Consider the following 55108-nt stretch of genomic DNA (forward strand, 5'->3'; position numbering starts at 1 on the left):
ACTTCGTCAAGGCCAACGGCATCAAGCTCGGCTTCATGAGCTTCTTCGCCAAGGCCGCGGCCAACGCGCTGCAGCGCCATCCGATCGTCAACGCCTCGGTCGACGGCAACGACATCATCTACCACGGCTATTCCGACATCTCGATCGCCGTGTCCACCGAGAAGGGGCTGGTCACGCCGGTGCTGCGCAATGTCGAGCGCATGGGCTTCGGCGACATCGAGAAGGGCATCGCCGACTACGCCAAGAAGGCGCGCGACGGCAAGCTGGCGCTGGAAGACCTGCAGGGCGGCACCTTCACCATCACCAACGGCGGCACCTTCGGCTCGCTGATGTCCACGCCGATCGTCAACCCGCCGCAGAGCGCCATCTTGGGCATGCATGCCATCAAGGACCGCGCCATCGTCGAGAACGGCCAGGTCGTCGCCGCGCCGATGATGTACATCGCGCTGTCCTACGACCACCGCATCATCGACGGCAAGGACGCGGTGCTGTTCCTGGTCGACATCAAGAACCAGCTGGAAAACCCGCACCGCATGCTCCTGGGCATGTAATCCGCGCGGCTCCCCACGGGGGGCTGGAAAGGGGCCCTGCGGGGCCCCATTTCCTTCCACGAGATACCGCCACCGTCCACATTCGGACGCCCTAGGCAAAGGACACTGAAATGGCTGAACAATTCGACGTCGTCGTCATCGGTGCCGGTCCGGCCGGCTACCACGCCGCCATCCGCGCCGCGCAGCTGGGCATGAAAGTCGCCTGCATCGACGCCGCGCTGGGCAAGGACGGCAAGCCCGCGCTGGGCGGCACCTGCCTGCGCGTGGGCTGCATCCCGTCCAAGGCGCTGCTGGATTCCTCGCACCAGTACCACAACCTGACCCACCAGTTCGAACAGCACGGCATCAGCGTCAAGGACGCCAAGATCGACGTCGGCACCATGGTCGGCCGCAAGGACGCCATCGTGAAGCAATTCACCGGCGGCATCGCGCAGTTGTTCAAGGCCAACAAGGTCACAGCTTATTACGGCTTCGGCCAGCTGCAGCCGGGCAACCTCGTCAAAGTGAAGCAGCACGACGGCAGCGAAGTCGAACTGAAGGGCACCAACATCATCATCGCGGCCGGTTCGGATTCCATCGAACTGCCGTTCGCCAAGTTCGACAACGAATACATCGTCGACAATGTCGGCGCGCTGGATTTCACCGAAGTGCCGAAGCGCCTGGCCGTGATCGGTGCGGGCGTGATCGGACTGGAGCTGGGCAGCGTGTGGAAGCGCCTCGGCGCCGAGGTCACCATCCTCGAAGCCCTGCCCGATTTCCTCGCCGTCGCCGACAGCGAAGTGTCGAAGGTCGCCGCGCGCGAATTCAAGAAGCAGGGCCTCGACATCCGTCTCGGCGCCAAGGTGTCGAAGACCGAAGTGACCGGCAAGGGCAAGAAGAAGGAAGTCGTGGTCACCTACAGCGATGCCGAAGGCGAGAAGACGCTCACCGTCGACAAGCTGCTGGTCGCCGTGGGCCGCCGCGCCGCGAGCAAGGGCCTGCTGGCCGACGGCACCGGGGTGAAGCTCAACGAACGCGGCCAGGTGGAAGTGGATGCGCATTGCCACACCGGCGTCGATGGCGTCTGGGCGATCGGCGACTGCGTGCGCGGGCCGATGCTGGCGCACAAGGGCTTCGAGGAAGGCATCGCGGTCGCCGAGCTGATCGCCGGCCTGCCGGGCCATGTCAACTTCGACACCATTCCGTGGGTCATCTACACCTCGCCCGAGATCGCCTGGGTCGGCAAGACCGAGCAGCAGCTCAAGGTGGAAGGCGTGGCCTACAAGGCCGGCTCGTTCCCGTTCGCCGCGGTGGGCCGCGCCGTGGCGATGGCGGAACCGACCGGCTTCGTGAAGGTCATCGCGGACGCCGAAACCGATCGCGTGCTGGGCATGCACCTGGTCGGCGCCAACGTGTCCGAACTCGTGCACGAAGGCGTGCTCACCATGGAGTTCAAGGGCTCCGCGGACGACCTGGCCCGCATCTGCCACGCGCACCCGTCGCTGTCGGAAGCGGTGCACGACGCTGCGATGGCCGTGCACAAGCGCGCGATCCACAAGCCCAATTGAGGCCCGCACGGCGGCGACATGGCCGCCGTGATCCGCATGCGCCAGGCGATGCCTGGCGTTTTGCGTTTCTGACAACAGGCTAGACAGGACCTACGACCATGAAGAGCATCTGCGTCTACTGCGGCTCCAACGCCGGCAACAAACCCGCCTACGCCGAACGCGCCATCGCGCTGGGCGACCGCATTGCGAAGGAAGGGCTGCAACTGGTGTACGGCGGTGGCAACGTCGGCCTGATGGGCATCGTCGCCGATGCCGTGCTTGCCGCCGGTGGCGAGGTGATCGGCGTGATCCCCGAACAGCTGGTCAACTGGGAAGTTGCGCACAAGGGCGTGACCAAGCTGGAAGTCGTCGCCAACATGCACGAGCGCAAGAAGCGCATGTTCGACCTGTCGGACGCCTTCGTTGCCCTGCCCGGCGGTTTCGGCACGCTCGACGAGATGTTCGAGATGCTGACCTGGCGCCAGCTCGGCATCGGCGACAAGCCCTGCGCCTTCCTCGATGTCGAGGGCTTCTACTCGCCGCTGATGGGCATGATCGACCGCATGGTCGAAGAACGCTTCCTGCACCCGGAACAACGTGCCGACCTGTGGCACGGCGACGACATCGACGCGATGGTCGCCTGGATGCGCGCCTACGCACCCGCGCAGGCGGACAAGTGGATGGACGAGAAGCGGCGCAAGTCGTTGCGCTGAGTCTTGCTACGGGCGCTTGCTGACGTCACTGGATCCCGGCTTTCGCCGGGATGACGGCAAAACGGATGTGCCTCGACCAGCGTTGGACATAAGGCTGGAACGGCGCTGAATTCCTCTCCTGTCGGCAATCGCACCCGTCATCCCGGCGAAAGCCGGGACCCAGCGGCGTGCGCTTGATCGTGACAGGCGTTCGGAGGAAAGATCGCAGCGTCGAAGGTGCAGGCCAAGGAGTGCCCATGCGTCAGCGCATTCCCTGTGTTTACATCCTTGCAAGTCGACGGAACGGGACGCTCTACATCGGCGTCACCTCTGATCTGCCCTCGCGAGTCTGGCAACACGAGAACGATCAGGTACCGGGCTTCACGCAGCGCCATCGTGTCCATACGCTGGTCTGGTACGAAGCCCACGACACCATGGAATCCGCCATTCGCCGCGAGAAAGCACTCAAGGAATGGAAGCGCGCGTGGAAGATCAAGCTGATTGAGGACCGGAATCCCTATTGGCGGGATCTGGGCTGCGAAATCCGTTAGGCCGCATTCCAACACAGCACGCCATACTCCCGACCAAAGTCGCAGGGCGTTGCCTTTGCAATTCCGAGGCTCGGCCGCAAGAATCGAGGCCACTGGGTCCCGGCCTCCGCCGGGATGACGAGCGCACCATGAGCCTGCCCACCACCTTCAACGCCTTCCGCATCCACAACGACGACACCGGCTACCGCAGCGGCATCGAAACCATCGCGCTGGACGCATTGAATCCCGGCGAAGTCGTCATCAAGACCGCCTACTCGTCGGTCAACTACAAGGACGCACTGGCCGGCACCGGCAAAGGCAAGATCCTGCGCCGCTTCCCGTTGGTGGGCGGCATCGACGTGGCCGGCCATGTGGTGGCATCCACCGATCCTGCTTTCAAGGAAGGCGACGCGGTGCTGGTCACCGGCTCCGGGCTCAGCGAAACGCGTGACGGTGGTTACGCCGAGTACGCGCGGCTCGACGCGAAGTGGGTCATCCCCCTGCCCTCAGGGCTCAACCTGCGCGAGAGCATGATCCTGGGCACCGCCGGTTTCACCGCCGCGCTGGCCCTGTACCGCATGCGCGAGAACCGTCAGATACCGGACCTGGGCCCGCTCGCCGTCACCGGCGCCACCGGGGGCGTCGGCTCGCTGGCGGTCGACATCTTCAGCAAGGCTGGCTTCGAGGTGCACGCGGTCAGCGGCAAGCCCGAGAACGCCGCGTACCTGACATCGATCGGCGCCACCGAGGTGCTGGGCCGCGATGCGCTGGCCACCTCGCGCCCCATGGAGTCGGCACGCTTCGGCGGCGGACTCGACAACGTCGGCGGTTCGATGCTGGCCAGCCTGCTGGCGCAGACGACGCCCTATGGCAACGTCGCCAGTGCCGGCCTCGCCGCTACGGCCGATCTCCCCATAACTGTGATGCCCTTCATAATTCGGGGCGTGTCGCTGCTCGGCGTCGCCTCGGCCGGTACCGCGCGCGATATCCGCGAACAGGTCTGGCAGCACCTGGCCAGTGACTGGAAGCCGCGGCATCTGGACACGATCTGCACGCGCGAAACCACGCTGGACGGGCTTCCCGAGGTATTCCGCACCATGCTGGACGGGCGCTCGTTCGGGCGCACGCTGGTACGAATGGGATGAACGGCAGCGGCAGCACGACGGACGTTGTCCGTTGGCCGCCAACCCCATTGTGTTGTCACCGACAAGGTCTAAAATCGGTGGCGGGGAACACTGGGGACATCCATGGCAAAGATTCTGATCGTCGACGATTCACCGTCGCAACTGCTGGGCATCCAGCGCATCGTCGAGAAACTGGGACACGAATCCATCACCGCCGAAGACGGCGCCGCGGGCGTGGAAGTCGCCAAGCGCGAGCTGCCCGACATGGTGCTGATGGATGTGGTGATGCCGAACCTCAACGGGTTTCAGGCCACCCGCACGCTGAGCCGCGAGGCCACCACCAAGCACATCCCGGTGATCCTGGTGACCACCAAGGACCAGGACACCGACCGCATGTGGGGCCTGCGCCAGGGCGCGAAGGCCTACCTGACCAAGCCGTTCTCCGAGGATGAACTGGCCGAAGTGATCGAGCGCATCTTCAACGCACGTGAGCTGCCCTCCGCACCGACGGCCTGATACCGCCGACGATGTATCGATGAAGAGCAGGCTCCGGCCTGCTCTTTTCGTTTCCGCGCCTGCTAGCGCGGGGCGACATACCCGCCCGGCACGCCGCGGGGCGACAGCACGAGTTGCCACAGCTGCGAGCGGCGGCTGCGGAAGGTGGCCATCGAGACCGACAGGTAGAACCGCCACATCCGGCGGAACCGCTCGTCGTAGCGTCGCCCCAGAGCATCCCACGCCGACTCGACATTGGCCCGCCAGGCCTGCAGCGTGCGGTCGTAGTCGGCGCCAAAGTTGTGCCAGTCTTCCAGCACGAACCGACCCTCGATCGCGTGCGTGATCTGCGCCGCAGAAGGCAGCATCGAATTGGGGAAGACGTAGCGCGCGATCCACGGATCGGTCCGCTCCACCGAGCGGCTGCCACCGATGGTATGCAGCAGGAACAAGCCATCCGCCGGTAGGCAACGACGGACGACGTCGAAGTAGTCGCCATAGTTCTTCATGCCGACGTGTTCGAACATACCCAGCGAGAACGCGGCGTCGAACGGCTCGTCGAGTTCGCGGTAATCCTGCAGGCGGATCTCGATCGGCAATCCTGCGCACAACCGCCGCGCGTACTCGGCCTGCTCGCGCGAAATGGTGATGCCGACCCCGTGGACGCCGTACCGTTCCGACGCGAACTTCAATGCCTCACCCCAGCCGCAGCCGATGTCGAGCACCCGCATCAGCGGCCGCAACTGCAGCTTGCGGCACACCAGGTCGAGCTTGGCGTCCTGTGCGGCATCAAGATCCCCGGCATCGCGCCAGTAGCCGCAGCTGTAGACCAGCCGCCGGCCGAGCATGGCGGCATACAGGTCGTTGCCCAGGTCGTAGTGTCGCCGCCCTACCTCACCGCTGCGGCGTGGCGACTGCAGATTGGTCAGCCGGGCACGCAGGGCGTCGAAGACCTCGCCTGCGCCATGCACGCGTTCGTCCACGTGCGCCGCGAGAAGGTGGAACAGCAGTCCGTCGAGCGAGACGGCATCCCACCAGCCGTCCATGTAGCTTTCGCCCAGACCCAGCGAGCCCTGCCCCAGCACGCGGGCGTGGAAGCGCGGGTCATGGACCTGGATGTCCCAAGGGCGGTCGCCATCGATCCGCACATCCGCTTCGGCCAACAGGTCTGCGATCCTGCGCTCGAAGCGGGCGTGCGGCATGGCGGTCAGCGGGCGAACAGCTCCGCGTACGCCGGGGCGACATACGGCAGCAGCAAGGTCGCGGGCACGTCGACCATCTGCGTGCCATCGGCATACGGACCCACCTGGTAAGGCGGGAAAACGAAGCGCAGCGCGGTGACATGGCCCGACGCGTCGAGCACCGGCACGAACTCGCTGAAGTTGCCGGCTTCCGGCTCGGTGCCTTCGTCGATCATCCGGAACGTGCTCTTGATCAACGCCGCCCGATCGGTGGGCGCCAGTTCGTCCTCGTCCGCGCGGTTCACCACTGCGGTATGCAGCTGTTCGCGCACGTAGTCGCTGATCGCCTGCCATCCCTTCGCGTCGGGAATCAGTGCGTCGGCGGTCAGGCGTGCGTCCTGTTGCGGCAGCCAGACGAAGCGTGCGATCAACGGCTGGCCATGCGCGCCGCCGGTGTAGCGGCTGCCGTCGGCGGCCACTGCCACGATGCGCGGGGTATCCACCACCTGCTCGAACGCCAGCGACAGCTCGTAGGGCGCCGATGGCTTGTCGTTGCCGAAAGCCTCGACCGCTTCCATCAGTTCGGCACGCTCGGCTTCCGTGTAGGCGGACAGCGCCTTGGCCAGGCCGGGGTAGCGGTTGATCGAGGCCGGATAGCTGATCCCCAAGACATAGCGATCGTTGGTCTCGATGACGTCCTTCAGCTCGACCGGCGCATCGACCGTCTCGACAGGCGTGGTCACGGGGGGCTGCGGATCGCCGGCCACGGCGGTCGGCGCGGTGGCTTCGCGCTTGCAGGCGGCCACGGCCAGGACCGTCAGCAGGACAAGACCGGCCTGACGGGCCAGGTGGCGGGGCATGGGGGGGAATGACACGTTCGGGCTCCTTCCGCGTGTGATGGCCGTCATTCTAGGCCGCCCCACCGCGGTCCTCCATCACGATCGCGCATCGATCAGATCAGCGTACTCAGGATGCCGCTGGACGTAGGCCGCGGAGTAGGAACAGGCCGGCACCACGCGCCAGCCCTGCGCACGTGCGTGATCCAGCGCCGCCCGGACCAGCGCGGCCGCGACGCCCCGACCGCCGATCGCTTCCGGCACGCCGGTGTGGTCGATGACCATGCGGCCATCCCTCAGCGAGTACAGGAGTTCGGCGTCATGCCCCTCGAGCCGGGTGGAAAAGCGGCGCGCGGCAGGGTCGTGATGGAGGTCGAGGGAAGGCTGGTCGCCGGTCATGGCGGCTCCGTGGTAGGGGACTCACCTACATTGTGACGCAATGCCCGGCTGACCCTTTGGCAGAACTGGACGCGGTGCGTCACATTCACCCTTGTGAAAAGAAGGTTGACGCGCGCGAGCGTGACGGAGTTCTCAAATAAAAAGTTGGCACGATTGCTGCGTGATACGGGCCATAGACCTGCATCTCGGAGTTCCGCCATGAGCCTGATCGACGCACTGCCCGATGTCTCCAATGCCAGCGACTTCACCCTGCTGGAAGGCCTGTACCAGCTCACCGTCACCGGCCACACCGACGCGTGGGAGTTCGAAAAACTCAACAACGCCGTGTACGAGCGACTGATGTCGACCTACTCCGGCAGCGAGACCGCCGGCGTGCACGCTGTGCACTCGTTGATGGACTGATCCACCCGCAAGACACCTACCGGGCGCTCCGGCGCGGCGCAGGGGTCCGCCTTCGGGTGCGACTGCCGCGCCGGAGTCCCGTCCCACCTGCACGCAAGGTGCAGGCAGAACGAGATCCCCCTCCCCCATCGACACGAGCGGCGCGCTCTACTCGCCGCGATGGTCGCGTTTGCCCTGGTTGCGCCGGTCCTGTGTGCCCGCGCTGCCCTGGATCGCTTTCATACGGCTTTCGGCGGCATGCAGTTCGTGCGCCTTGGCTGCCGCCTCATTCGACACGAACCCACCGCCCGTCGTGCCCGGCTGGCCGTTCTGGTCCAATTGCTGCCAAGGCGCGGGTTGGCGGTCGTGTTCGTGCTTCTGTTCCAGCAGTGTGCGCGCCGTGGCCAATGCCTGTGCCGGTGTGGTCTTTCGCGGCGTGCGTTTGCGCGGTGCCGTCTTCTTCGCGGGCGCCTTGCGCGCCGTAGCGCTCTTTGCGACAACCTTCCTCGCCACCGGCCGCTTGGCTGCCGCCTTCTTCACCGCCTTCTTCACAACCTTCTTGGCGGTGGCTTTCTTCGCGACCGCGCGCGTCGTCTTCTTGGCGACCTTGCGTGCCGTCGTCTTCTTCGCGGCCTTCTTGACGGCCTTGCGTGATGCGGCCTTCTTGACCGCTTTCTTCGCCACACGCTTGCCGGCTGCCACCTTCTTCGCGGGTTTCTTCACCGCCTTGCGGACCACGCTTTTCTTGGCCGCCGTCTTCTTCGTGGCTTTCTTGACTGCCTTCTTGGTGGCTTTCTTTGTGGCCTTCTTCACTGCCTTCTTGGCTGCTGCCTTGCGGGTCGCCATGCGCTCCTCCACGGGTGGGACACGCCACCGGGATAGCACGGCCCACCTTCAATGCAGGTGAGCAAAGGCGCAATGGCGGCTTAACCGAAACCGAAACGCGGTTGCGACATCTGCTCGAGGAAGTGCTGCATGACGCGAGGCTCCATGGCGAACATGAAAAGCACGCCGTAGACGGCACCGGCCAGATGCGCGCCGTGATTGGTCCGGCCTCCCCCGCGCCGGTCCATCCAGATGCTGTACCCGACATAGAGCACGGCGAAGATGATGGCCGGCATCGGGATGATGAAGACGATGAGCATCGCCCATGGGTCGATCAGGATGAAGGAGAACAGCAGCGCGGATACCGCGCCCGAGGCCCCCAGCGCGTAGTAGTTGGGGTCCTTCTGGTGCTTGAGGTACGTCGGCAGGATCGCCACCACCAGCGCGGACAGGTAGAAGCCGGCGTACACCAGGCTGTTGCCGCTGAGCCGACCGATCAGGGGTTCCATCAGCCGCCCCACGAAGAACAGCGTCACCATGTTGAACAGCAGGTGCCAGTAATCCGCATGCAGGAAGCCGTGCGTGATCAGACGGTCGTACTGGCGCTGGCGGTCCAGCGCCGGCGGCCACAGGACCAGCCGCATCATCATCGACGGCGTACGCAGTGCCAGCAGGCTGACCACGCAGGTGATCGCGATCAGCAGCAGCGTGATGGGTGCTTCCATCGTCTTCCTCAGGCCGCGGTGCGGTAGTTGTCCTGCATGGGATACGTCCGCGCGTACAACGCGAAGGCCAGTGCCGCCACGAACGCGAAGCCGGCGAAGAAGAACATCAGGAAGGCGTTCTCGGTCCAGCCCTGTGACTGGATCCAGCCGATCACCGCCGGATCGCGGACGCTGGCATTGGTCAGCAGCACCCACAGGCCGCCAAAGCTGCTGGTCAGGTACCAGAACGCCATGATCACGCCCTTCATCGCCATCGGCGCCTGGCTGTAGGCGAACTCCAGCGCGGTCGCCGACACCAGCACTTCACCGAACGTCAGCAGCAGATAGGGCAGCGTCTGCCACGCCAGCGACACCTGCTCACCCTCGTCCATCTGCAGTTGCAGCATGCCGGCGACGATCCACGACAGCGCGGAGATGGCGATGCCCCAGCCCATCCGGCGCAGCGCGGTGACGTTGAAACCCATCTTCCGCAGCGCCGGGTACAGCACCAGATTATTAAACGGGATCAGCAGCAGGACCATCAGCGGATTCAGGGCCTGCATCTGCGTGGCATCCTTCACCAGCCAGCTCGGCCACCACCACAGGTCATGCGGAATCACCATCGCCTTGCCCTGGATGACCCAGGTGGAGGCCTTCTGGTCGAACAGCGACCAGAACGGCGTGACCAGTGCGAACACGATCAGAATGCGCAGTACCGACCGCACACCCTCGATCGCGGCATCCGGGTGCAGACCCCTCGCGCGCTCCAGCTGAATCGATGCACCGAAGCCGACACCCGCGATGATCGCGCCCAGCGCGAGGCAGGCCGTGATGACGAAACCCCACGGTTCGGGCCAGAGGCCGACACCCGCAAACTTCAACGCCCACAATGCCAGCATCACGACCGCAGCCACCATACCGACGACAGCAACCAACGTGCCAAAGCCGAAGCCTTTGACCAGCAACGCGCTGCGCACGATGTTGAGGAAGGAGTCCGGATCGTTGCCGCGCGACGGCGGCACGTTGACGTACTTGTCGCGACCCAGCCAGAAAATGAAAGTCGCGATGAACATCAGGATGCCCGGGATGCCGAACGCCCACGCCGGACCCCAGCTGCGGAGCACCAGCGGCATCAGCAGCGAGGCGAAGAACGAACCGAAGTTGATGATCCAGTAGAACGCGTCGAAGACGAGCTTCGCCTTGCTCTTGTTCGACTGGTCGAACTGGTCGCCGCAGAACGTCACCACCAGCGGTTTGATGCCGCCCGAGCCCAAGGCGATCAGGAACAGGCCGGTATAGAACCCGGTGGCATTGCTCTCGAACAGCGCCAGGCACGCATGGCCGGCGCAGTAGATCAGCGAGAACCAGAGGACGGTGTTGTACTTGCCGAAGTAACGGTCCGACAGCCAGCCGCCCAGCAGCGGGAAGAAGTACACGCCGATGACGAAGCTGTGGAACAGGTCCTTGGCGGCGCCTTCGCGTGCGGCCTGGTCCGGCAGATAGGCCAGCAGCACCGAACTGATCAGGAACGGTACCAGGATGTTGCGCATCCCGTAGAAGCTGAACCGCTCGCACGCCTCGTTGCCGATGATGTAGGGGATCTGGCGGGGCATGCGGCCCTGGTTGGCTTCTGCGGTCGTGCTCATCCGATCTTCCGGTGAAAAAGTCCCGGAAGGTTACCGTATCCGCCCGCACAGGGTCGAACCACGGGCCCCTCGCAAGCAGGCAAATGGGGACTGGGACTGACCGCGATTGCCGGGCATCATGCGCCCCTGCCCTGTTCAGGAATTCCCCATGCTGCGACCGCTCTGCGCCTCCCTGCTGCTGGCCCTGGTACCGCTGGCGAACGCCCAGTCCGCATTGACCACGGTGTCCGAGCGTTCGGGCTTCCTCGAGACCGGTCGCTATGAAGAAGTGAGCGCCCTGTGCGATGCCTTTGCGCGCCAGTATCCGAAGGCCGTGCGCTGCACCACCTTCGGTACCACGCCGGAAGGTCGGCCGATGAAGGCACTGGTGGCCTCCACCAGCGGCGCGTTGACGCCGGAGCAGGCACAGCGTCGCGGCCTGCCCGTCGTGCTGATCCAGGGCGGCATCCACGCCGGCGAGATCGACGGCAAGGACGCAGGATTCCTCGCACTGCGCGAAGTGCTGGAAGGCAAGGCCGCGGCCGGCGCGCTGGACAAGCTGGTATGGGTGTTCGTGCCGGTGTTCAACGTCGACGGCCATGAGCGCTTCGGCGCCTGGAACCGCCCCAACCAGCGCGGCCCGAAGGAAATGGGCTGGCGCACCACCGCGCAGAACTACAACCTCAACCGCGACTACCTGAAGGCCGACACGCCGGAGATGCAGGCGATGCTGCAGCTGGTGCAGCGCTGGGATCCGCTGGTGACCGTGGACCTGCATGCCACGAACGGCGCCCAGTTCGAACACGACATCTCGATCCAGGTCGAGCCCGTGCACGCCGGCGATGCCGGACTGCGCAAGGCCGGCCTGGCGTTGCGCACGGGCGTCACCGAAGACCTGGCCAAGCAAGGCTCGCTGCCCCTGCCCTACTACCCTTCTTTTTTGGTGCAGGACGATCCCACCTCCGGCTTCGAGGACAGCGTGCCGCCGCCGCGCTTCTCGCACGGCTACTACCTGCTGCGCAACCGCATCGCGATACTGGTCGAGACGCATTCGTGGAAGGAGTATCCGGTCCGCGTGCGCATCACCCGCAACACCGTGGTGTCGGTACTCGATCTTGTCGCCCGCGACGGCGCCGCCTGGCTGTCCGCGGCGAAACAGGCGGACACCGCCGCCGCCGGATTGGGTGGACAACGGGAACCGCTGACCTATGTCGCGGCGCCCACGGCACGCACCGTGGATTTCCGTGGTTACGCCTACACGCGCACCAGGTCCGAGGTCTCTGGCGCACTGATGACGCGCTACGACGAGACCACGCCTCAGATCTGGAAGGTGCCGCTGAAGGACGACATCCGGCCGGGCGTCGTCATCGATGCGCCGAAGGCCGGTTATCTGGTGCCCGCTGCCGATGCGGCCTGGGTGGCGACGGTGCTGAAGACGCATGGTGTCGACTACCGCCTGCTGGGCAAGGCGTGGAACGGCGATGCGGGTGCGTTCCGCGCCAGCAGGAGCAGTTTCGGCAGCGGCTCGGTGGAAACCCACCAGCGACTGACGGTCGAAGGCAGTTGGCAGCGGGGGCCGCAGAGCGTGCCAGTGGGCTCACTGTTCGTCCCCATCGCGCAGGCGAAGTCGCGCCTGGTGATGGCGCTGCTGGAACCCCTCGCGCCTGACTCGCTGCTCGCGTGGGGACGCTTCAACAACGCCTTCGAGCGCAAGGAGTACATGGAGGACTATGTGGCCGAAACCGTCGCACGCGAGATGCTGCGCGATCCTGCGGTGAAGACGGAGTTCGAGAAGAAATTGCGCGAGGACAAGGCCTTCGCCGCCGACCCCAACGCGCGGTTGGAGTTCTTCTACCGTCGCCACCCGTCATGGGACGAGCGTTACCAGCTGTATCCGGTGCTGCGCGTGGACGTGATTCCCTGAGGTCCCGCTGCTTCTGTAGGAGCGACGTAAGTCGCGACCTGAAACATTCAGCGCCATCGAACCATCACGTCGGACGCAGGCGTGCGGTCGCGACTTGCGTCGCTCCTACAGGGAGAAATACTTATCCCAAGCGCATCAATCCATACCGCGGTGAGGCGTCACCGCATGTCGTCTCGGTCAGCGGCGCCCCCATCGCGGCGAGCAGGCCGCGCTGCTCCGGCAGCGGCGTACGCAGCATGCCGTCTTCGTAGGCCGCCAGCGTGCGGAACGCCGGAAGCGCCCACGCGCGCTCGAGGAACGCGGCTACGCGCGGCCAGCGCGCGGCATCGACCTGGTAGCGCACGAACACGGCATTGCGGAAGAACGCCGCGATGCTGATGTCGGCGACACACAGTTCACCGAACAACCAGCCATCCAACGGCAGCTGCGCCTCGAGGTAGTCCAGTCCCACCGGCAGTTCTTCTTCGCGGGCCCGCCGCACGACGTCCTCGTCGGTGCCTTCGTTGAACAGGAACCGACGCACGCCCTTCTGGAAAAACATGCGCCAGATGATGACATCGCCAAGATAGGAATCCGCGTACTCCTCCAGCCAGCGCGCCCTCGCCCGTTGCACCGCGTCGGCCGGATACAGCGAAAACTCGGGGAAGCGGTCCTGCAGGTACTCGCAGATCACGGTGGAATCGTTGAGTACGAGTTCGCCATCGATCAGCACGGGGATGCGCCGCAGCGGGCTGAGCCGGCTGAACGCCTCGTTGCCCACGAACGGCGCGATCGGGTCGATGCGGTATGGGATGCCCTTCAGCTCCAGGCAGACCAGCACCTTGCGCACGTAAGGCGACAGGTAGTTGCCGATGATCGTCAGCGGTTCGCTCATGCCGGTACTCCGTCGGGGACGACGGCAGCCTGCGCAACCTGCGGCGCGTGGTCAACCCAGCGCAGTATCCAGCGCCATCATCAGGCAGAAACCGATCGCAAGGCCCAGCGATGCCGTCGCCCCATGACCATGGCGGTTCGATTCCGGAATCACGCTATGGCCGACCGCGATCAGCATGGCGCCGGCGGCGAACGCCAGGCCCCACGGCAGCAGCAGCGCTGAGAATGCCACTGCCCATGCGCTCAGCACCGCTGCGACCGGCTCCGCCACGCCCGACAAGGCACCGATGAAGACCGCCTTGCTGCGCGCCATGCCGGCACCGGCGAGGATCAGCGCCACCACCAGCCCTTCCGGCACATCCTGCAGCGAGATGCCCATCGCCAAGCCTTCCGCCCCACTCAGGCCGCCACCGGCTGCGACACCGACCGCCATGCCTTCGGGCACGTTGTGCAGCACGATGGCCAGCACGAACAGCATCACCCGCGACGGCACGAGGTGCCGGTTCGCGTCGCGCGGATCCTCCACCGTGCTCCGATCCAGCGCCAGCAAAGCCAGCGCGCCCAGCATCACACCCGCACTGATCAGACCGGCCGCGCCCCAGGCCGAATAGCCCGCGCGTGTCGCTGCATCAAGTCCCGGCAACACCAGCGAGAACGCCGTGGCCGCCAGCATCACGCCCGCGCCGAACCCGAGCAGGCCGTCCGCCAGTTGCTGCGGCAGGCGCTTCACCACCCAGACCGGCATCGCACCCAGTGCCGTAGCCAGCGCGCACAGGGCACCGCCCCGCAACGCGCGCCGTATGCCGCTGGCATCGTCCACGGGAATCGTGTCGACCAGCCACAGGGACACCACTACGATCGACAGCACGGCGACCACGAACGGCCACGCGACACTCGCACGGGTATAGGCGAACGGCTGCAGGACGCGATTCATGCGGTTGCTCCATGCCCGGTGCGACGTCGAGGCCGATACTAGTCCCACGGATGCGCCGGCGCTCGTCGCAAAACTGAATCGTCGCGATCGGCGATACCGTTCGCCTACTTGGGCTTGGCGTACTTCCAGTTCCGCATCTTACCTTCGGCCAACCACTCGACCGCTTGCGCCAGCCGGCGTGCACGCGTGTCCTCGCGCTTGGCCCCGGTGATCCACTCGATGTAGTCGCGACGCGCACTCGCACTGAAGCTGTCGAACGCGGCCTTCGCCCCGGGGTTGCCTGCCAGCGCATCGCGCAGATCGGCCGGCACTTCCAATGCGGCGCGCGGTGCGGGTTTTGCGCGCATCGCCGTCGAAGTCGCGCCTTCGTCGATCAGGGCCATCGCCTTGCGCAACAGCGCCGTCAGTTCTCGCTTCGACGGCACGTCCTTGATCGTCGCCAGCCGTCCCAGGCTGCCCATGCCGTCGCGCGCCTTGCCTTCCGTCACCGCCGCGTGCTGCCAGAACCCGAACGACGCGTGCTGCTTGAACGCCGCCATCTGGCACAGGATGCGGCCGCCGTACTGGAACGACGGCATGCTCCATTTGATGTCCTCCTGCACCGACGGGCAGGCTGCATGCACCACGGCGCGCAGGTGCTCGAGAAGGGGACGGGCGAACGGTGCCGCCTTCGCAATGTACGCATCCACGCGCGGATCGTGAGCTGACATGACGGCGACCTCCGGAGTCGCGCCACTGTAGCGCGCTTCCGTGCCGCCGGCCGCGCAACACCGTTTCCCGCGTTGACGAACCATTACGTCCGTCATCGCTAAGCTGGCGGCCCGCCACCGGACCATGAGGAGCGCGTGCGATGTTCCGTCCCCTGCTGACCACCGCCTGCCTGCTCGCGCTCGCGGCCTGCCAGTCGCCAGCCATCGCGCCGACGTCCGGCGACACGTCCGTCGCTCCGCAGCCCGTAACCGCGATCCAGGGCCGCGCCCTCTATCTCGAGCGGATCGCGCCGCCGCCCGGCGCGGTCCTCAGCGTGCAATTGATCGACAACCAGCTGGCCGATACACCTGCCGCGGTCATCGCCAGCGCCGACATCGCCGAGGTCAAAGGCCCTCCGTTCGTCTTCGCCCTGCCCTACGACCCCGCCAAGCTGCGGCCTAACGGGCTGTACGGCCTGCACGCCGGCCTGCGCGATGCCCAGGGCACGCTGTGGTTCGTCACCGACACGCGCGTGCCGGTGACGCCGGGCTCTTCCGCGCCAGTGGAGTTCCGTATGGTGCGAGCCGGCGGCGACCCGGTGGCGCCGGTGGCTGGCACGCCTTGGGAGCAGGCCAAGGCACGCGGCAGCGTGTTCCGCGGCATCGGCACCGAACCCGGCTGGTCGGTGGAAGTCGGCGACGGTACGACGCCTCGCTTGTCCGCCGACCTGGACTACGGCGAACGCAAGGTGGAGGTCACCCAGACCCGCAGGACGTCCGACGGCTACGTCGGCAGCACCGGCGATGGCCTGGCCGTATCGCTGACGACGAAGAAGGAATCCTGCAGCGACGGCATGAGCGACACCGAGTATCCGGCCTCGGCGATCCTGACCGTCGCCGGCAAGACCTATCGCGGCTGCGGCCGCTTCCTGACGGAATGATGCCCGCATGAGTCGACGTTCCCGCGCACGCCGCCAGAGCCGCCAACGCCTTCCGCTGTTCGCCTTTCTTGCACTCCTGGTACTGGGCGCAGGCGCCTGGTGGTGGTCGCAGCGCGACGAAGCGCCCACCGCCGCGGCCACCACCACACAGCAGGCTCCCCATCCGAAGCACACCAGCGCCGAACTCGCGCTGCCGCCGGTGGAGCAGACCCGTCCGGGCGAACTCGCCGGCGAGGTGCCCGACGTCGCACCACCCGCCGCGCCGTCCACGTCGCGTAGCACCGATGTGCTGCCGGCCTTCCTTCCGGCGGAAGCGCGGCGGACGCTTGACCTGATCCAACGCGGCGGGCCATTCCCGCACCGGCAGGACGGCAGCGTGTTCCAGAACCGCGAGGGCCGGCTGCCGCGACAGGCGCGCGGCTATTACCGCGAGTACACCGTGGATACGCCGGGTCTCGACCACCGCGGCGCACGGCGCATCGTCGCCGGCGGACAGCCGCCGCGCGAGTACTACTACACCGACGACCACTACGAGAGTTTCCGTCGGTTCGAGATCGGCACCGGAGACGCGCCATGAGCGAATCCGGCTTCGATCCCGGCTTGGCCGATCCCGCGCGCGCGGGCGTGTTCTTCGTCACCGAGGACGATTTGGGTCCATTGTCCGCCGTCGGTCGCGATGCCGGCCTGCTCGCCCGCCGCATCGATCTGTCCGGCTGCGACAGCAAGTCCGCGCTGCTGCTGCGCATCGCTACCGTGCTGGACTTTCCGCAGACCTCGGGCCGCACCTGGGACGCGCTGTCCGACAGCCTGCGCGACCTGTCCTGGCTGGAAGCGCCGGGCTATGTGCTGCTGTTCGAACAGGCGCACGAACTGCGCGATCGCGCCGAGCCCGACTTCGACACCCTGCTCGACATCCTCGACGAGGCCTCGCAGTCGTGGGCCGCGGACAAGGTGCCGTTCTGGGCCTTCATCGCGCTGCCTGACGAGGATTTCCCCGACCTGCAATAGCCGGTCGGGCAGCGGCCGCGCCGATCTGCGAAAATGCCGCATGCTCGATTTCACCTCTCTCCCGCTGGCGCCCGGCCTGCAGCAGGGCGTCCAGGCGCTCGGCTACACCCAGCCCACCCCGATCCAGGCCCGCAGCCTGCCCGCCATCCTCGACGGCCGCGATGTCATTGCGCAGGCGCCGACCGGCAGTGGCAAGACCGCCGCATTCGGTCTGGGCCTGCTGCACAAGCTGGACATCGCCACGGTACGCACGCAGGCGCTGGTGTTGTGCCCGACACGTGAACTGGCCGATCAGGTAGCGCAACAACTGCGCAAGCTGGCGGTCGGCCTGCCCAACCTCAAGGTGCTGACGTTGTGCGGCGGCATGCCGCTGGAGCCGCAACTGCGCTCGCTGGAGGCGCACGACCCGCACGTGGTGGTCGGCACGCCCGGGCGTATCCAGGAGCTGCTGCGCAAGAAGGCACTGCATCTGGGCGGCGTGCGCACGCTGGTGCTGGACGAAGCCGACCGCATGCTCGACATGGGCTTCGAGGAACCGATCCGCGAGATCACCGGCAAGACCCCGAAGGACCGGCAGAGCCTGCTGTTCTCGGCCACCTTCACCGATGCCATCCGCGCGATCGCCCGCACCACGCTGCGCGATCCGCTGGAAGTGACCGTCGACGCACCGCAGGAACAGGCGGTGATCGAACAGCGCTTCCTGCAGGTCGATCCCGCCCGCAAGCAGACGGCGCTGGCCGGCCTGCTCGCCCAGTACCGCGTGGAGTCCGGCGTCGTCTTCTGCAACATGCGCAAGGACGTTGACGAAGTCGCCGGCTCACTGCAGCACTTCGGATTCTCCGCGCTCGCCCTGCACGGCGACATGGAGCAGCGCGACCGCGACGAGGTGCTGGTGCGCTTCGCCAACCGCAGCTGCAACGTGCTTGTCGCCAGCGACGTCGCCGCGCGCGGGCTGGACATCGAGGACCTGGCGCTGGTGGTCAACTACGACATGCCCAGCGATGCCGACACCTACGTGCATCGCATCGGCCGCACCGGGCGCGCGGGGCGCGACGGCCTGGCGATCAGCCTGTGCACGCCACGCGAGCTGCCGCGTGCCGACGTCATCCAGGAACGCCTGGGCGCACCGCTGCTGTGGGACCGCCATGTGCCGACCGCACCCAAGGCGCATGCCGCACCGCCTGCGGCGATGACCACACTGCGGATCGATGCCGGCAAGACCGACAAGCTGCGCCCCGGCGACGTGCTCGGCGCACTGACCGGCGATGCCGGTCTGTCGGCATCGGCGATCGGCAAGATCAACGTCTTCCCCACCCGCACCTACGTGGCGGTCGCACGGGACAAGGCCGGCGCCGCGCTGGCGCGCCTCAACGCAGGCAAGATCAAGGGCCGCAGCTTCCGCGTCCGCAAACTCTGACACCCACAAACAAAAACGCCGGCGCTTGCGCACCGGCGTTTTCTTGAACCGAAGGGTTCAGGGCTGGATTACAGCGCCTGCACCTGGTCGGCCTGCATGCCCTTCTGGCCCTGCACGGCGACGAAGGAGACCGCCTGGCCTTCCTTCAGCGACTTGAAGCCATTGCCCTGGATCGAGCGGAAGTGCACGAACAGGTCGGGGCCGCTCTGCGGGGTGATGAAGCCGAAGCCCTTGGCGTCGTTGAACCACTTGACGGTACCGGTCTGACGATCAGACATCTTTACTAACTCCTGAAACATGGATGAAAGGACCACAACCCCGGTGGAACCGGGACGGGACTGGGTTTGCAGGCGTTGGTAAAGCGGGAAGATGTAGCAGATGTATCTACCGCATCAGGCTCACGATTCACGGTGACCCTGGCAAGCACAGTGCCGCGCACTCTACCGGGGTTTCCACGTAAAAGCGAATCCCTTTTGAGCGAAAGCTGAACAGGGGTGTCTTGGCCGCCCTGTGTAACCGGTTGCGGCCGGCCGCGGGGCGTCCACGGATGCGTCGTATGATGGCGCCCCTTTCGCCGAACCCCCACCATGGCCCTCAAGTCCACCGTCGTCAAAGCCGAACTGCAGATCAGCGACATGGACCGGCATTACTACGGTGCCCATGGCCTGACGCTGGCCCAGCACCCTTCCGAAACGGACGAGCGGCTGATGGTGCGCCTGCTCGCCTTCGCCCTGTACGCCGAGGACCGCCTGGAGTTCGGCAAGGGTCTCAGCAACGAAGAAGAACCCGACCTGTGGCGCAAGGATTACACCGGTCTGATCGAGCAATGGATCGATCTGGGCCAGCCGGACGAATCCCGGGTTCGCAAGGCCTGTGGACGCGCCCGCGAAGTCGTAGTGGTCAACTACGGTGGCCGCGCCGCCGATCTCTGGTGGGACAGGAACGCGGCGCTGCTGGCCCGCCACCGCAACCTGACGGTGCTCGACATCGCGCCGGAGGCGGTGGACGCACTTACTGCGCTGATGGTCCGCAGCATGCGCTTCAACGTGATGATCCAGGACGGCGAGATGCAGTGGATGACGGACGACCGCGTGGTCAGCGTCATTCCCGCCATCCGTCAGGCAGGCCTCGCGCGGGCCGCCTGACCGCATGGTGCCGTCCCATGACGTGCTGGTCATCGGCGGAGGTGCGGCCGGGCTGATGACGGCCCTCACCGCCGGCCAGCGTGGCCTGCGCGTGCTGGTCGTCGAACACGCCAACAAGGTCGGCAAGAAGATCCTGATGTCCGGCGGCGGGCGCTGCAACTTCACCAATACCGGCACCACGCCCGCGAATTTCCTGTCGGCCAACCCGCACTTCTGCAAGTCGGCGCTGGCGCGCTACACGCCCGCGGACTTCATCGAACTGGTCGATCGTCATGGCGTCGCCTGGCACGAGAAGGAGCTCGGCCAGCTCTTCTGCGACGTCTCCTCCAAACTGATCGTGAAGCTGCTGGTCGATGAATGCATCGCGGCCGGCGTGCGGATCGAGACCGGCTGCAGCGTGCACAAAGTCGAACAGGTCGATGGCGTGTTCCGGCTGGACACGGCGCTGGGCCGCTTCGCCGCGCCGTCGCTGGTGATCGCCACCGGCGGCTTGTCGATTCCCAGCATGGGCGCCACCGGCTTCGGCTACGAACTGGCGCGCCAGTTCGGCCACGAGGTGCTGCCCACCCGTGCAGGACTGGTGCCGCTGACGCTCAGTGGCAAGCATCAGCAACGCCTGGCCGACCTCAGCGGCGTGTCGTTTCCCGTGGAGGCGCAGTGCGGCAAGGCACGCTTCCGCAACTTCATGCTGTTGACGCATCGCGGCGTCAGCGGGCCGTCGATCCTGCAGATCTCGTCTTACTGGCAACCGGGTGATGACCTGCGGCTCGACCTGCTGCCCGACCGCGACGCGCTGGACTGGCTGCAGGCGCAACAGAAGCAGCGCCCCGACGCCGAGCTGAAGACCGTGCTGTCCGATGCACTGCCGCGCCGCTTCGCCCAGCGCGTGTGCGAGGTGTGGTTGCCGAACCGGCCGATGAAGCAGTTCAACGCCCCCCAGCTGAAGGAAGCCGCCACCCTGCTTGCCGACTGGCCGCTGGTCGCCAGCGGCACCGAGGGCTACCGCACCGCGGAGGTCACGCTGGGCGGCGTGGACACCGACGGCGTATCCAGCAGCACGATGATGTCGAAGCACGTGCCCGGGCTGTTCTTCGTCGGCGAGGTGCTGGACGTCACCGGCTGGCTGGGCGGCTACAACTTCCAGTGGGCCTGGGCCTCGGGCCACGCGGCGGGCATGGCGGCCTGACGCACTGCGGCGTTCCCGCCAGGGCCGCCTTTGCTAGCCTTTGGAAACCGGTGTCATCCGAAGGTTTCCATGACCGCATCTCCCCAAACGCCGCGGCGCCACTTCTTGGGGCAGCTGGCCGGCACATCGGCGCTCGTCACCCTGGCCGCTACCCTGCCCGCCACTGCCGCCTCCCGCAACCCGGTCTTCGCGACCACCCGCAGCGGCCGCATAGCCGGCATCGTCGAACGGGGCGTGCACGTCTTTCGCGGCGTGCCCTACGGGGCCGACACCGGCACACGACGCTTCCAGCGTGCGCTGCGGGAAACCGCATGGACCGGCGTACGCGATGCGGTCCGCTTTGGCGCATCCGCCCCGCAGCGCGGCGATGCCGATGGCCAGACCGTCAGCGAGGACTGCCTGTTCCTCAACGTCTTTACCCCTGCCCTGCGCGATCGTGGCAGGCGACCCATTCTGTTCTACATCCATGGCGGCGGCTACAACAACGGCTCGGGATCCCATCCGCTCTACGACGGCGTGAACCTGTGTCGCCGCGGCGATGTCGTCGTAGTCACCGTCAACCATCGGCTCAATGCGTTCGGCTATCTCTACCTGGGCGAAACCGGCGACGAACGCATGCTGGACTCGGGAAACGTCGGCCAGCTCGACCTGATCGACGCGCTGCGCTGGGTGCGCGAGCACGCGCATGAGTTCGGGGGCGATGCCGGGAACGTCACCGTGTTCGGCCAGTCCGGAGGCGGCGCCAAGATCGCCACGCTGATGGCGATGCCGGAGGCCGACGGCCTGTTCCACAAGGCGATGACGATGAGCGGCCAGCAGGTGACCGCCGCCGGCCCGCGCGCGGCGGCGCAGCGCAGCGCGCTGTTCCTGGCCGAACTCGGCCTGCGGCCCGGCGACATCGATGGGTTGCTGACGATGCCGATGGCACGTCTGCTGGAGGCCACCCGGGTCCGGGATCCGTCGCGCGCAGAGAACACATCGCTCTACTTCGGCCCGGTGCTGGACTCGCGCAGCCTGCCCCGCCATCCCTTCTACCCGGATGCGCCCTCGCAGTCATCGCGCATCCCGATGGTCGTCGGCAACACACGCGACGAAACTCGCGCCTTCCTCGGCCACGAGGAAGCGAATTTCAGCCTCGCATGGGATCAGCTGCCGCAGAAGCTGCGCGAGCAGCAGTACGTGGATCTGTCGCCGGACGTGGTGATAACCGAGTACCGGCGGCTGTATCCGGCTTACACGCCGTCGGAAGTCTTCTTCGCCGCGACCACCGCCGGGCGCTCGTGGCGTGGTGCGATCATCGAAGCCGAAGAGCGCGCGAAACACGGGGCACTGACGTGGGTCTACCAGCTCGACTGGCGATCACCCGCGGACGGCGGACGGCTGCGCGCCTTCCACACGCTCGACATCCCGCTGGTGTTCGACAACACAGGCGCCGAAGGCTCGAAGACCGGCACCGATACCCGCGCCCGCACGATGGCGGCGCGCCTGAGCAGCGCGCTGATCGCCCTCGCCCGCCACGGCGACCCGAACCACGCGGACATTCCATCGTGGCCGCCGTACATGCTGCCGCAGCGGCAGACGATGGTGTTCGACGACGACAGTGGCATGCAGGACGACCCGCGCGGCGGCGAGCGGCGGCTCTACGAACGCGTGCCGTTCGTACAACGAGGCACGATGTAGGGCGGGCCCAGGCCCGCCATTACCATCCAATCGCTCGCATCCACAAAGATCGAGGCCGCAGCGACTCCGCCGCACACCCCACCACCAACGCCATGCGATGGCGGGCTTGAGCCCGACCTACGACCGCATGACCTCCGCGGCGATCTCGAACGAACGCAGCCGCTTGCCGTGGTCGAAGATATTGGCGGTCAGCATCAGCTCGTCGGGGCGATGTCGCTGGATGAACTCGGCGATGCCCTTGCGCACGGTATCGGGATTGCCGACGACGGCACAGGCCAGCGCCTGCGCGACGCCCGCTTTCTCGTGCGGTTGCCAGAACGCTTCGATATCGTCGATCGGCGGTGGCACCAGGCCGGCGCGGCCGCGGCGCAGGTTCACGAAAGCCTGCTGTTGGGTGGTGAACAGGTAGCGCGCTTCCTCGTCGGTCTCGGCGGCCACCACGTTCAACGCCAGCATCGCGTGCGGTTTGGCCAGATGCTTGGACGGACGGAAGTCGCGGTGGTACAGCAACAGTGCCTGGTCCATCGCATCCGGGGCGAAGTGCGACGCGAACGCATACGGCAGGCCGAGCGCGGCAGACAATTGCGCACCGAACAGGCTGGAACCCAGCAACCAGACCGGCACGTCAAGCCCGGCGCCCGGCACGGCGCGCACGGCCTGTCCTTCCTGCACCGGCTCGAAGTAGCGCAGCAGTTCCTGCACATCCTGTGGGAACTGCTCGGCGCTGTCGAAATAGCGGCGCAAGGCACGCGCCGTCGGCTGGTCGGTGCCGGGCGCGCGTCCCAACCCCAGATCGATGCGTCCCGGGTACAGCGACGCCAGCGTACCGAACTGCTCGGCCACCTGGAGCGGCGAATGGTTCGGCAGCATGATGCCGCCGGAACCGACGCGGATGGTCGACGTCGCACCCGCGACGTGTCCGATCAGCACGGCCGTCGCCGCACTGGCGATGCCCGGCATGTTGTGGTGCTCAGCAAGCCAGTAGCGCGTGTAGCCCCAGCGCTCGGCATGCTGCGCCAGGTCGCGCATGTGGACGAAAGCCTGGGTGGTGTCGCTGCCTTCGCAGACGGGGGCCAGATCGAGAAGCGAGTACGGGATCATGAGTGTGCCGTTAATGACGATGCCATCGTCATGGGGCCGTGCGATGGAGGATTCCACCGCACGCCACGGGATGCTGTATCCCGCTCAGCCGAGCAGATCGAAGGGACCGCCCTGCTCCAGCGCCCGCTGGTAGGCGGGGCGCGCGTGGATGCGGGCGAGGAACCCCGCAAGATTCGGATACGTCTCCAGGCCGGCGCGTACCGCGGCCGCTTCGACCGGAAAACTCATCTGGATATCGGCCGCGCTGAATTGTTCACCGGCGAACCATGCCGTCTTGCCGAGTTCGCGCTCCATGTAGTCCAGGTGCAGCGTCACCTGCGGCCCCACGAACGTCCGCATCGCCTTGTCGGCGATGCCGCGCGCGATCGGGCGGGCGAAGAACGGCATGGGCAGCTTCTTCAATCGCGAGAACACCAGGCTCAGCAGCATCGGCGGCATCGCCGAGCCTTCGGCATAGTGCAGCCAGTAGCGGTAGCGCAGGTGCTCCGCCGTCCCCGGCGACGGTGCGAACCGGCGCGCGGCGTCGTAACGCTCCACCAGGTATTCGAGCACAGCACCGGATTCGGCCAGCACGTGTTCGCCATCCACAACTACCGGCGATTTGCCGAGCGGATGGATCTTCTTGAGTTCAGGTGGCGCCAGCATCGTCTTCGCGTCGCGCTGGTAGCGGACCACGGTGTAGTCCAGGCCCAGTTCCTCCAGCAGCCACAACACGCGCTGCGAACGGGAGTTGTTGAGGTGGTGGACGGTGATCATGCCGGCGCTCCGCGTGGGGTTCGCCATCCTACCGCGCGGCATATACCGTTGTGGGAGCGGCGTGAGTCGCGATCGCTATCCCTGCTCCATCATCGCGACTTACGTCGCTCCCACACCTGTCATACCTGTCATTGCACTCTACGAGCTGCACGACAGCATCGAGCATCCCGCCCGCTGTCTCGCCCAGTCGGGCCTCTTCTGCGCGAACCGTTCGCGTCCCGGCTGGTCGTCGTACGGCCGGCGTATGACGTCGAGCAGTTCGTGTACGCCCGACAGGTCGCCGGCCTCGGCCGCATCGATCGCCTGCTGCGCCAGGTAGTTGCGCAGCACGTACCGCGGGTTGGCCAGCCGCATGCGTTCGCGGCGTGTCGCCGGATCCTGCGCCTCTTCGGCAAGCCGCGCCGCGTAACCGTCGAACCAGTCCCGCAGCCCCGGCATCGCGTCCTCGCGCTTCGCCGGGTCGTAGAAGACGCCATCGAACGCCGACAGCGACGCATCGGCCGGATCGGCCGGATCGGCATCCATCAGAGCACGAAAAAAGAGCGTCATGTCCATCTCGCCCTGATGCAGCAACGCCTGCAACGTCTCCATCCGGACGACGTCGTCATCGCGGCAGTCCGCCAGCCCCAGCTTCGCCGCGATGGTCTCCCGGTCGACGCGTGCATAGACGTCGGCGAAGCGCTGCAAGCCCGCCTGCAACGCCTCCACGCCATCGAACAGCGGCGACAGTGCCTGCGCGAAACGGCTCAGGTTCCACCACGCGACCCGCGGCTGCCAGCCGAAGCGGTAACGGCGTCCCTGCGCATCGGTGGTGTTCGGCGTCCAATCCGGGTCGTAGTTGTCGATCCAGCCGTAGGGACCGTAATCGATGGTCAGGCCCAGCACGGACATGTTGTCGGTGTTCATTACGCCATGGACGAAACCCACCCGCATCCAGTGCGCCACCATCACCGCCGTGCGTTCGCAGATCTCGGCGAACCACGCGGCGTAGAGCGCCTCGCCTTCGCCCGACAGATGCGGGAAGTCGCGGCGTATCGTGAAGTCCACCAGCGTATGCAGCAAATCCGTCTCGCCGCGCGAGGCCGGCAGCTGGTAATGGCCGAAGCGCAGGAATGACGGCGCCACACGGCAGACGACCGCGCCCGGCTCCGGGTTCGGGTGGCCGTCATAGAACATGTCGCGCACCACCGCCTCGCCCGTGCCGACCAGGCTGAGTGCCCGCGTCGTCGGCACACCGAGGTGATGCATCGCTTCACTGCAGAGGAACTCGCGGATCGAGGAGCGCAGCACCGCGCGCCCGTCCGCGGTGCGCGAATACGGTGTCGGCCCTGCACCTTTCAGCTGCAGCTCCAAACGCTCGCCGGCAGCATTGACCACTTCGCCCAGCGTGATCGCACGCCCGTCGCCGAGCTGCCCGGCCCAGTTGCCGAACTGGTGGCCACCGTAGTTGCCTGCGTATGGCCGCATGCCTGACAGCAGCGCGTTGCCACCGAAGACGTTGGCGAACGCAGGCGATGCGACGTCGGCGTCATCGAGGCCGAGCAACGAGGCGACCTCGCGCGAGTGCGCCAGCAAGGTCGGCGCCGCCACCGGTGTCGGTTCCACCGCCGACCAGAGCGCGCCGCGCACCTCGCGCCGACGGAACCCCTGCTCGGGATCGCCGGGAAGTTCGTCGACGAAACGGTTGTCGAAACGCAGGGCGTCCAGGCCGCTCATGCGGCGTCCGCGGCGGCGTCCGCGGCGGCGTCCACCAGCGGCGTCAGGTCCGGGCGCAGCGCCACGCGTTCGTCGAACACGAAACAGGCACCGTCGTAACCGAAACCGCCGACCTGCTCGAAGTACCCCAGGATGCCATCGTCCAGCTGCAACACGTTGTCCATGCCGTCGGCCTGCATCCACAGCGCAGCCTTCTCGCAGCGGATGCCGCCAGTGCAGAAACTGACCACGGTGGCGTCCTGCAAGGCGTCGCGATGCGGTGCCAGTGCGGCGGGCAGATCGGTGAACTTGTCGATCGGCAGGGTCAGCGCACCGGCGAAGGTGCCGTACTCGATTTCCTGCGCGTTGCGGGTGTCCAGCATCACCACGCGGCGGCCCGCGTCGTCATGTCCCTGCTCCAGCCAGCGCGCCAGCGTGCGGGGTTCAACGACCGGTGCCCGCGCGTCCTCGGGCGTGGTGCCCGGACGGCGGAAGCTGATGATCTCGGGCTTCACCTTGACCTTGAGCCGGGCGAAGGGAATCTGCAGGCTGCGGCTGTACTTCACCCGCAGTCCGGTGAAGCGTGCGTCTTCGCGCAGCGGCGCAAGGAAGGATTCGATCGCGTCGGCCTCGCCGGCCAGGAACAGGTTCAACCCCTCGCCCGCCACCAGTACCGAGCCGCGTAGCGACAAAACGTCCGCACGGGCATGCAAAGTGGCCGCGAACTCGTCGGGCGCATCGATGGGGACGAAGTGGTAAGCGGCGATGTTGGTGACCATGGTGCGATTTTACCGTCCGTCGGCCATCCGCCTTTTATTCAACCAAGTGGTTGACAGTCATGAGCGTCGCCGAAATACTCAACCACATGGTTGAACATGACTCTCCCCGGCTCGACGCCGTCTTCCACGCCCTCGCAGACGGCACCCGTCGCCGCATGTTGCGCAGCCTGGGCGGACAGCCGCGCAGCGTCAGCGAACTGGCAGCGCCGTTCCAGATTTCGCTGGCCGCGGCCTCCAAGCACATCAAGGTGCTGGAACGCGCCGGCCTGGTGACGCGGCAAATCCAGGGCCGCACTCACTTGTGCCACCTCCGGCCACAGGCGCTGGCCGAAGGCGAGGCTTGGCTGCGGCAGTACGAGCAGTTCTGGAGCGCCCGCCTCGACGCCCTCGATGCCGTCCTGCAAGCGGACACCACACCCCTCGCCGCCTCGCCCAGGAAAACGCCATGACGCTCCCCACCCCGCCCGACACGGTCGACGTCACCGTACAGCGTTCCTTCGACGCGCCGGCCGAACGCGTGTTCGACGCCTGGCTGACGCCTCGCCTGCTGGGCCAATGGATGTTCGGCCCGGACATCCGCGAAGAAAAACTGCTGCGCCTGGATGTGGACCCGCGCGTCGGCGGCCGCTTCTCGATGCTGGTCGAACGCGGCGGCGAGCGCATCGACCACGTGGGCGAGTACCTCGTCATCGACCGACCGCACCGCCTGTCTTTCACCTGGACCATCGCCGGCGAAGCCGACCAGGACGGCAGTGTCGTGGATATCGCCATCTCGCCGACGCCGGGCGGCTGCGAGCTGCGCCTGACCCATCACCTGCCGCGCGCCTGGGCGGACTACGCCGACCGCACGCAGCAAGGCTGGAGCACGATGCTGGACGCCCTGCACGCGATGTTCTGATTCCTCATCACCCTCCACGGAGTGCACCATGAACGCCATCAACGCCGGCTTCGGCGTGCAGATCGCCCCAGGCACGCTGCGTCTGCAGCGCTCGCTACCCGGCCCCATCGAACGCGTCTGGCATTACCTGACCGACAGCCAGGCCCGGGGCAGCTGGCTCGCGTTCGGTCCGATGGACCTGCGCGTCGGCGGGGACGTGCGGCTGGAGTTCCACAACGATGATCTGTCCGAACATCGCGTGCCGACGCCCGAGCGATACCGCACCGAGGACGGCTGCCATCGCCAGTCAGGCCAGGTCACTGCCTGTGAGCCACCGCACCTGCTGGCGCATACCTGGGGAGAAGCCGACGGCAGCTCCTCCGAGGTGCGTTTCGATCTGCAGCCCGATGGCGATCGTGTCCTGTTGACCATTACCCACGCCCGCCTGCCGGATCGCGACGCACTGCTCAGCGTGTCCGCCGGGTGGCACGCGCACGTCGGCATCCTCATCGACCGGTTGGAAGGTCGCCCGCCGGGCAATTTCTGGGTGGCGCACGAAGCGCTGGAAACGGCATACGCGGACCGGTTGCCGGGTGGCGCGGCGGCCTGAGCGTCAGAGCAACAGCCACGGCAAGGCCAGCGTCAGCACGATGATCGCCACCATCGCCGCCAGCATGCCGATGACGTAGCCCGGCCGCGCCTGCAGCAGCCCCATGAACGTCTCCGCCCGCCCCTCGCGCTCGTCCGCCGCCTGGCGCGCGCGCGCCTGGTCACGCCGACTCGCCTGGTATTCGGCCATCAGCGTCCTGGCGCGTGCCAGCTGGTCCACGTCCTCGATCCACAGCCCGCCTGCGGAGATCCCCCACGGGCTGGGCTGGGTTTCGTAGAAATCGATCGCGTTCGAGCGCAGAAGGTCGCGGACCTCGTCGGCTTCGTCACCGGGCACGTTGCGCAGGTTCAGGAAAAGTTTCGCCATGCGGGCAGTGTACCCGGTGCGTCTACGCAGCCCGTCGCGCAGGATCGGTTACCCTGCGCGCCTCTCGCCCCACCGGATGACGTCCTCGATGCGTACCCTGCTGCTCGCTGTTTCGCTGACCCTGCTCGCCGCCTGTACGCCTGCCGGCCCGCCCCCGGGAGGCAGCGTCGCCGAACTGGAGCGCATCGACACGCTCGCCGGCACCGGTGCCGTGGCGACCAGCGGGAGCGATGTCAGCGTGCACTACACCGGCTGGCTGTACGACGAGAACGCCCCGCAGCAGCGCGGCATGAAGTTCGACAGCTCGGTCGACCGTGGCAAGCCCTTCACCTTCCTGCTGGGCGCTGGCCAGGTGATCCGTGGCTGGGACGAAGGCGTGGCCGGCATGAAGATCGGCGGCAAGCGCACGCTGAAGATTCCTGCCGACCTGGGCTACGGCAGCAAGGGCGCGGGCGGCGTCATCCCGCCGGGGGCCTCGCTGGTGTTCGATGTCGAGCTGCTCGACGTCAAGCCGCACGACTGATCCGTCAGTGCTTGTCGTCCGCGACCGGCGCCAACCGCAGGTCGTGGAAATCGAAGCTGAAATCCGTCAGCGGCGAGATCGCCTCCATGCGTGCCTCGCGGATGCCGCCGTCCGGCTTCAGCGAGTAGGTCAGGAAGGCATCGGCATTGAGCCAGCGCTCGCGCCAGCGCACCACGAAGGTGTCGTGCTGCCATGGCTGCAGGTCGCCGACCAGTTCCGGCGTGCGGCTGAAACGCAGGACCAGGCCGTTGCCCTCCTGCGCCACCACCACGTCGCCGTACCACGGGTCGCGCAGCGTGCCGGCGTACTTCGCCAGCGGCAGCGAGGGCTTCGAACCCTCGTCGCGCGCGGCGAGCAGCTTCTGCCAGTGTTCGTCGGCGTTGTCCTTGGACTGCGCCACCTGCGCCCGGTAGGCCGCCAACCAGTCGGTGCCGCTGTCGGCCAGGTAGGCATCCAGCACTTTCAGCGTGATCGCGTTGAAGGCGGCGCCCACTTCCTGGTTGGTCAGCACCACCACACCCAGCTTCTGCTCCGGCACCAGCGTCACCCGCGAGACCATGCCCGGCCAGCCACCGGTATGCCAGACGAGCTTGCGGCCCTGGAAGTCGGACACCATCCAGCCCTCGCCGTAGCCGAGGAAGTTCGGCTTCGCGGCCTTCAGCGCCTCGATCTTCGGTTCGGCGATCGGGATCGGCGTGACCAGCGACCACATCGCCTGCTGGCGTGCCGGCGTGAACAGCGCCTGCGCGCGGCCGTTGGCGTCGCGGTAGGTGCCACCGGCGAGCTGCGCGTTCATCCATCTGGCCATGTCGGTGACGCTTGAATAGATCCCGCCCGCACCGGCGACATTGCGCCAGGTCATTCGCGGTGCCGGTTGCAGCGTGGTGAAGTCGGCCTTGGCATGGCCGGTGGCGACGTTGTCGCCGGGCTTCAGCGCATCGCTGTTGTAGCGCGTCTCGCGCATGCCCAGCGGCTGGAAGAAGCGCGTCCGCAGGAACTGGTCGTACGACTGGCCGCTGGCCTCCTCGACGACCAGCTGCGCCACGCCGTAGAGGATGTTGTCGTAGGCGTAGCGCTCGCGGAAGCCGCCGGTGAGCGGTACGTCGCGCAGGCGCTCGGCGACCTCGCGGTTGCTGTAGGTGGTGGTGGGCCAGAACAGCAGGTCGCCCGCGCCCAGGCCCAGGCCACTGCGATGGACCAGCAGGTCGCGGATGCGCATCTCGCGGGTGACGTAGGGATCGGCCATGCGGAACCACGGCAGGTGGTCGATCACCCGGTCCTCCAGCGTCAGCTTGCCCTCGTCGGCCAGCACCGACAGCGAGGCGGCGGTGAAGGCCTTGGTGTTGGAGGCGATGGCGAACATCGTATGCGCGTCGACCTGCGCCGCCTTGCCCAATTCGCGCTCGCCCCAGCCTTTGGCCAGCACCACCTCGCCGTCCTTGACCACGGCCACGGCGATACCGGGAACATCGAAGGCTTCGCGGACGGACTCGACGTAGGCATCGATGTCCTGCAGCGCCGGCGGCGGTGCGGCCTCCTTCGCGGCCGCGCCGGACGCTAGCAGGCAGAGCAGCCAGAGGGCGCGACCCGTGGTCGCCGGCAGGTTCGAACGCATCGTGTATCCCGTGTCTGGAGGTCCGCGCGACGATACCGCATGGCGTACGCGCCCTGCGCCTGCCGGAAGCGGCGGACGGTCACGGCATACTATGCGGATGCCTGCGCAACGCCCCGAAGATTCCGCCTCCCCGTCCACCATCGCCGTCATCGGTGGCGGTCCTGCCGGGTTGATGACGGCCGAAACCCTGCACGCCGCCGGGCTGCAGGTCGACCTGTACGACGCCAAGGGCTCGGTGGGACGCAAGTTCCTGATCGCCGGCAAGGGCGGAATGAACCTGACCCACTCCGATCCCTTCGAGGTGTTCGTCACGCGCTATGCCGGGCGTCGCGACGACGTCGCCACGTGGCTACGCGACTTCGATGCCGACGCCCTGCGCGCGTGGGCGCGCGGTCTGGGCGTGGAAACCTTCATCGGCACCTCGGGGCGCGTGTTCCCATCCGACCTGAAGGCGGCACCGCTGCTGCGCGGCTGGGTGCGGCGGCTGCGCGAACAGGGCGTGCGCTTCCACGTGCAGCACCGCTGGCTCGGCTGGAACGACGCCGGCGCGCTGCGCTTCGCGACGCCCGAGGGAGAGATCGCCGTACAGGCCGATGCCACCGTGCTGGCGATGGGCGGCGGCAGTTGGCCCGAGCTGGGCTCCGACGGCGCGTGGGTAGAACCGCTGGAAGCCGAAGGCATCGCAATCGCACCGCTGCAGCCATCGAACTGCGGTTTCGACATCGGCTGGAGCGAGCACCTGGCCACGCGCTTCGCCGGTGAGCCGCTCAAGCCCGTCGTCGCGCACTGGCAGGACGCCGACGGTGTTGCGCACCAGCGCCAGGGCGAATGCGTCCTTACCGCCACCGGCATCGAAGGCAGCCTGGTCTACGCCCTGTCGCCGATGCTGCGGGACGCCATCGCGCGCGATGGCCACACCACGCTGGTGCTGGACCTGCTGCCCGGTCGCGAGGAAGCGGACCTCGCCCGCCGTCTCGCCAAGCCGCGCGGCTCGCGAAGCCTGAGCGAACACCTGCGGCGCGAGGCCGGCGTTGCCGGCGTGCGCGCGGCGCTGTTGTACGAAGTCCTGGACAAGGCGGCGCTCGCGGATCCCGCGCGCATCGCGCGGACGCTGAAGCGTTTTCCGTTCCGCCTGCAGCGCACGCGTCCGATCGCCGAGGCGATCAGCAGTGCCGGCGGGATTCCGCTGGAGGCACTGGGCCCGCAGCTGATGCTGCACACCCTGCCCGGCGTGTTTGCCGCCGGCGAGATGCTCGACTGGGAGGCGCCCACCGGCGGCTACCTGCTGACGGCCTGCTTCGCCAGCGGCCGGCACGCCGCGCATGGCGTGATCGACTGGCTGGCGCAACGCAGCGCCTGAGTGGTCGTCCGCAGGGGCTGCGGCGCGCACCCCGGGAAGTGCGTGCCGCAGCGGCTGCGGAACGTGGGCGGCACGATACGCGACGACGTGTTGAAGTCCGGTTAGCGTTTCAAAGCAGTTTTATTACAGACATTTACGGCCGGATGTGCATGCTTGTCCTCACGCGGCATGCACCGTCATTCTGCTTCGTCACCCGCCGGTCTTTCCGCGCCACCTTCGCGGCGCGCCTTCGCCGCCACGTACATGTTGTCGACCAGGTTCGGATAGCGCCGGCCCGCTGCCGCAGCGCGAGCGCGGGCTTCCTCCACCTGCGCCGCTGTCAGCTTCAGCCCGCCACCACGCCGTTTCGGCGCAGGGCGTTGCCAGGGGCCGGGCTTGCGCGTCGCCATGCCTCAGACCGCGGCAGTCACCACGATCTCGATCAGCCATGCAGGACGCGCGAGGTTGGCCTGCACGGTCGCGCGCGGCGGCGCGTTGCCTTCCGGCACCCACGCATCCCACACGCGGTTCATCGCCTCGAAGTCCTGCAGGTCCTTGATGAAGATTTCGGCACGCAGGATCTTCGACTTGTCGGTCCCTGCACGCGCCAGCAACGCGTCGATCTCGCCCAACACCTGCTGGGTCTGTCCGGCGATGCCTTGCGTGGCGTCTTCGGCGATCTGGCCGGCCAGGTACACCACGCCATTGTGGATGGCCATCTCGGACAGTCGCGGGCCTACGTCGAAGCGTTGGATCATGGGGATTCCTCCGTTGTTGAATGGGCAGCTTAGCGCTGCGGCCGCACCACCGCACCGGATGCCGCGCGCCATAGCCACCACCCGCCGAGCCACATGGCGATGACGATCAGCGCGATCAGCAGTTTCTGCACCCAGCCCGGACCTGCGGGCGGCCAGAGCGCATGCAGCCACAACAGGGCGTAGCAGATCGATGACCACGCGGCGGCCAGCGGAAAGTACCGACGCCACGCCTCGTCCAGGCGGAACCGCCACGCCTGCAGCAACATGCCGGTGGTGACGCAGAGGAACGCGGTGATCGCGCAGGTGTGATGGAACCAGTGATGGAAGTCCGGCGCCGACTGCGGCAGCCAGGAATCGCCGAGCGCCACGCCCGCCAGCCCCGCGGCGCCCATGCAGAACAGCAGCAGCGGCGCCGCGCTGCGCGCCCTCGACGACAATTGCGCGCGCAAGCCCATCGCGAGCACCACGATGGTCGCAGCGAGCACGCAGTACGTGGTTCGCAGCAGCAGCCCCCAAGGGCCGAGCAGATACTGGCTCAGGGTAGCCCGCTGCCAGTCCAGGTCGCCCCGCACCAGTTGCAATGACCCCGCCACCATCAGGAACCCGACCGCACCGGTCATCGCGGCCAACCCGGCCAACCGGATCGGCGTTGGAGGGGACAGCCGCTGGGCGGCAGGTCGGGGCTCGGGCATCGGCGGATCACGCAGGGAAGACACCGGATTATCGTCCAGCCGCTCAAGAATCCGTGCGGGCGGCCGCCCTGTTAGGCATGACTCCGCAGCGTGCCCGCCATCACGCTTTGACCTACACTCCGCCATCCCCCGGCGCCCCGGGGATGGCCGCCACGAGCAAGGGGACTCCAGCGCCAATGCCGTTCACCGCACCGCCCGGGACCGATCCGGAGCGCCATACCCAACGCCTGCCGCGCCGGATCTACCGGCTGCGGGTGCTCGGCATGGGGTTGAGCGCGCTGCCGATCGGCATGGTCCTGCTGGAGAACCAGGCGGGCGCGGGCCACTGGCTGTTCCTGCTGTTCACCACGGTGCTGTGGCCGCAGCTCGCGCTGTGGCTGGCGCTGCGCCACCGGGTGCCGTTCCGCGGCGAGATCCGCAATCTGCTGGTCGACTCGATCCTCGCCGGCATGTGGGTGCCGCTGATGGGCTTCAACCTGCTGCCCAGCGTCCTGCTGGTGACCCTGGCCACGGTGGACAAGATCAGCACGGGCATCGACCGGCTCTGGTACTGGTCGCTGCCGCTGATGGCCGCCGGTGCGGTGGCCGCAGGCACGGCGACCGGGTTCGAAATGCAGGCGGTCACCAGCATGCCGGTGATGGTTGCGTGCCTGCCGATGCTGCTGATCCACACGATCGCCGTCAGCCAGGCCAGCTACCACCTGGTGCGCAAGGTGAAGCGGCAGAACCGGCAACTGGACGAACTGAGCCGGCGCGACACGCTGACCGCGCTGGACAGCCGCCGTTACTGGCAGGAACAGGCGGCACTGCTGCTCGACCAGTGCGCGGCGACCGGCGAGCCGGCCACGCTGCTGATGATCGACATCGACCACTTCAAGACGATCAACGATCGTTACGGCCATGCCGCGGGCGACGACGTGCTGCGGGCCACGGCGGAGGTGATCCGCCACAGCATCCGTGGCCACGACGCGGCCGGCCGGCTGGGCGGCGACGAATTCGCGGTGCTGCTGCGCGGCACCGACGTGGAGGCGGCCGGCATCGTGGCGCAGCGCATCCGCGAAGGCGTCCAGGCGTTGCAGGTGGACAGCGCGCCGGGGCTTCGCCCCACCGTCAGCCTGGGCCTGGCGAAGACGACGGGAGCCGCGGGCTTGCGGGCCTGGCTGGAAGCGGCCGACCGGGCGCTGTACCAGGCCAAGAGCCGGGGCCGCAACCAGCTGGCGATCGACGACGGCCTGCGGGCGATCGTCGACACGCCCTGATCCGGGCCCTCAGGCGCCGAGGTGCTCGGCGCGATCGCGGTGCGGCATCTCCAGCACGTTGCTGGCGGCGCGGACGTTCTCCTGCTCCGCGTCGTACACGCAGACACGGTTGCGGCCGGCGTGCTTGGCGCGATACAGCTGCTTGTCGGCCTGCGAGAGCAGCTTGGCCAGGCTGTAGCCCGACAGCTGGCTTGAGGTCACGCCGAAGCTGCCGGTGATGGCGAACACGTGCCCGGTCTCGCGGGTCTCGATCTGGGCCAGGCGCACGCGACAGTCTTCGGCCACGCGGGCGGCGGCCCGCAGGTCGCAGCCGTACATCAGGATGGCGAACTCTTCACCGCCGAGGCGGCCGAGCACGTCGATGCGGCGGCAGAAGCCCTTGCTGGCCTCGGCCACTTCCTTCAGCGCCCAGTCGCCGGTGCCATGGCCGAAGCGGTCGTTGATGTTCTTGAAGTGGTCCAGGTCGAACATGATCAGCGAGGCCTGCTCGCCGTTGCGCGCGCACTCGGCCAGCGCGCGCTCGGCGCGCAGGGTGAAGTGGTGGCGGTTGCAGATGCCGGTCAGGGCATCGGTCTCGGCCATCTTCTTCAGGGACAGCTGCACGCGCTTGATCTTGAATGCCCAATAGCCGATCGAGGCGATCAGCAGCACCAGCAGGATCACGATCAGCCGCGTGTTCTGCGCGGCCTGCTGGTCGACCTTGCGCTGCAGCTGGAGCACCTGGTTCTTCTGGTCGAGCACGCTGATCTGCTGGTTCTTCTGCAGGATCTGCTGGCGCACCAGCTGGTAAGCCAGTTCGCGCGTCTTGACCTCGTTGAGGTACGCCTTGTCGGCATTGGCGTACTTCTTGTATTGCTCAAGCGCCATCGCCGGATCGCCGCGCATGTTCGCGATCTCGTACAGCACTCGATGAGCGACGACCAACGGCAACGATCCGTTGATCGCCGTTCCTTGCGCGACGGCCGTATTCGCGTGCTTTTCGGCAGCGCCTATTTCGCCCAGCTTCATGCGGTAATCTGCCAGCATGGAGTGGTACTCGCCGATCAAGCGCGGATACTTCGTGGCCTCGACGTCGGACAGGTGTCTCTCCAGCACGTCGATGGCATTCTTGAGTTTGCCGTCCGCGACCCATTTGCGCGCGAGATAGGTTCGGGAGAATCCCGCCAGCAGGGATTCTTCCTGTTGCTCGCACGCCTGGATCGCGGAGAAAATCATCTCCTCCTGCACCGGCTGATGCAGGCCAAGCAGCGATTCGACGACCAGATTGCCGGCAAGGCATTTGCTACGCCCTTTCGGATCGTCTTCCAGCACTTGCTGGGCATAGTCACGGCCCAGGCTGTACTCGCCGACCTGGTTGTAGAGAATGCCGGCCGCCATGAGGCCATGGTGGCGACTGTCGCGGTCGGTGACCTGGGATGCCAGCGGCAGGGCTTCGTTGAGTGCGCTCAGTCCCTGCTCGAAACGCCGGGTGACGGCATAGGTATTCGCCAGCATGGCGCCCGCACGAAAGCGGAGATTGACGTCTTCGCTGCCCGTGCCCAGCTCCTGCAACTCCTGGATCGCCAGTTCGGACTGGCCCTTCATGAGGAAGCCGTGCGCCTTCATCAGGCGCAGCTTGTTGCGCTGTTCCTTGGTCGCACTTTCCTGCTGAAGCTCGAGTTGCGAGAGGAGTTTGTAGAAGGCGGTCGGGTCGCCCGTCCTGACTTCGTCTGCCTGCTTCAACAGCGCGTCGAATGAGGGCGCAGCGAATGCGGGTGCGCTTAGCAGCCCGAGCAAGCAACCCAGTAATCCGTACCGGAACCTACGTGCGTCCATCTTCAGACTCCTTGGCTTGGACGGCCGGGCGATGCCCGGCCGTCCCGTACTCATTCTTCCTCAGGTTCCTGACTGTCCGGCAATTCCTCGGCACCGTCGGGAACATCGCGTTCTTCCGAGCCATCCGGCGTAGCGATCATGCAGAACATGGTTGCGCGACCATCCAGCAGCCTGTTCAGTGCGGTCGCGTCCTGACCGCGCAATGCAAGGCGTTCGGCAGGCGCGAGCGCATCCCCTTCTGCAGTATCCAGCAACTCCAGCGGTACCCGGCCAAACGCGGCCGAGGCCCCCATCTTCTCAAGCATTCCAATTACGACCGACACAGGTAGTCTCCCCCAAAAGGCTGTTGATTTTCCGCGGCCAAGCCGATAAACCGATGACCGGTTCCCCGCCGGCACAGGCCGCCTGCCAGGACGACGGCCAACTCACAGCCCCGCCCGGATGCCGAAGATAGCCTCTTTTGGCGACCACCTCTACCCAAGTCCTGGCCCCGAGGGGCAAATCTGGCCTGCGGGTGGTCTATCCGGCTTCAAGCACCTTCAGCCGGTCGAGCATGGCCTGATTGGGGCGCATCGGGCCCGTGGGCGGAATCACCAAGGTCGTCGCGGGAGTGAGATCGGCGGACAACAGCGCCTCCAACGACATGCGATCGGCCCTCGGCGACGATATTGGCAGCGTCGCGGCTTCGTAAGCGATGACTTCGTGGGAGGGTCCGTAGGACGGGGTCAGCAGCTCAAGCAGCAATGCGCGGTGGGGCGCCCCGGTAGACGTTCTGGACACGCTGCGGTCGCCAACGACACCAATCTGCCACAGCACAAGATACGCCGTGGGATCGAACACACGCTGGTAAAGAAGGAACTGGCTTGCCTCGTAGTGCTGACAACCCACGTTACCGGGATCTATCCCCAGGTCCGCATACAGACAATCTTCGGCCGACACTGCAGCCTCCATCACCGCATCGAACCCTTCCGCGCGCGCCTGCGCGATGGCCCGGTGCGGAACCTGAGCGAAGACGCCCGGGTGGCCGTAGAACGCACCGCAGACACGGTGCCCGGCGCGCACCTCAGCCATCATCGCGTCGATCATCTGGCGGTACGTCTCCGTCCTCGCCTTACCCTCGGCGTAGAAAGGCTGCAGGCTACGCACATCGGGATGCATTTCCTGCACCCACAGTTCGACCACAGGGTCTGAAACGGACAGGAAGACGACATCCGCCTGTTCGATGTAGTTGCGCGACCGTGGCGCCAAGTGCGCCCCCAATGTCATCCCCAGGCCCACGCAGGCCAAGCTTCCCGATTTCATTCATTCTCCTCGGCGACGCACGGGGACGGACGCGACGACATCGCCCGCCACCGCACCCATTCTTCGCGTGTCAGCCACCAGCGCTCCAGGCCATCGTCCGGATGAGCATCGGCGATCTTGTTGAATCCAATCTTGTACATCAAGCCGGCCGCGAACGTGTTCGTGGAGCGGTAACGAATCATCATGTGCGCGACAGTGGGTTCAGAGAACGCTACCTGCATGCCAAGCGGGAAGGCATGCCCTGAAATGCCGCGGCCCTGCCACTCGGGCAGGATCATGCCGCCGATCTCGACAACGTCCGCCTTCCTGCCCAATCCCAGCAGACCGGCGACCGCGCCATCCGGAGCGGCCGTGATGACCCAGCAACGATGACGCAATGCGGCCTCGAGGTTCGCCCTGCATGTCCTGTCGAACGCGACGCGCGCGGCCTCGCCGTCAAGGGGTGCACCTACCTGCGCCATCATCACGGGATCGGTATAGACCGCCACGTACAGCTCGCGATCCCGCGCATCGAGCAGCCTCAGGCTGACACGTTCATTCTCCAGTCCGAATGAACATTCGCGCGTATCAGGCACCCACCTGTCCCCTCACCCACCGCACGATCCCCTCCGCCTGCATCGCACCGCTCTGCCGCGCGATCTCACGGCCGCCCTGCAGCAGCACCATCGTCGGGATGCTGCGGATGCCGAAGCGGTTGCCCAGTCCCGGGCTGGCGTCCGTGTCGACCTTGGCCAGGCGCATCGCCGGTTCCAGCACGCCTGCCGCGCGCTCGAAATGCGGCGCCATCTGCAGGCACGGACCGCACCACGGCGCCCAGAAATCGACCAGCAGCGGCAAGGTGCTGCGCAGTGCATGGCGATCGAAGTCCGCCTCGCCCAGCGCCAGCGGCACACCGGTGAACAACGCGTCGTGGCAGCGACCGCACTGCGGCGCCTCGGCCAGCCGCTCCACCGGCACGCGGTTCATCGCGGCGCAGTGGGGGCAGGCTATCAGGTGGGCAACGAGGTCCATGCGCACATCCTAACGCCCGCAATGTGTCCATGCTGCATCGCCACAGCGCATAGACTGCCGCCATCGTCTCCGTCGGGAGGGCCGCCCCATGATCGCCACCCTGTTGGCCGCCACGCTGGCCGTGGCCGGACTGGCGCCCCCGCCCGTCGCGCCCTCCGTTCCCGCCGCCCAACCGCCCACCCCGGCCGAGATCATGGCCCTGCCCGACCCGCTGCGGCAGCAGTTCCGCGCCAGGGTCCTGTCGACGCCGCGCGGTTCCGAGCAACGCCTGCGGCGGATGGTCGAGTTTCTGTTCTCGCCCGACGACCTGGGCATGAGCTACGACATCGACGCCAACCACACGGTGTCCGAGGCCTACGCCACCCGCAAGGCGAACTGCCTCAGCTTCACCCTGCTGGCCATCGCGCTCGCGCGCGAAGCCGGCCTGCAGGCCTATGGCCAGCAAATCGACGAGACCCTGGCCTGGCGGCAGGAACAGGACACGCTCTACCGCACCCACCACGTCAATGCCGGCGTGCACATCCAGCGCCGCCAGCTGACCGTCGACGTCGCCTGGGACCAGGTGATCGCGCGCAAGCCACCGCGCCAGATCAGCGACGCGCGCCTGCTGGTCCACTACTACAACAACCGCGCCGCCGACCTGCTGGAAGCCGGCCGGCTGGACGACGCCCTGCGCTACGCCAGCGTGGCCAAGACGCTGGATCCCGCCTACGCCGTGACGTGGAGCAACACCGGCGTCCTGCACCTGCGCCATGGCGACCCGGTGCAGGCCGAACAGCATTACTTGCATGCGCTGCAGCTGAACCCGCAGGACCCCGGCGCCCTGTCCAACCTGGCCGCGCATTACCAGCGCACCGGCAACACCGCCGCCGCCGCACGCCTGCAGGCCCGCCTGGAGCGCGTGCAGGCCCTGGATCCGTTCCACCATTTCATGCAGGGCGTCCGGCACGAGCGCGAAGGCTATTTCGAACGGGCCGTCCGCGACTACCGGCAGGCGATCAAGCTGTTCCCGGACGAACACCGCTTCCATTTCGGCCTGGCGCGCGTGTACTTCCAGATGGGCGACAACCGCCGGGCAGGCAAGGCGCTGGCGCGTGCCGAACGTCTCGCCGAAGGCGACAACCGCAAGCTCTACCACGCCAAGCTGGACGCCCTGCGCCGCCTCTCACGCTGAGCGCCTTCGCTCAGGGCGCCGCCGCCGACCTCGCCGGCGCATCCGTCGCGCCCAAGTGCTTCTGCAGGAAGCCGGCCACGGCCGTCCAGGATTTCTCCTCGTTCTCCTGCGAGTCGAAGCCGTGACCTTCCTTCTCGAACACCAAGCCGACGGCGGGATGTCCGCCCAGGCGCAGCATGCGCGCGAGCCGGCGACTGTGTTCGTAGTCCACCCGCTCGTCTTCCAGGCCATGGATCAACATCACCGGCGTGCGGATGCGCGCGTACTGGTAAAGCGGCGAGGTCTCCTGCATCCGCGCCAGGTCGGTGTGCGGATTGCCGATGGTCTTCTCCATGTGCTCGCGCGTCTTGGCGCGCCTGGCCGAATCGCTGGCGGTGAAGAACAGCACGCGATCGCTGACGCCTGAAATCGACACCGCGCACCGGAAGCGGTCGGGCCATCGCACCGCGGCGACCAGCGAGGAGTAACCACCGTAGCTGGCGCCCACCATGCACATGCGCGCCGGATCGAGGGGATAGCGCGCCAGGGCGTGCTGGAGCGCGGCCTCGATGTCGTCCTCGATCACCGTGCCGTGGCCGCGGTAACCGCCCTCGCGGAACGCTTTTCCGTACCCCTCCGAGCCGCGGAAATTGACCTGCAGTACTGCGTAGCCCAATGACGCGATGAACTGCACGTCGCGGTCGAAATGCAGGCTGTCGGCCACGCCGATCGGCCCGCCGTGGGGCATCACCACCAGGGGACGCTTGCCCGGCCCCGCCGGCAGCGTCAGGAAGGCATCGATCTTCGTGCCGTCGGCGTGCTTGACCTGCAGGACTTCCGCCGGGGCGAAGCGCAGCTCGGCGAGCGACGGCGCGAAGTCGTCGATCAGCGACACCTGGCCACCGGCCGCATCCAGGTGGAACAGCTGCGGCGGATGGTCCGGGCCATCGACACTGAGCACCACATGGCGGCCGTCGCGGTTTCGGTCGAGTACCTGCACCAGCCTGCCCGGGAAGGCCTTCTGCAGCAGGCCTTCCATGTGCACGTCATCCGACTGGAAGTAGTGGCTGACGATCCTGCCGCTTTCGTAGTACTGCACGCCGATGGGCACACGCCGGGCGTCGAACAGCACCCTGCGCACATCCTGGCCCGGCCGCGTGAACAGCGTCCGCGTCACTGCCTTCTTCGCCAGGTCGTACTCGACCAGGTCGCGCTGGCCGCGATCCTTTTCGGTGAAGCCGTAGACCACGGCGGCATCGTGCGACAGCGCGACGGGATCGAAGTCCATGTCCTCGTTCAGCGCAAGGACCTGCCGGTACTCGCCTTCTTCCTTGCGCAGCAACACGTAACCATCGTCCTTGCGGGCCATCACCAACCGCAGCCGGCCGAACCCGTCCGTGAACCAGCCCACGTCATCCGTCAAACCCTGGTTGACGCGATCGCGATAGATGAACCGGAACGCATCCACCGACTGCTGGCTCCCGATCGGAAGCCGGTGCACCATCGGCTCGCCCTGGTTGGAGTAGCTGGCGAACAGGATGTGGGCCGGGTCGGCGGGCAATGGATCCACGATCACGCCATCGCGCGGCAGCTTGATCTGCGTGTAGCGACGGTTGCCGGCATCGTCCCGGTCGACGCGCACCACCGTGACCATCTGCAGTCCTCTCGGCTTGTCGATGGTCAGCAGCAGCAGATCGTCGCTGGCCCATTCCATCCGGTCGAACGCCAGTGCGCTTTTTGCGAGCCTCGACACCTTGCCCGCCTTCAGATCGACGAGATCCACGCCCCAGTCGTCCTTGCCTTCGTGCACATGCAGCGCCAGCAGCGTGCCGGTGGGGTTGATGCTGGCTTCCAGGATGCGGTCCCGCTTGAACAGCGTGGCCACCGGCAGCGGCAATGCGGATGGCGCCGGCGGTTCGCCGAGGTCGGCAGTGGTGTCCTGCGTCCCGGTCGCCTGCACCGCCTTGTAGAAGGCCGGGAACGGATCCGGATAGCGTCCGGTGAACTCGAACGGGTAAGCCGCGTAGATCGCGGCATGCTCCTCCCGCAGCCAGTCGATCGCGGCCAACGCGCGATTGGCCATGGCAAACTGCGCGCGCCAGACCGAGGTGGGCCGGAACAGCAGGTCACCCGGGTAGGTGATCCGCCCGGCCTCGACCTTGAAACGGAAATCCTCGTCGTCGGCCAGCTTGTAGCTGTAGCCGTGGATCATCTGCAGTTCGCGCCAGCCGTAGGCACCGGCGGGCACCGCGTACAGGCGGAAGCTGCGACCGGCCTTCAGCTGGCGCATCGCGCCCGAGCCGAAGATCTTGCCGTCGCGGTTCATGCGTACGGAGTACACCGGCACCGGCGTATCCACCGCCATCAGCACCAGCCCCTCGCCCGCCTTCAACGCCGGCGCACTGCCGGGCTCGACCTCGCGCATGCTGGCCTGCGCGGCGAACGCGGACAGGCCCAGCAGGAAAACCAGCATCGCGACACCGCGACGCCATACCGGACGCTCCATCACCCCTCCCCTGTCTGTCCTCACGCGATCCCCATCGCGCCGCCATGTTAGCGCCTCGACGCGCGCCACATCAGCCCAGCGGCCACTCGCCCAGCTTGTCGTAGTCGGCCTCGCCCTCGATGCTCTGCAGCAGGTGGACGGCCTGCGGGTGCAGGACCATCGGCGCCACGTCGACCGGCGCGGTGCGCGGCGGCACGTAGGCCAGCGTCAGGTGCGGAACGAAGCTGCGTCCCACGTGCTGCTTGAAGCCGGCCCGCAACAGGCGCTGCTGCAGATTGCGCCAGAAAGCGACGACGGCAGGCGACGGCGCCAGCGCAGCCAGCGTCAATGCCGGGTTTTTCGGATTGCCCAGGCACAGCAGGTGGTCGAGGGTGATGCCGACCGGTTCCAGCTGCCAGTCCTGCATCGCATCGCGCGCCGTGCGCACCATGTCCTCGCGCGGGCCATCGCTCTCGCCGAGGAAATGCAGCGTCAGGTGGTAGCGCTCGGGATGCACCCAGCGCGCCTGCGGGAAGGCGGCCTTGAGGTCTTCCGCGCGATGCCGCAGGCCTTCGCGCTCGCCCGCCGAGGGCACCAGCGCGAAGAACAGCCGGTGCAGCCGGCCCGGCTGCGGGCCGCCGAACAGGTCGCCTTGCGAGGTGGGAGCGGAACGGGAGGACATGGCGCGGGGGCGTGGAACAACCCCCGCATCATCGGTGTGACGCCGTCACCATGCAACCCTGCGGCGTTCGCCTCGCCCGGCAGGCGCGCATGCACGCCTGCCGGTGGAGGTCAGCGGATCACCAGATCCGCACGCGATCCTGCGGGGCGATGTACAGCGGATCGCCCTGCTTGATGCCGAACGCGTCGTACCACGCATCGATGTTGCGCAGCGGTGCGAACGCGCGGATGTGCCCCGGCGAGTGCGTGCCGTTGACCAGTTGCTGGCGCAGCGCATCATCGCGCCACAGCGTGCGCCAGATCTGGCCCCAGCCCATGAAGAAGCGCTGGTCGCCGGTGAAGCCATCGATCACCGGCGCGGGCTTGCCGCCCAGCGAACGGTGGTAGGCCTCCAGGGCGATGGTCAGGCCGCCGAGGTCGCCGATGTTCTCGCCCATCGCCACGCGCCCGTTGATGTGCATGCCGGGCAACGGCGCAAAGGTGTAGGCCTCGTACTGCGCACCGAGCTTGGCGGCCTGCACTTCGAACTTGGCCGCGTCGTCGGCCGTCCACCAGTCGCGCAGCACACCCTTGCCGTCGGACTTGCGCCCCTGGTCGTCGAAACCGTGGATGATCTCGTGGCCGATCACGCCGCCGATGCCGCCGTAGTTCACCGCAGGATCGGCATCGGGATCGAAGAACGGCGGCTGCAGGATGGCGGCCGGGAACACGATCTCGTTCTTCACCGAGTTGTAGTACGCGTTGACCGTCTGCGGGGTCATGCCCCACTCGCCCTTGTCCACCGGCTGGCCGATGCGCGCGCGGCGGTAGTCCCACTCGAACTGGCCGGCACGCTGCGCGTTGCCGAACAGGTCGCCGTTCTTGACCACCAGGGCGCTGTAGTCGCGGTACTTGTCGGGATGGCCGATCTTCAGGCCGAACCCGGCCAGCTTGGCGTGCGCCTCGGCCTTGGTGGCCGGACTCATCCACGCCAGCGTGTCCAGGCGCGCGCCCATCGCCGCCTTCACGTTGGCGACCAGCGCATCCATCTTCGCTTTCGCGTCAGGCGGGAAATACAGCGTGACGTAGTCGCGGCCGATCGCCTCGCCCATCGCCGATTCCGCGAAGGACACGCCGCGCTTCCAGCGCTCGCGCTGCTGCGGCTGGCCGGACAGGAACTTGTCGCGGAATTCATACTGCGCGACCGAGAAGTCCTTCGACAGCAGCGGCGCCGCATTGTCGGCGGCATGGAACGCCTGCCAGGCCTGCAGCGTGGCCACGTCCGCTTCACCGAAGATCGCGGCGATCTTCGGGATGGCGGAATCCTGGCGGATCACCACGCGGCCCGCGCCATCGACGCCCGCGGCCTTGAAGAACGAGGCCCAGGGGAAGCCAGGCGAGGTCGTCGCGAACGCCGTCATTTCCAGCGGGTTATAGGTCTTGTCGCGGTTGCGGCTTTCAGCACGCGTCCAGTGCGCGTCCGCGATGCGGGTCTCCAGCGCCAGGATCGCCTTCGCGTTCTCCTGCGGCTTGGCCCAGCCTGCCAACTGCAGCATCTGCGCGATGTAGGCCTCGTAACGCTCGCGCTGCGGCTTGAAGTTGTCGCGCAGGTACATCTCGCGATCGCCCAGGCCCAGGCCGCCCTGGCTCAGGTACAGCGTGTAGCGGTCGGGGTCCTTCTGATCGTCACTGACACCCAGATTGAAGAAACTGTCGAAGAAGCCGCCGCGCTGACCCATCAGGCGCGCCACGGCGTCCTTGTCCTTCGCTGCGCGGATCTCGGCCAGGACCGGCTGCAGCGGCTTGGCGCCCAGCGCATCGATGGCCTGCTCGTCCATGAAGCCGCGGTACAGCGCGGCGATCTTGGCCGGGTCGCCCCCGGTGGCCGGATCGCCCAGCGCGTAGCCTTCGACCAGCACGCGCAGGCGCGCCTCGGACAGGTCGCGCAGGATGGCGAAACCGCCGTAACTGGAGCGATCGGCCGGAATCGGCGTGGTATCGGCCCAGGTGCCGCTGACATAGCGGAAGAAATCGGTGCCGGGCTTGGCCTGGCGGTCCATGCCGGCGGTATCCAGGCCCCAACTGCCGAAGCGCTTGGCGGCGATCGTCGTTCCGGCCGCCGCGGCCCCACCGGCGTCGGGTTCGGCGAACAGCGACTGCAGCGTGCAGCCGTCATCCAGGCAGCCATGGTCTTCGTGGGCCGCCAGCGGGGCGGCAGCGGCGAGGGCCAGCAGCGTGGCGGCGGACAGCAGGGTCTTCTTCAACAGGGTTCTCCGGCAGCGGGACAGGCGCGCATCGCGCGCGGGCGTGCTGGAAGGATATCGGCGGGGTTCCGCCGCCGACTGTGCCAAAGGTGCTGGAACGACCGATCCGCTGCGTCCGCCGGGCTCCAGCCGCTCAAGAAGCCGGATGCAGCGCCGATAGTAATGACCGATACGCTCATGCCCTGGGCAACGAACCATCCCATGACCGGCACCTACAACGAGATCCTCGTCCTCTTCTCCCTGCTGGTTGCCATCCTCGCGTCGTACACCGCTCTCGACATGGCCGGCCGCGTCGCCACCACCCAGGGCGTCGCCGCCCGCTGGTGGCTCGCCGGGGGCGCATTCGCGATGGGTCTCGGTGTGTGGTCGATGCACTTCGTCGGCATGCTCGCCTTCGACCTGCCGATCCCGCTGGGCTACGACATCACCCTGACGTTCTGCTCGATGCTGGCGGCCGTCGGCTCGTCGGCGTTCGCCCTGTGGCTGGTCTCGCAGGCGCAGCTGCCGTTCCGGCGCCTGCTGCTGGGCGCGGTGCTGATGGGCATCGGCATCGCGCTGATGCACTACATCGGCATGGCGGCACTGCAGATGCAACCGGGCATCGATTACCACCCCGGCTGGTTCACCCTGTCCATCGTGATCGCCGTGGTCGCCTCCGGGGCCGCGCTGTGGATCGCCTTCCACCTGCGTCGCGGCGGGCGCCGCAAGCACCTGCTGCGGGTGCTGGCCGCGGTGGTGATGGGCTTCGCGATCGTCGGCATGCACTACACCGGCATGGCGGCGGCCGAGTTCCCTGCCGACAGCTGGTGCGGCGCCGCGCGTGACGGTGGCGTACCCACGCAGTGGCTGGCGAACCTGGTGGTCGTGGCGACCGTCTCCATCATGGGCATCGCGCTGCTCGTGTCGGTATTGGACCGGCAGATGCATGCGCGCACGCACCACCTGGCGAACTCGCTGGCGCGCGCCAACGAGGAACTGGTGCAGGCGGCGCTGCACGACCCGCTCACGCGCCTGCCCAACCGCATCCTGCTGCAGGACCGCATCGAGCAGGCGATCGAGAAAGCCAAGCGCAAGCATGAACAGTTCGCCGTCATGTTCCTCGACCTGGACGGCTTCAAGGGCATCAACGACGCCTACGGCCACCAGGCCGGCGATGCGCTGCTCGCGGACGTGGCCGCCCGCGTGCGCGGCCTGCTGCGCAGCCAGGACACCCTCGCACGCCTTGGCGGCGACGAGTTCGTGCTGATCATCGCCACCACCGACCCCGAAGGCGCCGCCATGGTGGCCCAGCGCATCATCGATACCGTCGCGACGACGGCGCTGCCGGTGCAGGGCGTCGACCTGCATGTCACCGGCAGCATCGGCATCGCACTGTACCCGTCCGACGGCGACAGCGAGCGCGAGCTGATGGCGCATGCCGACGCCGCGATGTACCACACCAAGGACAACGGCCGGAACGGGTACACCTTCTTTGCGCCGTCGATGAACATCAGTGCCCACCAGCAGGTCAAGCTGCTGAACGAGCTGCGCCGCGCCGTCGAGCGCGACGAACTGGTCCTCCACTACCAGCCGAAGTTCGCCGCGCCGGACTACCGCATGGTGGGCGCCGAGGCCTTGCTGCGCTGGCAGCATCCGGAGCTGGGACTGCTCTCGCCGGGTGCTTTCATTCCCGCAGCGGAGCGCAGCGGCCTGATCCTCGCGCTGGGCGACTGGGTACTCGACGAGGCCTGCCGCCAGATGCGCGCCTGGCGCGAAGCCGGCCACGTGATCGACAACGTGGCGATCAATCTGTCGCCCCTCCAGTTCTCGTCGCCCTCGCTGGTCGAAACCGTCGCCAACGCGCTGGCCCGGCACGGCGTGCCGGCCGACAGCCTGACGCTGGAGATCACCGAAACCACGGCGATGCGCGACGCGGATGCCAGCCTGGGCATCCTCGACGAACTGACGCGGATGGGCGTGAAGATATCCATCGACGATTTCGGCACCGGCTACTCGAGCCTGCTGTACCTGAAGCGCCTGCCGGCGGACGAACTGAAGATCGACCGCGCCTTCGTGCACGAACTGGAAACCAATGCCGACGACGTGGCCATCGTGGCATCGATCATCGCGCTGGGGAAAACGCTGAACCTGCGCGTGGTGGCGGAAGGCGTCGAAACGCCGGGACAACGCCAGCACCTGCGGCGCCTCGGCTGCGACCTCTACCAGGGGTACCTGATGGGCGAGCCCGTGGAAGCCGACCTGCTGTTCACCGCGCGCGTCGACCGCCAGTTCGCCTGACGCTATACGCGCGCGCGACGCTCAGGCAGGTTCCGGGCGCGCGGACCTGCGCTCCTGCGCACTGAGCGGATGCGCGGTCCTATGCGGTTGCCCGTTCATGTCGAAGAACAGCGACGGCGTCTGCCTGCGCAGTTTCGCCATCGTGATGCCGGCGGCGATCCGCAGCCCCCCGCCCACCAGGGCGAACGGCGTCGGCTGCACGCGGTCCATGGCGGAGCCTGCATTCAGGACGATCCGGTCGCGCGGACCGAAGGCCGCGTCCCGTTCCACCGCATCGGGCAGGCATGCGGCCACGATGCCGACGTAGGCCGTCCTGCCGTCCCGCGGTGTATTGCCCAACGGCGTGCGGCAACAGCCCGCGTACCAGCGCAGCAGGCCGCCTTCGCGCAGGCACAGGCCCGCGATGTGCTCTTCGCCCGAGGTGAACGTCACCGCATCGGGATTCATCGCGATGATGTCGGTCCCGCCCCGCGCATCCATCACGCCAGGCTGGCCGAGATGGCGTGCATACGCCTGGCAGTCGTGGCAGTAGCACGTGGCGCGTGCGTACGCGCGGCGCGCATTCACCGTGCCCCGCACCTTTCCGCATCGGCAACGCAATTCGAGTGTCATGGACACACCTCGTCGTTGGACTTTGCCTGATCGAGGGATACCGCATGCGAGATAAGGATCGCGTCAAGCGCGCGTGCGTTGCCTGACTGGTGGGAAAACGAACCGTCAGGCTGCCACGTCGGACGCTGGCGGAAGTTCCATCGCCCTGCTGGCCTCAGGTGCCGCCCGCGAGAGCGCGCGCGCCAGCCCACTGGCCGCTGCGATATCGCCGACATCCTGCTCATGCAATGCCAGCATGACGCGCTCCGACAGCCCCCACGCGCCCGCGACCGCACGCCCCAGACTGGGCGACCAGCGATGCAACAGCTCGGCCAGTGCATCGACGGCGGGCAATGCGCCCGCGTTCCGGTCGACGGCATCCCGGAGCGCCTGCACGACCACGATCGCGCCCAGCCCCTGCAACAACGCCAGCAGCTGCGCAGCAAAGACGTCCTCGCGACCGCCTGCGCGCGCGGCGTCGGCGGCGATCAGCGCGGTGCGCTGCGTGTGGTCCCAGATCAGGTCCGGCAGGCGCCCGAAAACGCCGCCGTCCATCTTCATCACCGGCTGCATCAGCGCGACGGCGACCAGATGCCGCAGGCCGTCGACACCGACCATCGCCACCGCACGATCCAGGCTTTCCACGGGCGCCGCATGGCTGCGATAGAGCGCGCTGTTCGCCAGTTTCAGCAGGTTGGCCGCCAGTGCGGGATCGCGGGCGATGATGCCCGCGATGTCCCGGCTCGACGCTTCTTCGTCGTTGAGGGTGCTGAGCAGGTGCGGCAGCAGCTGCGGTCGTCGCGGCAGGCGCTGCGGATCTTCGGCGAAGCGTGCCAGCGCACGCGCAGCAGCGGCAATGACGGGCTCCCCCTCCTCCGGCGACTGCAGCGCTGCGGCATCCACCCCGGCGAGGCGCAGCAGCGGTCCGGCCCAGTCGCGCGGTGGCGCGTCGTGCGACAACTATGTGGCGACGATGTCCGCCCGCTCCGTCACGCCACGCACGCGCGGTGACGCGGCCTGCGCACGCCGGCCCCTCGACCACCACTCCGTCACTCTCGCAAGCAGCGGCACGCGCACCGGCCCTTTTCGCATGTTCGATCTCATGCCATCGGCCGCGTAACGGAAATCTTTAGCGATCTTTACGGCGGCTTCGCACGCTCGCGATGTTCATGAATCGTGGTGCCGCGAGGTCACGCGATGTTGATCCCCGGTGCGCCACGGTGGAGCTCCGGAAGGCGGCTCGCCCTCCCCCCTGCCAAAGAGGAGTTCCCATGAATACGCAGAAGAAGATCCAGCACAGCCTCAACGATCTGATCGAGATCGCGCGCGACGGCCACAGCTTCTACACCGAGGCCGCGGGCAAGGTGAAGGATGCGGAACTCGCATCGCTGTTCACGCGCATCGCCGGCGTCAAGCAGGACATCGTGGCGCGCCTGAGCGCCACCGTCGCGGCGACCGGCGGCACGCCCGCCGAGCACGGCACGATGGTCGGCAGCATGCAGCAGTTCTACGGCAAGGTCCGCGCGGCCCTGGGCGACACCACGTACGGCTACGTCGCCGAGCTCGAGGAATCCGAGGACCGCCTGCTCAAGGCCTTCAACGAAACCATCAGCGACGACGACACCCCGGCCGCCGCGCGTGCGGAAGCGCAGGCTCTGCTGCCCAGCGTGCGCGAATGCCACAACGTGATGCGCGATCGCAAGCAGGTATTGAAGCGCGCCAGCTGAGCCAGTTGGCATGCGCTACAGAAACGAAGCCCCGCTCTGGCGGGGCTTCTTGCTGGCGACGCATGGCCTGCCTGTTCGCGGCAGCCAGGAAACCTCAGCGGGATTTCGCCCGTTTGCGCGCGCCCTGGGTCAGCCTCGCCGCGACCGCTGCGAGATCCTGCTTCCCGCGCATGTAGTCGCCCCACGGATGTTCGCCGATGCGCGCCATGCGGCGCGGCGCGGAGGCCAGCGTGTAGGCATCGCCTCCCTTGATGCGTCCCAGCTCTTCCCAGCGCAGGGGCATCGCCACCGGGGCACCGTCGCGTGCCCGCAGCGAGAACGAGGCCACGCTCGTCGCACCGCGTCCGTTGCGCAGGTAGTCGATGAAAATGCGACCCTTGCGGAACTTCTTCGTCGCGGTCGCGACATACGCCAACGGCTCGGCGGCCGCCATCGACTCGGCGAAGGCATGTGCGAAATCCTTCGCCTGCGTCCACGGACATGCGGGCTTCAACGGCACCACCACGTGCAGGCCCTTGCCGCCGGACGTACGCACGTAAGACGTCAATCCCAGCCCGCGCAGGCGCTTGCGGACCAGCCGTGCCGCGTCCACCACGCGTGCCCATGCCACGTCCGGGCCGGGATCGAGGTCGAAGACGATGCGGTCAGCCCGGTCGGGCGTCTCCGCCCGGGCGCCCCACGGATGGAACTCGAGCGCATTGAACTGCGCGAGTTCCAGCAGGCCGGTCTCATCGCGCACCACCAGATAGTCCGCGCGTGCGCCGCCCTCTTCCTCCAGCGGCACCACGTCCATCTGCTCCATGCCCGGCGTATGGTGTTTCTGGAAGAAACACGGCCGCCCCGCGCCCTGTGGGCAGCGAACGATGGACAGGGGGCGGCCTTCGATCTCGGGCAGCAGCCAGCGCGCCATCGCGTGGTAATAGTCGAAGACCTGTTGCTTGGTGATGCCGCTGTCGGGGAAGACGACACGCTCGGGATGCGTCAGTTCCACGCCGTCGGGGGCCTTTGAAGCACGGCGTGAGTCAGGCATGGCGGATACGCTCCGTGGAGGCAATGGATCGCGCAGGTCGGCCGCGCGCTTGTCGCGACGGATCGTCTTCAGCGAAGGCTGCCGCAACAGGCCCTGGTTGCCCAGGCCATGGTGGAAGACCTCCGCCACCAGCGTGGGCGCAACCCATCGGGCACGGCGCAGTTCCGGATCGTCGATCTCCACGCGTGCGGTGGGGGTGCTGCGGGCACGCGGCGCCAACTGTGCCGCCAGCGTCCCCAGCAGCTCGCGGCTGAAACCGGTGCCCACGCGGCCCGCGTAACGCCAGCCACGTGCACCCTCTGGCGCCGCCAGCAACAGCGCACCCAGGCCGCTGCGGCTGCCCTTCGGCGCGGTGTAACCGACGACCGCGAATTCGTCGGAAGCGCGCTGTTTGATCTTACGCCAGGCATCGCCGCGACCGGCGTGATACGGCGCATCGGCACGCTTGCTGATGATGCCCTCCAGTCCGCGCTCCAGTGCCAGCGCCAGCGCTTCGTCGCCGCGCCCGACGATATGCGAGCTGTACACCAGCCGGTCGGGCGGCGACTTCAGGATTTCGGCCAGCAGCGCCTTGCGCTGGTACTGCGGGCTGCGGGCCAGGTCCACGCCATCGACCTGCAGGATGTCGAACAGCACGTACGACAGCGCCGCCTGCTTCTCGCCGGACAGGGTGGCCTGCAGCAGGCCGAAGTCCTCCTGCCGTCCGCCCCCTGCCACCAGTTCGCCATCGAGCACCGCATCATCCAAGGCGAGCGCTTCGAGGGCCGCGACGATCTCGGGCGCCTTCGCGGTCCATTCGATCTCATTGCGCGACCACAGCCTGGCCCTGCCCTTCGCGATCTGGGCGATCAGTCGATACCCGTCCCACTTGGCCTCATGCAGCCATGTATCGCCCTGGGGAACGTGTTCCTGCAGTTTCGCGAGCTGCGGCGTGCGGAAGCCGGGACGGTGGCGGGTCGCGCGCGCGCCATCCAGCCGCGCCGCACGCCGCGCCCAACGCTCGGTCCCGGGCGAGGCGACGACGGCACGCTGGCGTACCTTGCGCAACGGTGGCGCGGACTTCCCGCCCACGGGCGTCACGTCCTGCAGCAGGTCGTCGGCCTCCTGCGTGCCGGCGAAATCGTCGCGCTCCTTGAACAGCAGCCACTGCGGTTGGCGCGCCTGCCTGTGCGTCCGGACCAGATGCCAGCCGCCCTTGAGCTTGTCGCCGAACATGCGGAAGCGCAGATGGCCCTTGGCGAGTTGCGCTTCGGCATCGCCGTCGGTCGTCCACAGGCCACGGTCGAAGGTAGCGACGTGGCCACCGCCGTACTGCCCCTTCGGAATGTCGCCCTCGAAGTCGGCATAGTCGATCGGGTGGTCCTCGACCTCGGCAGCCAGCCGCTTCACGTCCGGGTCGAAACTGGGGCCCTTGGGCACGGCCCAGCTCTTCAGCGTGTCGCCGACCTGCAGGCGGAAATCGTAGTGGCGGTGGCTGGCGTGATGCAGCTGGACCACGAAGATGGGTCGTTTGCCGCGCACGCGGCGCCCATCCGACGCCGGTTCCGGCGTGCGGTCGAAACGACGCTTGCGGCGGTATTCCTGCAGGCTCATCGGCATCCTCGACTACGCCTGTTATGCCGCGCGCGCCGTCAACGGCACGTGCAAGAACGGACACGTCCTTCAGCGCGGCGCCAGCGTATTGCGCATCAACCAGGCCTGCAGCGCCGGAGATACGGCATCGTCCAGCGGCACCCCGACCACCGCATAAGCGTCCAGTGCATCCCGCAAGGCGGCCAGCGGCAGCCACGCCGTGGCGGAGGGCCACGCCTCGGGCGTGCCATAGCGCGCGATCGCCGCCTGTTCACCGGCGTCCAGCCCGTCGCGCCCGGCCCGAAGGCGTTGCGCGACCCAATCGCGCAGCGGCGCGTGCACGACGAACCCTTGCAGGACCAGGTCATCGCGTACACCCTCCAGCACCGTCAGCGCGCCACGGAACCATTCGGTATGCCCGGCCGCCTTCGCCGGCACCTGCAACGGCGGCGGCGCGAGATGCTCGCGCAGCACGCGCTTCCAGCGGGTTTCCCAACTGCGCGCCTCGCGCACGCTGCCGGCCTCGGCCAGCCAACCGCGGTCGAGGTCGAAGAATTCGTACCAGCGCGGCGAGAACGCCCGCATGCGCGCCAGGGGATCGGTGGCGATGCCCAGCTTGGCGTGGTCTTCGTAGGCGCAGGGCAGCACGTACAGGCATGCGCGTCCGCTGGCCCCGGTGCCGACGCCGTCCACCGGCACGATGCGGCGCCCGCCCGCCATGGATCAGCGCGAGGCCGCCTTGCGTGCGCGCTTGGCGGGCGCCTTCTTCGCGGTCTTGGCGGCCTTCTTTGCTGCCTTCCTGGCGGGCGCTTTCTTCGCCGCCGCCTTCTTGGCCGGCGTACGCTTCTTGCTGTCCAGGCTCTTCTGCAGCAGCGCCATGAAGTCCACCACGTTGGTGGCGGTGTCCTCGCGCTCGGCCGCCTCTTCGTCCACGATCTTCGTGGTGGCGCCCCGGGCCTTGATGCGCTTCTTGATGATCGCCTCCAGGCGCTTGCGGAACTCGTCCTGGTAATCGTCGGGCTTCCACGTCGCCGACATCGAGCCGATCAGCGTCTCGGCCATCTCGCGCTCCTTGGCGGTGATGCGGTAGTCGCTCGCCTTGCCGCCAGGCAGCTTGTACTCCTCCGGGTCCACCAGTTCCTGCGGATAGCGCAGCATCATCAGCACCAGCGCATCGCCCTCCGGCACCACCGCGCACAGGTACTCGCGCGTGCGGATCACCACCCGCGCCACGCCCACCTTGCCGGTGCGTTCCAGCGTGTCGCGCAACAGCACGTAGCCCTTCTCCGCCTTCTTGCCCGGCACCAGGATGTAAGGCTTCTCGAAGAAGCGCAGGCCGATCGCATCGCGGTCGACGAACGCCTCCACGTCCACCGATTCATGAGTCTGCGGCGCGGCCGAGGCGATGTCCTCCTTCTCGACGACCACGTAGCTGCCCTTGTCGTACTCGAAGGCCTTGACGATGTCCTTCCATGGCACTTCCTCGCCGGTGTCGGCGTTGACGCGCTCGAAGCGGATGGGCTTCCTGTCGCGGGAGTCGAGCATGCGGAAGCTGATGTCCACCTTGCGCTCGCCGGACATCAGCGAGACGGGGACGTTGAGGAGGCCGAACGACAGCGTGCCGGTCCAGATGGGGCGAGCCATGGCGTGCCTGCGGGGACGGAGGGGCAGCCATCGTGTGCAGCCAGGACGGAAACGGATGTGAAGGCATCCGCAGCACGCGGATCAGCGCAGCTGGCTGTCCTTGCTGCCGCGCCGGTTGTACAGGCCGGCGCCCTGCTCTTCCTGGTCGGCCGCTTCCTGGCAGTCCACGCACAGGCGCACGCCCGGCACGGCCTTCCGGCGCGCCACCGGAATCGGTTTATCGCATTCCTCGCAGTGCGTCAGGCTTGGCCCCTTGGGCAACGCGCGGCGTGCGCGCTCGATGCCGTCCTTGACGGTCGCATCGATCTGGTCCTGCACGGCGCCATCGCCGGCCCATCCGGTTGCCATGGTGGTCTCCTCGCGGATCGCGGTTGCCGGGACAGCTTACGCCGCCGCCGGCAACGGGTTACTCACGAACAGGAATGGGGCCGATGCGGCCCCGCTTCAACCGTGCGCCAGCGCGTAGTCGATCGCCGCCACCACCGCCGCCACCTGTGCGTCGTTGCACTGCTGCGGGGTGGCCTTGGGACTGTCCGGGTAG

The 55108-nt window shown here is 67.3% G+C and carries 58 protein-coding genes (2 of these 58 cut by a window edge); 24 read left to right on the forward strand and 34 right to left on the reverse strand.

The window, feature by feature from the left end; genetic code table 11:
* From sucB to pilH, 6 genes are all read left to right on the forward strand, one after another.
* Nucleotides 1–551 carry the 3' end of a dihydrolipoyllysine-residue succinyltransferase gene (sucB, locus tag IB230_RS02510; protein ID WP_192268408.1) on the forward strand. The gene continues 673 nt to the left of window position 1, outside the view, so 551 of the gene's 1224 nt are visible here — the last part of the coding sequence; its start codon lies beyond the left edge, outside the window; its stop codon occupies nt 549–551.
* A gap of 110 nt (nt 552–661) precedes the next feature.
* Nucleotides 662–2098: a dihydrolipoyl dehydrogenase gene (gene lpdA / locus IB230_RS02515; RefSeq protein ID WP_192268410.1), complete on the forward strand. Its 1437-nt coding sequence runs from the start codon at nt 662–664 to the stop codon at nt 2096–2098.
* 98 nt (nt 2099–2196) lie between these two features.
* On the forward strand, nt 2197–2790 hold the full coding sequence (locus IB230_RS02520; RefSeq protein ID WP_192268412.1) for a TIGR00730 family Rossman fold protein: 594 nt from the start codon (nt 2197–2199) through the stop codon (nt 2788–2790).
* A 236-nt stretch (nt 2791–3026) separates the two neighbouring features.
* Complete coding sequence (locus tag IB230_RS02525) at nt 3027–3320, forward strand: GIY-YIG nuclease family protein (RefSeq protein ID WP_192268414.1); 294 nt, start codon at nt 3027–3029, stop codon at nt 3318–3320.
* A gap of 128 nt (nt 3321–3448) precedes the next feature.
* Entirely contained in the window at nt 3449–4444 is a 996-nt protein-coding gene (locus IB230_RS02530; RefSeq protein WP_192268416.1) for an oxidoreductase, read from the forward strand.
* 102 nt (nt 4445–4546) lie between these two features.
* Nucleotides 4547–4939, forward strand: coding sequence for a twitching motility response regulator PilH (gene pilH / locus IB230_RS02535; protein ID WP_192268418.1), 393 nt, complete (start codon nt 4547–4549; stop codon nt 4937–4939).
* A gap of 62 nt (nt 4940–5001) precedes the next feature.
* Here the strand turns inward: pilH and cfa are convergent, their stop codons facing one another.
* The 3 genes from cfa to IB230_RS02550 all read right to left on the reverse strand — a co-directional run bounded on the left by cfa (nt 5002) and on the right by IB230_RS02550 (nt 7334).
* Nucleotides 5002–6120, reverse strand: coding sequence for a cyclopropane fatty acyl phospholipid synthase (gene cfa, locus IB230_RS02540; protein ID WP_192268420.1), 1119 nt, complete (start codon nt 6118–6120; stop codon nt 5002–5004).
* Between the two features lie 5 nt (nt 6121–6125).
* Nucleotides 6126–6959, reverse strand: coding sequence for a DUF3298 and DUF4163 domain-containing protein (locus tag IB230_RS02545; RefSeq protein ID WP_192271230.1), 834 nt, complete (start codon nt 6957–6959; stop codon nt 6126–6128).
* A gap of 75 nt (nt 6960–7034) precedes the next feature.
* On the reverse strand, nt 7035–7334 hold the full coding sequence (locus IB230_RS02550; RefSeq protein ID WP_192268422.1) for a GNAT family N-acetyltransferase: 300 nt from the start codon (nt 7332–7334) through the stop codon (nt 7035–7037).
* Between the two features lie 198 nt (nt 7335–7532).
* Here IB230_RS02550 and IB230_RS02555 point away from each other — a divergent pair, with 198 nt between their 5' ends.
* Nucleotides 7533–7736 carry a hypothetical protein gene (locus IB230_RS02555; RefSeq protein WP_062355340.1) on the forward strand — a complete coding sequence of 68 codons (204 nt, stop codon included), beginning with the start codon at nt 7533–7535 and terminating at the stop codon, nt 7734–7736.
* Between the two features lie 147 nt (nt 7737–7883).
* On the opposite strand, the gene IB230_RS02560 is transcribed toward IB230_RS02555, so the two are convergent.
* The 3 genes from IB230_RS02560 to IB230_RS02570 form a co-directional block, all read right to left on the reverse strand.
* Complete coding sequence (locus IB230_RS02560) at nt 7884–8561, reverse strand: hypothetical protein (RefSeq protein ID WP_192268424.1); 678 nt, start codon at nt 8559–8561, stop codon at nt 7884–7886.
* Nucleotides 8562–8641: 80 nt separating this feature from the next.
* Complete coding sequence (locus IB230_RS02565; RefSeq protein WP_192268426.1) at nt 8642–9265, reverse strand: rhomboid family intramembrane serine protease; 624 nt, start codon at nt 9263–9265, stop codon at nt 8642–8644.
* Nucleotides 9266–9273: 8 nt separating this feature from the next.
* Nucleotides 9274–10890 carry an MFS transporter gene (locus IB230_RS02570; protein ID WP_192268428.1) on the reverse strand — a complete coding sequence of 539 codons (1617 nt, stop codon included), beginning with the start codon at nt 10888–10890 and terminating at the stop codon, nt 9274–9276.
* A gap of 148 nt (nt 10891–11038) precedes the next feature.
* Between IB230_RS02570 and IB230_RS02575 the strand changes: the two genes are divergently transcribed.
* The gene (locus IB230_RS02575) at nt 11039–12793 is read left to right on the forward strand and encodes a M14 family metallopeptidase (protein WP_192268430.1); all 1755 of its coding nucleotides are present in this window, start codon (nt 11039–11041) and stop codon (nt 12791–12793) included.
* 121 nt (nt 12794–12914) lie between these two features.
* Here the strand turns inward: IB230_RS02575 and IB230_RS02580 are convergent, their stop codons facing one another.
* The 3 genes from IB230_RS02580 to IB230_RS02590 form a co-directional block, all read right to left on the reverse strand.
* Nucleotides 12915–13667, reverse strand: coding sequence for a glutathione S-transferase family protein (locus IB230_RS02580; protein ID WP_192268432.1), 753 nt, complete (start codon nt 13665–13667; stop codon nt 12915–12917).
* A 51-nt stretch (nt 13668–13718) separates the two neighbouring features.
* Complete coding sequence (locus IB230_RS02585; protein ID WP_192268434.1) at nt 13719–14600, reverse strand: ZIP family metal transporter; 882 nt, start codon at nt 14598–14600, stop codon at nt 13719–13721.
* A gap of 104 nt (nt 14601–14704) precedes the next feature.
* Entirely contained in the window at nt 14705–15310 is a 606-nt protein-coding gene (locus IB230_RS02590) for a YdeI/OmpD-associated family protein (protein ID WP_192268436.1), read from the reverse strand.
* Between the two features lie 140 nt (nt 15311–15450).
* Here IB230_RS02590 and IB230_RS02595 point away from each other — a divergent pair, with 140 nt between their 5' ends.
* From IB230_RS02595 to dbpA, 4 genes are read left to right on the forward strand one after another with little or no spacing between them, the layout of a single operon-like run.
* Nucleotides 15451–16230, forward strand: a complete 780-nt coding sequence (locus tag IB230_RS02595; RefSeq protein WP_192268438.1) for a YbaY family lipoprotein — start codon at nt 15451–15453, stop codon at nt 16228–16230.
* 7 nt (nt 16231–16237) lie between these two features.
* Nucleotides 16238–16807 carry a ribonuclease domain-containing protein gene (locus IB230_RS02600; protein ID WP_192268440.1) on the forward strand — a complete coding sequence of 190 codons (570 nt, stop codon included), beginning with the start codon at nt 16238–16240 and terminating at the stop codon, nt 16805–16807.
* Nucleotides 16804–17238, forward strand: a complete 435-nt coding sequence (locus IB230_RS02605) for a barstar family protein (RefSeq protein ID WP_192268442.1) — start codon at nt 16804–16806, stop codon at nt 17236–17238. Before IB230_RS02600 ends, IB230_RS02605 begins: the two co-directional genes overlap by 4 nt.
* A 40-nt stretch (nt 17239–17278) precedes the next feature.
* Nucleotides 17279–18655 carry an ATP-dependent RNA helicase DbpA gene (gene dbpA / locus IB230_RS02610; RefSeq protein ID WP_192268444.1) on the forward strand — a complete coding sequence of 459 codons (1377 nt, stop codon included), beginning with the start codon at nt 17279–17281 and terminating at the stop codon, nt 18653–18655.
* Between the two features lie 68 nt (nt 18656–18723).
* Here dbpA and IB230_RS02615 read toward each other — a convergent pair whose 3' ends face one another.
* Complete coding sequence (locus IB230_RS02615) at nt 18724–18933, reverse strand: cold-shock protein (protein ID WP_162110978.1); 210 nt, start codon at nt 18931–18933, stop codon at nt 18724–18726.
* Between the two features lie 309 nt (nt 18934–19242).
* Between IB230_RS02615 and IB230_RS02620 the strand changes: the two genes are divergently transcribed.
* The 3 genes from IB230_RS02620 to IB230_RS02630 all read left to right on the forward strand — a co-directional run bounded on the left by IB230_RS02620 (nt 19243) and on the right by IB230_RS02630 (nt 22666).
* Complete coding sequence (locus IB230_RS02620; protein ID WP_192268446.1) at nt 19243–19800, forward strand: YaeQ family protein; 558 nt, start codon at nt 19243–19245, stop codon at nt 19798–19800.
* 4 nt (nt 19801–19804) lie between these two features.
* Nucleotides 19805–20986, forward strand: coding sequence for an NAD(P)/FAD-dependent oxidoreductase (locus tag IB230_RS02625; protein WP_192268448.1), 1182 nt, complete (start codon nt 19805–19807; stop codon nt 20984–20986).
* Nucleotides 20987–21055: 69 nt separating this feature from the next.
* A complete protein-coding gene (locus IB230_RS02630; RefSeq protein WP_192268450.1) occupies nt 21056–22666 on the forward strand; it encodes a carboxylesterase/lipase family protein in 1611 nt (536 codons plus the stop codon).
* A 117-nt stretch (nt 22667–22783) separates the two neighbouring features.
* Here IB230_RS02630 and IB230_RS02635 read toward each other — a convergent pair whose 3' ends face one another.
* The 4 genes from IB230_RS02635 to IB230_RS02650 form a co-directional block, all read right to left on the reverse strand.
* Nucleotides 22784–23767, reverse strand: a complete 984-nt coding sequence (locus IB230_RS02635) for an LLM class flavin-dependent oxidoreductase (RefSeq protein WP_192268452.1) — start codon at nt 23765–23767, stop codon at nt 22784–22786.
* Nucleotides 23768–23851: 84 nt separating this feature from the next.
* Nucleotides 23852–24523 (reverse strand): glutathione S-transferase, encoded by a 672-nt coding sequence (locus IB230_RS02640; protein WP_192268454.1) that lies wholly within the window; start codon nt 24521–24523, stop codon nt 23852–23854.
* A 138-nt stretch (nt 24524–24661) separates the two neighbouring features.
* On the reverse strand, nt 24662–26230 hold the full coding sequence (locus IB230_RS02645) for a YdiU family protein (protein ID WP_225589375.1): 1569 nt from the start codon (nt 26228–26230) through the stop codon (nt 24662–24664).
* Between the two features lie 5 nt (nt 26231–26235).
* Entirely contained in the window at nt 26236–26997 is a 762-nt protein-coding gene (locus IB230_RS02650; RefSeq protein WP_192268458.1) for a sulfurtransferase, read from the reverse strand.
* A gap of 59 nt (nt 26998–27056) precedes the next feature.
* Between IB230_RS02650 and IB230_RS02655 the strand changes: the two genes are divergently transcribed.
* The 3 genes from IB230_RS02655 to IB230_RS02665 are packed head-to-tail and all read left to right on the forward strand — an operon-like array spanning nt 27057 to nt 28484.
* The gene (locus tag IB230_RS02655; protein WP_225589147.1) at nt 27057–27446 is read left to right on the forward strand and encodes a metalloregulator ArsR/SmtB family transcription factor; all 390 of its coding nucleotides are present in this window, start codon (nt 27057–27059) and stop codon (nt 27444–27446) included.
* Nucleotides 27443–27895: an SRPBCC domain-containing protein gene (locus tag IB230_RS02660; protein ID WP_192268460.1), complete on the forward strand. Its 453-nt coding sequence runs from the start codon at nt 27443–27445 to the stop codon at nt 27893–27895. Before IB230_RS02655 ends, IB230_RS02660 begins: the two co-directional genes overlap by 4 nt.
* A gap of 28 nt (nt 27896–27923) precedes the next feature.
* Nucleotides 27924–28484 carry an SRPBCC family protein gene (locus IB230_RS02665; RefSeq protein WP_192268462.1) on the forward strand — a complete coding sequence of 187 codons (561 nt, stop codon included), beginning with the start codon at nt 27924–27926 and terminating at the stop codon, nt 28482–28484.
* A 3-nt stretch (nt 28485–28487) separates the two neighbouring features.
* On the opposite strand, the gene IB230_RS02670 is transcribed toward IB230_RS02665, so the two are convergent.
* Complete coding sequence (locus IB230_RS02670) at nt 28488–28850, reverse strand: DUF6164 family protein (RefSeq protein ID WP_192268464.1); 363 nt, start codon at nt 28848–28850, stop codon at nt 28488–28490.
* An 88-nt stretch (nt 28851–28938) separates the two neighbouring features.
* Between IB230_RS02670 and IB230_RS02675 the strand changes: the two genes are divergently transcribed.
* A complete protein-coding gene (locus IB230_RS02675; RefSeq protein WP_192268466.1) occupies nt 28939–29373 on the forward strand; it encodes an FKBP-type peptidyl-prolyl cis-trans isomerase in 435 nt (144 codons plus the stop codon).
* Between the two features lie 4 nt (nt 29374–29377).
* Here the strand turns inward: IB230_RS02675 and IB230_RS02680 are convergent, their stop codons facing one another.
* Entirely contained in the window at nt 29378–30988 is a 1611-nt protein-coding gene (locus tag IB230_RS02680; protein ID WP_192268468.1) for a serine hydrolase, read from the reverse strand.
* Nucleotides 30989–31085: 97 nt separating this feature from the next.
* Here IB230_RS02680 and IB230_RS02685 point away from each other — a divergent pair, with 97 nt between their 5' ends.
* A complete protein-coding gene (locus IB230_RS02685; protein ID WP_192268470.1) occupies nt 31086–32348 on the forward strand; it encodes a TIGR03862 family flavoprotein in 1263 nt (420 codons plus the stop codon).
* 176 nt (nt 32349–32524) lie between these two features.
* On the opposite strand, the gene IB230_RS02690 is transcribed toward IB230_RS02685, so the two are convergent.
* From IB230_RS02690 to IB230_RS02700, 3 genes are read right to left on the reverse strand one after another with little or no spacing between them, the layout of a single operon-like run.
* The gene (locus tag IB230_RS02690; RefSeq protein WP_192268472.1) at nt 32525–32737 is read right to left on the reverse strand and encodes a hypothetical protein; all 213 of its coding nucleotides are present in this window, start codon (nt 32735–32737) and stop codon (nt 32525–32527) included.
* Nucleotides 32738–32740: 3 nt separating this feature from the next.
* A complete protein-coding gene (locus IB230_RS02695) occupies nt 32741–33085 on the reverse strand; it encodes a RidA family protein (RefSeq protein ID WP_162338854.1) in 345 nt (114 codons plus the stop codon).
* Nucleotides 33086–33114: 29 nt separating this feature from the next.
* A complete protein-coding gene (locus IB230_RS02700; protein WP_343227242.1) occupies nt 33115–33801 on the reverse strand; it encodes a DUF998 domain-containing protein in 687 nt (228 codons plus the stop codon).
* A gap of 152 nt (nt 33802–33953) precedes the next feature.
* Here IB230_RS02700 and IB230_RS02705 point away from each other — a divergent pair, with 152 nt between their 5' ends.
* Nucleotides 33954–35036 (forward strand): diguanylate cyclase, encoded by a 1083-nt coding sequence (locus tag IB230_RS02705; protein ID WP_192268474.1) that lies wholly within the window; start codon nt 33954–33956, stop codon nt 35034–35036.
* 9 nt (nt 35037–35045) lie between these two features.
* Here the strand turns inward: IB230_RS02705 and IB230_RS02710 are convergent, their stop codons facing one another.
* The 5 genes from IB230_RS02710 to trxC all read right to left on the reverse strand — a co-directional run bounded on the left by IB230_RS02710 (nt 35046) and on the right by trxC (nt 39164).
* Nucleotides 35046–36758, reverse strand: coding sequence for a GGDEF domain-containing protein (locus IB230_RS02710; protein ID WP_192268476.1), 1713 nt, complete (start codon nt 36756–36758; stop codon nt 35046–35048).
* Between the two features lie 143 nt (nt 36759–36901).
* The gene (locus IB230_RS02715; protein ID WP_192268478.1) at nt 36902–37156 is read right to left on the reverse strand and encodes a hypothetical protein; all 255 of its coding nucleotides are present in this window, start codon (nt 37154–37156) and stop codon (nt 36902–36904) included.
* Nucleotides 37157–37370: 214 nt separating this feature from the next.
* Nucleotides 37371–38153, reverse strand: a complete 783-nt coding sequence (locus tag IB230_RS02720; RefSeq protein WP_192268480.1) for an SAM-dependent methyltransferase — start codon at nt 38151–38153, stop codon at nt 37371–37373.
* Nucleotides 38150–38728 carry a GNAT family protein gene (locus IB230_RS02725; RefSeq protein ID WP_192268482.1) on the reverse strand — a complete coding sequence of 193 codons (579 nt, stop codon included), beginning with the start codon at nt 38726–38728 and terminating at the stop codon, nt 38150–38152. The genes IB230_RS02720 and IB230_RS02725 overlap by 4 nt, the downstream gene beginning before the upstream one ends.
* A complete protein-coding gene (gene trxC, locus IB230_RS02730; RefSeq protein WP_192268484.1) occupies nt 38721–39164 on the reverse strand; it encodes a thioredoxin TrxC in 444 nt (147 codons plus the stop codon). Before trxC ends, IB230_RS02725 begins: the two co-directional genes overlap by 8 nt.
* Nucleotides 39165–39252: 88 nt before the next feature.
* On the opposite strand from trxC, the gene IB230_RS02735 reads away from it, so the two are divergent.
* Complete coding sequence (locus IB230_RS02735) at nt 39253–40338, forward strand: tetratricopeptide repeat protein (RefSeq protein ID WP_192268486.1); 1086 nt, start codon at nt 39253–39255, stop codon at nt 40336–40338.
* A gap of 10 nt (nt 40339–40348) precedes the next feature.
* On the opposite strand, the gene IB230_RS02740 is transcribed toward IB230_RS02735, so the two are convergent.
* The 3 genes from IB230_RS02740 to IB230_RS02750 all read right to left on the reverse strand — a co-directional run bounded on the left by IB230_RS02740 (nt 40349) and on the right by IB230_RS02750 (nt 45726).
* Nucleotides 40349–42823, reverse strand: a complete 2475-nt coding sequence (locus tag IB230_RS02740) for a prolyl oligopeptidase family serine peptidase (protein ID WP_192268488.1) — start codon at nt 42821–42823, stop codon at nt 40349–40351.
* 70 nt (nt 42824–42893) lie between these two features.
* Nucleotides 42894–43484, reverse strand: coding sequence for an RNA 2',3'-cyclic phosphodiesterase (gene thpR / locus IB230_RS02745; protein WP_192268490.1), 591 nt, complete (start codon nt 43482–43484; stop codon nt 42894–42896).
* Nucleotides 43485–43602: 118 nt separating this feature from the next.
* On the reverse strand, nt 43603–45726 hold the full coding sequence (locus tag IB230_RS02750; RefSeq protein WP_225589149.1) for a M13-type metalloendopeptidase: 2124 nt from the start codon (nt 45724–45726) through the stop codon (nt 43603–43605).
* Between the two features lie 201 nt (nt 45727–45927).
* On the opposite strand from IB230_RS02750, the gene IB230_RS02755 reads away from it, so the two are divergent.
* Nucleotides 45928–48003 carry a bifunctional diguanylate cyclase/phosphodiesterase gene (locus tag IB230_RS02755; protein WP_192268494.1) on the forward strand — a complete coding sequence of 692 codons (2076 nt, stop codon included), beginning with the start codon at nt 45928–45930 and terminating at the stop codon, nt 48001–48003.
* 21 nt (nt 48004–48024) lie between these two features.
* Here the strand turns inward: IB230_RS02755 and IB230_RS02760 are convergent, their stop codons facing one another.
* Nucleotides 48025–48615 carry a DUF6151 family protein gene (locus tag IB230_RS02760; protein ID WP_225589151.1) on the reverse strand — a complete coding sequence of 197 codons (591 nt, stop codon included), beginning with the start codon at nt 48613–48615 and terminating at the stop codon, nt 48025–48027.
* A 105-nt stretch (nt 48616–48720) separates the two neighbouring features.
* A complete protein-coding gene (locus IB230_RS02765; protein ID WP_192268498.1) occupies nt 48721–49554 on the reverse strand; it encodes an HDOD domain-containing protein in 834 nt (277 codons plus the stop codon).
* Between the two features lie 311 nt (nt 49555–49865).
* On the opposite strand from IB230_RS02765, the gene IB230_RS02770 reads away from it, so the two are divergent.
* Nucleotides 49866–50321 carry a PA2169 family four-helix-bundle protein gene (locus tag IB230_RS02770; RefSeq protein WP_192268499.1) on the forward strand — a complete coding sequence of 152 codons (456 nt, stop codon included), beginning with the start codon at nt 49866–49868 and terminating at the stop codon, nt 50319–50321.
* A 94-nt stretch (nt 50322–50415) separates the two neighbouring features.
* Here IB230_RS02770 and ligD read toward each other — a convergent pair whose 3' ends face one another.
* The 5 genes from ligD to IB230_RS02795 form a co-directional block, all read right to left on the reverse strand.
* Nucleotides 50416–52944 (reverse strand): DNA ligase D, encoded by a 2529-nt coding sequence (gene ligD / locus IB230_RS02775; protein WP_192268501.1) that lies wholly within the window; start codon nt 52942–52944, stop codon nt 50416–50418.
* Nucleotides 52945–53013: 69 nt separating this feature from the next.
* Nucleotides 53014–53643, reverse strand: coding sequence for a GIY-YIG nuclease family protein (locus IB230_RS02780; protein WP_192268503.1), 630 nt, complete (start codon nt 53641–53643; stop codon nt 53014–53016).
* A gap of 3 nt (nt 53644–53646) precedes the next feature.
* Nucleotides 53647–54567 (reverse strand): Ku protein, encoded by a 921-nt coding sequence (locus IB230_RS02785; protein ID WP_192268505.1) that lies wholly within the window; start codon nt 54565–54567, stop codon nt 53647–53649.
* Between the two features lie 81 nt (nt 54568–54648).
* Nucleotides 54649–54915: a DksA/TraR family C4-type zinc finger protein gene (locus IB230_RS02790; protein ID WP_192268507.1), complete on the reverse strand. Its 267-nt coding sequence runs from the start codon at nt 54913–54915 to the stop codon at nt 54649–54651.
* Nucleotides 54916–55011: 96 nt separating this feature from the next.
* A protein-coding gene (locus IB230_RS02795) for a M14 family metallocarboxypeptidase (protein WP_192268509.1) crosses the window boundary here: on the reverse strand, nt 55012–55108 show its 3' end. The gene runs 830 nt beyond the window's last position; 97 of the gene's 927 nt are visible here — the last part of the coding sequence; the start codon falls outside the window, past its right edge — the gene reads right to left on this strand; it ends in the stop codon at nt 55012–55014.

The organism is Pseudoxanthomonas sp. PXM01 (assembly GCF_014851815.1).
Classification (GTDB): Bacteria; Pseudomonadota; Gammaproteobacteria; order Xanthomonadales; family Xanthomonadaceae; genus Pseudoxanthomonas_A.

Excerpts from the sequence above, each read along its gene's own strand:
- lpdA (WP_192268410.1), top strand. The coding sequence starts at position 662 with ATGGCTGAACAATTCGACGTCGTCGTCATCGGTGCCGGTCCGGCCGGC.
- IB230_RS02520 (WP_192268412.1), top strand. The coding sequence starts at position 2,197 with ATGAAGAGCATCTGCGTCTACTGCGGCTCCAACGCCGGCAACAAACCC.
- IB230_RS02525 (WP_192268414.1), top strand. The coding sequence starts at position 3,027 with ATGCGTCAGCGCATTCCCTGTGTTTACATCCTTGCAAGTCGACGGAAC.
- IB230_RS02530 (WP_192268416.1), top strand. The coding sequence starts at position 3,449 with ATGAGCCTGCCCACCACCTTCAACGCCTTCCGCATCCACAACGACGAC.
- pilH (WP_192268418.1), top strand. The coding sequence starts at position 4,547 with ATGGCAAAGATTCTGATCGTCGACGATTCACCGTCGCAACTGCTGGGC.
- cfa (WP_192268420.1), bottom strand. The coding sequence starts at position 6,120 with ATGCCGCACGCCCGCTTCGAGCGCAGGATCGCAGACCTGTTGGCCGAA.
- IB230_RS02545 (WP_192271230.1), bottom strand. The coding sequence starts at position 6,959 with ATGCCCCGCCACCTGGCCCGTCAGGCCGGTCTTGTCCTGCTGACGGTC.
- IB230_RS02550 (WP_192268422.1), bottom strand. The coding sequence starts at position 7,334 with ATGACCGGCGACCAGCCTTCCCTCGACCTCCATCACGACCCTGCCGCG.
- IB230_RS02555 (WP_062355340.1), top strand. The coding sequence starts at position 7,533 with ATGAGCCTGATCGACGCACTGCCCGATGTCTCCAATGCCAGCGACTTC.
- IB230_RS02560 (WP_192268424.1), bottom strand. The coding sequence starts at position 8,561 with ATGGCGACCCGCAAGGCAGCAGCCAAGAAGGCAGTGAAGAAGGCCACA.
- IB230_RS02565 (WP_192268426.1), bottom strand. The coding sequence starts at position 9,265 with ATGGAAGCACCCATCACGCTGCTGCTGATCGCGATCACCTGCGTGGTC.
- IB230_RS02570 (WP_192268428.1), bottom strand. The coding sequence starts at position 10,890 with ATGAGCACGACCGCAGAAGCCAACCAGGGCCGCATGCCCCGCCAGATC.
- IB230_RS02575 (WP_192268430.1), top strand. The coding sequence starts at position 11,039 with ATGCTGCGACCGCTCTGCGCCTCCCTGCTGCTGGCCCTGGTACCGCTG.
- IB230_RS02580 (WP_192268432.1), bottom strand. The coding sequence starts at position 13,667 with ATGAGCGAACCGCTGACGATCATCGGCAACTACCTGTCGCCTTACGTG.
- IB230_RS02585 (WP_192268434.1), bottom strand. The coding sequence starts at position 14,600 with ATGAATCGCGTCCTGCAGCCGTTCGCCTATACCCGTGCGAGTGTCGCG.
- IB230_RS02590 (WP_192268436.1), bottom strand. The coding sequence starts at position 15,310 with ATGTCAGCTCACGATCCGCGCGTGGATGCGTACATTGCGAAGGCGGCA.
- IB230_RS02595 (WP_192268438.1), top strand. The coding sequence starts at position 15,451 with ATGTTCCGTCCCCTGCTGACCACCGCCTGCCTGCTCGCGCTCGCGGCC.
- IB230_RS02600 (WP_192268440.1), top strand. The coding sequence starts at position 16,238 with ATGAGTCGACGTTCCCGCGCACGCCGCCAGAGCCGCCAACGCCTTCCG.
- IB230_RS02605 (WP_192268442.1), top strand. The coding sequence starts at position 16,804 with ATGAGCGAATCCGGCTTCGATCCCGGCTTGGCCGATCCCGCGCGCGCG.
- dbpA (WP_192268444.1), top strand. The coding sequence starts at position 17,279 with ATGCTCGATTTCACCTCTCTCCCGCTGGCGCCCGGCCTGCAGCAGGGC.
- IB230_RS02615 (WP_162110978.1), bottom strand. The coding sequence starts at position 18,933 with ATGTCTGATCGTCAGACCGGTACCGTCAAGTGGTTCAACGACGCCAAG.
- IB230_RS02620 (WP_192268446.1), top strand. The coding sequence starts at position 19,243 with ATGGCCCTCAAGTCCACCGTCGTCAAAGCCGAACTGCAGATCAGCGAC.
- IB230_RS02625 (WP_192268448.1), top strand. The coding sequence starts at position 19,805 with ATGGTGCCGTCCCATGACGTGCTGGTCATCGGCGGAGGTGCGGCCGGG.
- IB230_RS02630 (WP_192268450.1), top strand. The coding sequence starts at position 21,056 with ATGACCGCATCTCCCCAAACGCCGCGGCGCCACTTCTTGGGGCAGCTG.
- IB230_RS02635 (WP_192268452.1), bottom strand. The coding sequence starts at position 23,767 with ATGATCCCGTACTCGCTTCTCGATCTGGCCCCCGTCTGCGAAGGCAGC.
- IB230_RS02640 (WP_192268454.1), bottom strand. The coding sequence starts at position 24,523 with ATGATCACCGTCCACCACCTCAACAACTCCCGTTCGCAGCGCGTGTTG.
- IB230_RS02650 (WP_192268458.1), bottom strand. The coding sequence starts at position 26,997 with ATGGTCACCAACATCGCCGCTTACCACTTCGTCCCCATCGATGCGCCC.
- IB230_RS02655 (WP_225589147.1), top strand. The coding sequence starts at position 27,057 with ATGAGCGTCGCCGAAATACTCAACCACATGGTTGAACATGACTCTCCC.
- IB230_RS02660 (WP_192268460.1), top strand. The coding sequence starts at position 27,443 with ATGACGCTCCCCACCCCGCCCGACACGGTCGACGTCACCGTACAGCGT.
- IB230_RS02665 (WP_192268462.1), top strand. The coding sequence starts at position 27,924 with ATGAACGCCATCAACGCCGGCTTCGGCGTGCAGATCGCCCCAGGCACG.
- IB230_RS02670 (WP_192268464.1), bottom strand. The coding sequence starts at position 28,850 with ATGGCGAAACTTTTCCTGAACCTGCGCAACGTGCCCGGTGACGAAGCC.
- IB230_RS02675 (WP_192268466.1), top strand. The coding sequence starts at position 28,939 with ATGCGTACCCTGCTGCTCGCTGTTTCGCTGACCCTGCTCGCCGCCTGT.
- IB230_RS02680 (WP_192268468.1), bottom strand. The coding sequence starts at position 30,988 with ATGCGTTCGAACCTGCCGGCGACCACGGGTCGCGCCCTCTGGCTGCTC.
- IB230_RS02685 (WP_192268470.1), top strand. The coding sequence starts at position 31,086 with ATGCCTGCGCAACGCCCCGAAGATTCCGCCTCCCCGTCCACCATCGCC.
- IB230_RS02690 (WP_192268472.1), bottom strand. The coding sequence starts at position 32,737 with ATGGCGACGCGCAAGCCCGGCCCCTGGCAACGCCCTGCGCCGAAACGG.
- IB230_RS02695 (WP_162338854.1), bottom strand. The coding sequence starts at position 33,085 with ATGATCCAACGCTTCGACGTAGGCCCGCGACTGTCCGAGATGGCCATC.
- IB230_RS02705 (WP_192268474.1), top strand. The coding sequence starts at position 33,954 with ATGCCGTTCACCGCACCGCCCGGGACCGATCCGGAGCGCCATACCCAA.
- IB230_RS02715 (WP_192268478.1), bottom strand. The coding sequence starts at position 37,156 with ATGCTTGAGAAGATGGGGGCCTCGGCCGCGTTTGGCCGGGTACCGCTG.
- IB230_RS02720 (WP_192268480.1), bottom strand. The coding sequence starts at position 38,153 with ATGAAATCGGGAAGCTTGGCCTGCGTGGGCCTGGGGATGACATTGGGG.
- trxC (WP_192268484.1), bottom strand. The coding sequence starts at position 39,164 with ATGGACCTCGTTGCCCACCTGATAGCCTGCCCCCACTGCGCCGCGATG.
- IB230_RS02735 (WP_192268486.1), top strand. The coding sequence starts at position 39,253 with ATGATCGCCACCCTGTTGGCCGCCACGCTGGCCGTGGCCGGACTGGCG.
- IB230_RS02740 (WP_192268488.1), bottom strand. The coding sequence starts at position 42,823 with ATGGAGCGTCCGGTATGGCGTCGCGGTGTCGCGATGCTGGTTTTCCTG.
- thpR (WP_192268490.1), bottom strand. The coding sequence starts at position 43,484 with ATGTCCTCCCGTTCCGCTCCCACCTCGCAAGGCGACCTGTTCGGCGGC.
- IB230_RS02755 (WP_192268494.1), top strand. The coding sequence starts at position 45,928 with ATGACCGGCACCTACAACGAGATCCTCGTCCTCTTCTCCCTGCTGGTT.
- IB230_RS02760 (WP_225589151.1), bottom strand. The coding sequence starts at position 48,615 with ATGACACTCGAATTGCGTTGCCGATGCGGAAAGGTGCGGGGCACGGTG.
- IB230_RS02770 (WP_192268499.1), top strand. The coding sequence starts at position 49,866 with ATGAATACGCAGAAGAAGATCCAGCACAGCCTCAACGATCTGATCGAG.
- ligD (WP_192268501.1), bottom strand. The coding sequence starts at position 52,944 with ATGAGCCTGCAGGAATACCGCCGCAAGCGTCGTTTCGACCGCACGCCG.
- IB230_RS02780 (WP_192268503.1), bottom strand. The coding sequence starts at position 53,643 with ATGGCGGGCGGGCGCCGCATCGTGCCGGTGGACGGCGTCGGCACCGGG.
- IB230_RS02785 (WP_192268505.1), bottom strand. The coding sequence starts at position 54,567 with ATGGCTCGCCCCATCTGGACCGGCACGCTGTCGTTCGGCCTCCTCAAC.
- IB230_RS02790 (WP_192268507.1), bottom strand. The coding sequence starts at position 54,915 with ATGGCAACCGGATGGGCCGGCGATGGCGCCGTGCAGGACCAGATCGAT.